At 70.5% G+C, this 43,018-nt stretch carries 41 protein-coding genes and 1 pseudogene; 12 read left to right on the top strand and 30 right to left on the bottom strand.

Features of this window, described 5'->3' with window-relative positions; translation table 11 throughout:
- The 12 genes and pseudogenes from OU415_RS29370 to rsmD all read right to left on the bottom strand — a co-directional run.
- Positions 1 to 573 (bottom strand): annotated as a pseudogene (locus tag OU415_RS29370) (sensor histidine kinase); the annotation flags it as partial.
- On the bottom strand, positions 570 to 1,268 hold the full coding sequence (locus OU415_RS29365) for a response regulator transcription factor (RefSeq protein ID WP_270952597.1): 699 nt from the start codon (positions 1,266 to 1,268) through the stop codon (positions 570 to 572). The gene OU415_RS29365 and the pseudogene OU415_RS29370, both read right to left, overlap by 4 nt.
- A gap of 131 nt (positions 1,269 to 1,399) precedes the next feature.
- Entirely contained in the window at positions 1,400 to 3,427 is a 2,028-nt protein-coding gene (locus tag OU415_RS29360; protein WP_270952596.1) for a glycosyltransferase family 39 protein, read from the bottom strand.
- A complete protein-coding gene (locus OU415_RS29355) occupies positions 3,424 to 4,662 on the bottom strand; it encodes a bifunctional glycosyltransferase family 2/GtrA family protein (protein WP_270952595.1) in 1,239 nt (412 codons plus the stop codon). The genes OU415_RS29360 and OU415_RS29355 overlap by 4 nt, the downstream gene beginning before the upstream one ends.
- A gap of 208 nt (positions 4,663 to 4,870) precedes the next feature.
- Positions 4,871 to 5,758, bottom strand: a complete 888-nt coding sequence (mutM, locus tag OU415_RS29350; protein WP_270952594.1) for a bifunctional DNA-formamidopyrimidine glycosylase/DNA-(apurinic or apyrimidinic site) lyase — start codon at positions 5,756 to 5,758, stop codon at positions 4,871 to 4,873.
- Positions 5,759 to 5,848: 90 nt separating this feature from the next.
- Positions 5,849 to 6,592 carry a ribonuclease III gene (rnc, locus tag OU415_RS29345; RefSeq protein WP_270952593.1) on the bottom strand — a complete coding sequence of 248 codons (744 nt, stop codon included), beginning with the start codon at positions 6,590 to 6,592 and terminating at the stop codon, positions 5,849 to 5,851.
- Positions 6,593 to 6,606: 14 nt separating this feature from the next.
- The gene (gene rpmF / locus OU415_RS29340) at positions 6,607 to 6,789 is read right to left on the bottom strand and encodes a 50S ribosomal protein L32 (protein ID WP_270952592.1); all 183 of its coding nucleotides are present in this window, start codon (positions 6,787 to 6,789) and stop codon (positions 6,607 to 6,609) included.
- A 2-nt stretch (positions 6,790 to 6,791) separates the two neighbouring features.
- Positions 6,792 to 7,364: a YceD family protein gene (locus tag OU415_RS29335; RefSeq protein WP_270952591.1), complete on the bottom strand. Its 573-nt coding sequence runs from the start codon at positions 7,362 to 7,364 to the stop codon at positions 6,792 to 6,794.
- 155 nt (positions 7,365 to 7,519) lie between these two features.
- Positions 7,520 to 8,254: a DivIVA domain-containing protein gene (locus tag OU415_RS29330; protein ID WP_270952590.1), complete on the bottom strand. Its 735-nt coding sequence runs from the start codon at positions 8,252 to 8,254 to the stop codon at positions 7,520 to 7,522.
- A 227-nt stretch (positions 8,255 to 8,481) separates the two neighbouring features.
- The gene (locus OU415_RS29325) at positions 8,482 to 8,904 is read right to left on the bottom strand and encodes a ribonuclease (RefSeq protein ID WP_270952589.1); all 423 of its coding nucleotides are present in this window, start codon (positions 8,902 to 8,904) and stop codon (positions 8,482 to 8,484) included.
- Positions 8,905 to 9,049: 145 nt separating this feature from the next.
- Positions 9,050 to 9,532 (bottom strand): pantetheine-phosphate adenylyltransferase, encoded by a 483-nt coding sequence (gene coaD, locus OU415_RS29320; protein WP_270952588.1) that lies wholly within the window; start codon positions 9,530 to 9,532, stop codon positions 9,050 to 9,052.
- Between the two features lie 147 nt (positions 9,533 to 9,679).
- Positions 9,680 to 10,240: a 16S rRNA (guanine(966)-N(2))-methyltransferase RsmD gene (rsmD, locus tag OU415_RS29315; protein ID WP_270952587.1), complete on the bottom strand. Its 561-nt coding sequence runs from the start codon at positions 10,238 to 10,240 to the stop codon at positions 9,680 to 9,682.
- A 169-nt stretch (positions 10,241 to 10,409) separates the two neighbouring features.
- On the opposite strand from rsmD, the gene OU415_RS29310 reads away from it, so the two are divergent.
- A complete protein-coding gene (locus OU415_RS29310; RefSeq protein WP_270952586.1) occupies positions 10,410 to 12,464 on the top strand; it encodes a HelD family protein in 2,055 nt (684 codons plus the stop codon).
- A gap of 115 nt (positions 12,465 to 12,579) precedes the next feature.
- Here OU415_RS29310 and OU415_RS29305 read toward each other — a convergent pair whose 3' ends face one another.
- The 3 genes from OU415_RS29305 to OU415_RS29295 all read right to left on the bottom strand — a co-directional run bounded on the left by OU415_RS29305 (position 12,580) and on the right by OU415_RS29295 (position 14,645).
- On the bottom strand, positions 12,580 to 13,407 hold the full coding sequence (locus tag OU415_RS29305; RefSeq protein WP_270952585.1) for an SAM-dependent methyltransferase: 828 nt from the start codon (positions 13,405 to 13,407) through the stop codon (positions 12,580 to 12,582).
- A 101-nt stretch (positions 13,408 to 13,508) separates the two neighbouring features.
- The gene (locus OU415_RS29300) at positions 13,509 to 14,318 is read right to left on the bottom strand and encodes a C1 family peptidase (RefSeq protein WP_270952584.1); all 810 of its coding nucleotides are present in this window, start codon (positions 14,316 to 14,318) and stop codon (positions 13,509 to 13,511) included.
- Positions 14,319 to 14,333: 15 nt separating this feature from the next.
- On the bottom strand, positions 14,334 to 14,645 hold the full coding sequence (locus OU415_RS29295; RefSeq protein ID WP_270952583.1) for a LysM peptidoglycan-binding domain-containing protein: 312 nt from the start codon (positions 14,643 to 14,645) through the stop codon (positions 14,334 to 14,336).
- 278 nt (positions 14,646 to 14,923) lie between these two features.
- On the opposite strand from OU415_RS29295, the gene OU415_RS29290 reads away from it, so the two are divergent.
- Both OU415_RS29290 and OU415_RS29285 read left to right on the top strand, forming a co-directional pair.
- On the top strand, positions 14,924 to 16,069 hold the full coding sequence (locus tag OU415_RS29290; RefSeq protein ID WP_270952582.1) for a hypothetical protein: 1,146 nt from the start codon (positions 14,924 to 14,926) through the stop codon (positions 16,067 to 16,069).
- A 121-nt stretch (positions 16,070 to 16,190) separates the two neighbouring features.
- The gene (locus tag OU415_RS29285) at positions 16,191 to 17,015 is read left to right on the top strand and encodes a LuxR C-terminal-related transcriptional regulator (protein ID WP_270952581.1); all 825 of its coding nucleotides are present in this window, start codon (positions 16,191 to 16,193) and stop codon (positions 17,013 to 17,015) included.
- Between the two features lie 109 nt (positions 17,016 to 17,124).
- Here the strand turns inward: OU415_RS29285 and OU415_RS29280 are convergent, their stop codons facing one another.
- The 6 genes from OU415_RS29280 to OU415_RS29255 form a co-directional block, all read right to left on the bottom strand.
- Positions 17,125 to 20,502, bottom strand: coding sequence for a pyruvate carboxylase (locus tag OU415_RS29280; protein WP_270952580.1), 3,378 nt, complete (start codon positions 20,500 to 20,502; stop codon positions 17,125 to 17,127).
- A gap of 444 nt (positions 20,503 to 20,946) precedes the next feature.
- Positions 20,947 to 23,184, bottom strand: coding sequence for an ATP-dependent DNA helicase RecG (gene recG, locus OU415_RS29275; RefSeq protein ID WP_270952579.1), 2,238 nt, complete (start codon positions 23,182 to 23,184; stop codon positions 20,947 to 20,949).
- Between the two features lie 274 nt (positions 23,185 to 23,458).
- The gene (locus OU415_RS29270) at positions 23,459 to 23,941 is read right to left on the bottom strand and encodes a hypothetical protein (protein WP_270952578.1); all 483 of its coding nucleotides are present in this window, start codon (positions 23,939 to 23,941) and stop codon (positions 23,459 to 23,461) included.
- 84 nt (positions 23,942 to 24,025) lie between these two features.
- Positions 24,026 to 24,979 (bottom strand): DUF1648 domain-containing protein, encoded by a 954-nt coding sequence (locus OU415_RS29265; protein WP_270952577.1) that lies wholly within the window; start codon positions 24,977 to 24,979, stop codon positions 24,026 to 24,028.
- Entirely contained in the window at positions 24,976 to 25,335 is a 360-nt protein-coding gene (locus OU415_RS29260) for a GntR family transcriptional regulator (RefSeq protein ID WP_270952575.1), read from the bottom strand. Before OU415_RS29260 ends, OU415_RS29265 begins: the two co-directional genes overlap by 4 nt.
- A 95-nt stretch (positions 25,336 to 25,430) precedes the next feature.
- Entirely contained in the window at positions 25,431 to 26,990 is a 1,560-nt protein-coding gene (locus tag OU415_RS29255; protein WP_270952573.1) for a DAK2 domain-containing protein, read from the bottom strand.
- Between the two features lie 249 nt (positions 26,991 to 27,239).
- On the opposite strand from OU415_RS29255, the gene rpmB reads away from it, so the two are divergent.
- A complete protein-coding gene (gene rpmB, locus OU415_RS29250) occupies positions 27,240 to 27,431 on the top strand; it encodes a 50S ribosomal protein L28 (RefSeq protein ID WP_270952571.1) in 192 nt (63 codons plus the stop codon).
- A gap of 274 nt (positions 27,432 to 27,705) precedes the next feature.
- On the opposite strand, the gene OU415_RS29245 is transcribed toward rpmB, so the two are convergent.
- Both OU415_RS29245 and OU415_RS29240 read right to left on the bottom strand, forming a co-directional pair.
- Positions 27,706 to 28,290 (bottom strand): Rv1733c family protein, encoded by a 585-nt coding sequence (locus tag OU415_RS29245; RefSeq protein WP_270952570.1) that lies wholly within the window; start codon positions 28,288 to 28,290, stop codon positions 27,706 to 27,708.
- Between the two features lie 98 nt (positions 28,291 to 28,388).
- Positions 28,389 to 29,063 (bottom strand): uracil-DNA glycosylase, encoded by a 675-nt coding sequence (locus OU415_RS29240; protein ID WP_270952568.1) that lies wholly within the window; start codon positions 29,061 to 29,063, stop codon positions 28,389 to 28,391.
- 374 nt (positions 29,064 to 29,437) lie between these two features.
- Here OU415_RS29240 and OU415_RS29235 point away from each other — a divergent pair, with 374 nt between their 5' ends.
- Positions 29,438 to 30,772 carry an MFS transporter gene (locus tag OU415_RS29235; RefSeq protein ID WP_270952567.1) on the top strand — a complete coding sequence of 445 codons (1,335 nt, stop codon included), beginning with the start codon at positions 29,438 to 29,440 and terminating at the stop codon, positions 30,770 to 30,772.
- A 61-nt stretch (positions 30,773 to 30,833) separates the two neighbouring features.
- Here OU415_RS29235 and OU415_RS29230 read toward each other — a convergent pair whose 3' ends face one another.
- Positions 30,834 to 31,823 carry a thiamine-phosphate kinase gene (locus OU415_RS29230; protein WP_270952599.1) on the bottom strand — a complete coding sequence of 330 codons (990 nt, stop codon included), beginning with the start codon at positions 31,821 to 31,823 and terminating at the stop codon, positions 30,834 to 30,836.
- A 73-nt stretch (positions 31,824 to 31,896) separates the two neighbouring features.
- On the opposite strand from OU415_RS29230, the gene OU415_RS29225 reads away from it, so the two are divergent.
- The 3 genes from OU415_RS29225 (at position 31,897) to OU415_RS29215 (ending at position 33,559) form a co-directional block, all read left to right on the top strand.
- Entirely contained in the window at positions 31,897 to 32,130 is a 234-nt protein-coding gene (locus OU415_RS29225) for an Lrp/AsnC family transcriptional regulator (RefSeq protein ID WP_270952566.1), read from the top strand.
- A gap of 144 nt (positions 32,131 to 32,274) precedes the next feature.
- A complete protein-coding gene (locus OU415_RS29220) occupies positions 32,275 to 32,808 on the top strand; it encodes a DUF3515 domain-containing protein (RefSeq protein ID WP_270952565.1) in 534 nt (177 codons plus the stop codon).
- Positions 32,809 to 32,848: 40 nt separating this feature from the next.
- Positions 32,849 to 33,559 carry a metallophosphoesterase gene (locus OU415_RS29215; protein ID WP_270952564.1) on the top strand — a complete coding sequence of 237 codons (711 nt, stop codon included), beginning with the start codon at positions 32,849 to 32,851 and terminating at the stop codon, positions 33,557 to 33,559.
- A gap of 58 nt (positions 33,560 to 33,617) precedes the next feature.
- Here OU415_RS29215 and OU415_RS29210 read toward each other — a convergent pair whose 3' ends face one another.
- Positions 33,618 to 34,709 carry a D-alanine--D-alanine ligase family protein gene (locus OU415_RS29210; RefSeq protein ID WP_270952562.1) on the bottom strand — a complete coding sequence of 364 codons (1,092 nt, stop codon included), beginning with the start codon at positions 34,707 to 34,709 and terminating at the stop codon, positions 33,618 to 33,620.
- A 214-nt stretch (positions 34,710 to 34,923) separates the two neighbouring features.
- A complete protein-coding gene (gene pdxR / locus OU415_RS29205) occupies positions 34,924 to 36,330 on the bottom strand; it encodes a MocR-like pyridoxine biosynthesis transcription factor PdxR (protein WP_270952561.1) in 1,407 nt (468 codons plus the stop codon).
- A 60-nt stretch (positions 36,331 to 36,390) separates the two neighbouring features.
- Between pdxR and OU415_RS29200 the strand changes: the two genes are divergently transcribed.
- From OU415_RS29200 to OU415_RS29190, 3 genes are read left to right on the top strand one after another with little or no spacing between them, the layout of a single operon-like run.
- On the top strand, positions 36,391 to 37,044 hold the full coding sequence (locus OU415_RS29200) for a pyridoxamine 5'-phosphate oxidase family protein (protein ID WP_270952560.1): 654 nt from the start codon (positions 36,391 to 36,393) through the stop codon (positions 37,042 to 37,044).
- Positions 37,041 to 37,463 (top strand): GNAT family N-acetyltransferase, encoded by a 423-nt coding sequence (locus OU415_RS29195; RefSeq protein WP_270952559.1) that lies wholly within the window; start codon positions 37,041 to 37,043, stop codon positions 37,461 to 37,463. The genes OU415_RS29200 and OU415_RS29195 overlap by 4 nt, the downstream gene beginning before the upstream one ends.
- A gap of 7 nt (positions 37,464 to 37,470) precedes the next feature.
- Positions 37,471 to 38,097 (top strand): FMN-binding negative transcriptional regulator, encoded by a 627-nt coding sequence (locus OU415_RS29190; protein ID WP_270952598.1) that lies wholly within the window; start codon positions 37,471 to 37,473, stop codon positions 38,095 to 38,097.
- Between the two features lie 33 nt (positions 38,098 to 38,130).
- On the opposite strand, the gene OU415_RS29185 is transcribed toward OU415_RS29190, so the two are convergent.
- The 4 genes from OU415_RS29185 to OU415_RS29170 all read right to left on the bottom strand — a co-directional run bounded on the left by OU415_RS29185 (position 38,131) and on the right by OU415_RS29170 (position 42,367).
- Positions 38,131 to 38,613: a cysteine dioxygenase gene (locus tag OU415_RS29185; protein ID WP_270952558.1), complete on the bottom strand. Its 483-nt coding sequence runs from the start codon at positions 38,611 to 38,613 to the stop codon at positions 38,131 to 38,133.
- A gap of 310 nt (positions 38,614 to 38,923) precedes the next feature.
- Entirely contained in the window at positions 38,924 to 40,033 is a 1,110-nt protein-coding gene (locus OU415_RS29180; protein WP_270952557.1) for a cystathionine gamma-lyase, read from the bottom strand.
- Positions 40,034 to 40,596: 563 nt separating this feature from the next.
- Entirely contained in the window at positions 40,597 to 41,604 is a 1,008-nt protein-coding gene (locus OU415_RS29175; protein ID WP_270952556.1) for an NAD(P)H-dependent glycerol-3-phosphate dehydrogenase, read from the bottom strand.
- Positions 41,591 to 42,367 carry a lysophospholipid acyltransferase family protein gene (locus tag OU415_RS29170; protein ID WP_270952555.1) on the bottom strand — a complete coding sequence of 259 codons (777 nt, stop codon included), beginning with the start codon at positions 42,365 to 42,367 and terminating at the stop codon, positions 41,591 to 41,593. Before OU415_RS29170 ends, OU415_RS29175 begins: the two co-directional genes overlap by 14 nt.
- A 112-nt stretch (positions 42,368 to 42,479) precedes the next feature.
- On the opposite strand from OU415_RS29170, the gene cofC reads away from it, so the two are divergent.
- The coding region (gene cofC / locus OU415_RS29165; protein ID WP_270952554.1) for a 2-phospho-L-lactate guanylyltransferase at positions 42,480 to 43,018 on the top strand (539 nt) is incomplete at its 3' end.

Raw genomic sequence — 43,018 nt, 5'->3', positions numbered from 1 at the left:
CCGGCCCAACGCCCGCAGGCTCCGCCGCACCGTCATCGCGGCGGCCGCCGCCAGCACCACCAGCACGGCCCCGCCCACGACCAGCTCGATGATCACCAGCTGCCCCACCGTCGCCTCCACCCCGGCCAGCGACAGGGCGAGCACGGCGAGGCGACCGTTGGGCAGCGCGACGGTCCGCACCCGCCAGTCCGAACCGCCCGCCCGGTCCGGCACCGTTCCGACCGCGGGCGCGCGTTCCGGGTGCAACACCAGCGGCCCACCGGCATCCCCCTCCGGACTCCCGAGCACCCCACCGACCTGGCCATCGGCCGGATCGAACACCAGCACCCGGAAATCGGTGGGCAGCTCCCCGCGCCCCCGCACGTGCTCCGGGGGGACGCGCATCGGATCCGGCGGCGGCAGCACACCGTGCTCCCACGGTCTGGCCAGTTCCGCCAGCCGGTCGTCGGTGCGGGTGATCAACGACCGGCTCAGCAGAACGGCGCTGGTGGCCCCCATCGCCATCAGCCCGATCACCAGCGCGCTGAGCAGCACGAGCACCAGCCGCCCGCGCAACGTGCTGAAGATCCTCATCTCCGCTCCGGCGGCAACCGCAGCACGTACCCCACCCCTCGGATGGTGTGGATCAGCGCGGGCGACTCCGCGTCGACCTTGCGCCGCAGGTAGCTGATGTAGGACTCGACGATCCGGCTGTCCCCGCCGAACTCGTAGTTCCACACGCGGTCCAGGATCTGCACCTTGCTGACCACCTTCTCCGCGTTGATCAGCAGGTAGCGCAGCAGCTTGAACTCGGTGGGCGAGAGGGTGATCAGCCGCCCACCGCGGCGGACCTCGTAGCTCTCCTCGTCCAGCTCGACGTCGTGGTAGCGCAGCGTCGAGTCGTCGGCCTGCGCGGGCCGCACCCGCCGCAGGATCGCGCGCAACCGCAGCACCACCTCGTCCAAGCTGAACGGCTTGGTGACGTAGTCGTCGCCGCCGGCGGTGAGCCCCGCGATGCGGTCCTCGACGGCGTCCCGCGCGGTCAGGAACAGCACCGGCACCGTGTTGCCGTTCGCGCGCAGCTCGGTGGCTACCGAGAACCCGTCCCGGTCCGGCAGCATCACGTCCAGCACGACGATGTCCGGCCGGAACTCCGCCGCAGCGGCCAGACCATCAGCGCCGGTACCTTCGCCGCGCACCTCGAACCCGCTCAACCGCAACGCGGCGGTGAGCAGTTCCAAGATGTTCGGCTCGTCGTCGACGACCAGCACCCGAGCGGAATCAACCACGGCGACCAGTCTCCCCCGCCAACCTGGGAAGAACCTGGAAGCCCGCTGAGACCGCCCGATGATGTCAACGGCGGGGAGGGCGTCGACACCCTCCCCGCCTGCCGCACCCGGTCAGCTCCGGGTCCCGCGCCTTATCCGCACGCGTACAGCTCCAGCCCGCTGCCGGCCGTGCCTCCCCACGCCGCTGGATCGACCGCGGTGCAGTTCTGCTTGACCCACGCATCGCGGTCGCTGCGCGCCCGGCCGCCCTTCATGTCCGCGCCGCCCGGCATCTCCACACCTTCGGGCATCGCCATGCCACCCGGCGGCTGCATGCCTCCGGGACCGCCCCCGAGCAGCACGAATCCGAGCTGGCCGGACTGCTTCCACTCGGTCAACCGGGCCACCGACGGCGCGTCGTCACCTCCGCTGAACCCGCCCATCCCGATCACGGTCACATCGGAGTTGATGAGGTACGACGAAGCACCCATCGCCCCGCCCTCGACCGCGAGCGGCACCTCGATGCCCCCGGCCTGCGCCTGGACGTAGTCGAGCAGCTTCCGCTGGTCGGCGCTGAGCGAGGCACCGCCCATCTCGCCCATGAGGCGCCGCTGCTTCCCGTCCCCGCCGGGTGGCGGCATCCCGTCGCCGCCCATTCCCGGCGGGCGCATCCGGTCTCCGCCCATCATCGACGTTTCCGGCCCGGCCATCGGGTTCACGCCGCCCATCGGGGACTGCCCACCGGCCACGGCGATCGCCGACCACGCCGTAGGCACCAGCAGCATCGCGGCCAACCCCAGAACCAGGCCGGATTTAGCCAGAACCGCACCGCCGCGCCGACCGATCAGCAGCGCGACCAGCGCGACTACTCCCAGCCCCACCGCGGCGTACCCGGCCCACGCGTGCCAGCTCAGGTCGCGCGCGACGATGACCATCGCCCACGCCGCGGTGATCGCCACACCGATCGGCAGCAGCCACGCCTTGCCGCCCGGTTCGCGGTACCAGCGCCAGAAGCGGACGAGCCCGGCCCCGACCAGCGCGCCGACCGCGGGCGCCAGCATCGTCGTGTAGTAGGGGTGCATGATGCCCTGCGCGAAGCTGAGCATCAGGCCGATGACCAGCAGCCAACCGCCCCACAACACCCAGCCCGCGAGCTGCGCGCGATCCACCGGGCGACGCCGGATGCCGACCACCAGCATCGACACCAGCACCAACCCGCACAGCGGCAGCAACCAGCTGATCTGACCGCCCACCTGCTCGTTGAACAGCCGCAGAAGACCCGCCGAGCCGGAGAAACCGCCGCCGTGGCCACCGGGACCGCCCGGACCACCAGGGCCACCGGCACCGCCGGCGTGGCCGCTCTGCCCGAAGATCCGGCCGAACCCGTTGTAGCCGAAGATCAGGTCCAGCGCGGAACCGTCCTCGCTGCCCCCGATGAACGGCTTCGGCGAGGGCCACAGCGCGGTCGCCGCCACCCACCAGAACGAGCTCACCAGGAGCACGACGGCCGCCACCCCGAGGTCCAGCAGTCGACGCCCCCACCCGGCCCGGCTGCCCAGCAGGTAGGCAGCGATGAACGCGGGCAGCACCATCCACGCCTGCAGCATCTTGGTCAGGAATCCGCAGCCCACCAAGAACGCGGCCAGCGCGACCCAACCGGTCGCCCGCCGCGTCTCGAACGCCCGCGTCATGGCGTAAGCGGCCGCGATCACGAGCAGAACCAGCAGCGTATCGGGGTTGTTGTCGCGGTTGATGACGACGGTGATCGGCGTCAGCGCCATCACCAGCGCGGCCAGCAGCGCGGCGTGCTCCCCCGCCCAACGCCGAACCGTGCGGTGCAGCAGGAACACCGCCGCGACTCCGGCGACGGCCTGCGGGACGAGCACGGCGAACTGGTTGAACCCGAAGATCTTCACCGAGAGCACCTGCAACCACAGGGCCATCGGCGGCTTGTCCACGGTGACCACGCCGACCGGGTCGAAGGAGCCGAAGAAGAACGCCTCGAAGCTCTCCGACATCGACTTCACGGCCGCCGAGTAGTACGAATTCCCCCACGAACTCCCGATTCCCCACAGGTACAGCAGCGCGGCGATCCCGCAGATCACGGCCAACGCCCACGGCTCCCACCCGCGGGAACGGGACGGGGCCGGAGCGGCGATCGGCTCGGCAACGGCGGTCATGACGCACCTTCCCCGCGCGGCCGGAACACCCAGGACCGCAGCAGCACGAATCGCAGCGCTGTGCCCAGCACCGAGGACACCACGAGAACCAGGACTTCCAGCCACCTCGACGGATCCGCCTGCCAGGCGTTCAGGACGAGCAGCGCACCGGAGGTCACCGCGTAGTACAGCGCGAACACGACGAGTCCTTGCAGGTGCACGCGCCCGGACGAACCCGGCTCCCGCAGGAAGGTGTACCTGCGGTTGGCCTCGGTGTTCCACAGCGTGGTCGCGATCAGCGCGACCAGGTTGGCCAGCAGCGGCGGCCACCAGTTGCGCAGCACCGCGTACAGCACCGCGGTGAGCACAGTGGACACGAGACCGATGGCGCCGAACGAAACCAGCTGCCACAGCAGGCCGTTCTCCCGCTTCGCCAACGCCGCCTGCGGATGTGCCGCGCGCGGCGCCGGCCGCTGCGGCAGACCCGCCACCTTCGCCTGGCCGGTGAACTTCGCCCGCGCGACCCGCACCAACCCGGCGATGTCGTCAAAAGCCGTCCGCACCACGTTCACGCGCGTGTCGACGTCCTCGACCCAGTCCACCGGAACTTCGTGCACCCGAAGACCATTGTGCTCGGCGAGGAGCAGGAGTTCGGTGTCGAAGAACCAGGAATCGTCCCGGACCGCGTTCAGCAGCGGCTTGATCACATCGGTCCGCGCCGCCTTGAACCCGCACTGCGCATCGGTGAACCGCGCGCCGTGCGTCCAGCGGACCATCCCGTTGTAGCAGCGCGAGATCAACTCCCGCTTGCCCCCGCGCACGGTCCGCGCCCCGCTCGCCAACCGCGACCCGACGGCCAGGTCGGAATGCCCGTTGACCAGCGGCGCGACCAGCGGCAGCAGCGCGTCGAGCCCGGTGGACAGGTCGACGTCCATGTAGACCACGACGTCCGCATCGCTGTACCCCCACGCGGTGCGCAACGCCAACCCGCGCCCCTTGCGATCCAGGTGCAGCACCCGAACGCGGTCCATCGCGGCGGCCAGCTCGTGCGCGACGCGCAACGTGGCGTCGCTGCTGGCGTTGTCGACGATCGTGATGGTCCAGGAGAACGGGAATCCAGTGGCCAGGTGCTCGCTGAGCACCTCCAGACACCCCGGCAGCGAATGTTCCTCGTTGTAGACCGGGATCACGACGTCGACCGTCGCGGTCCGGCGCGATGCCCGGCTCTCGACATCGAGCTGCGGCACGGCGCTCATCTCCCACCACCTCTCATCCGGCTTCGGAACCCATCAAGCCGGACAGAGGTGCGAGCACCCTCGACATCACCTGGGAACTACCTGGGAACCCCAGTCGCCATGGTCCAGACCACAGTTTCAATTGAAACTGTGATCCGCAGTGGGTGGGATTTGCAGTTTCAATTGAAACTGTGGTTCCCGCGCACGAAACCGCACGGAGCCCGAATGGTCAGAGGTGGGCGTTCCTCGGTTTGGGTTGGCACACCGGGCAGGTGTAGGAGGAGCGGTTCATGAAGGCGTCGCGCCGGATCGACGCGCCGCAGCGCGGGCACGGCCGGTCGAGCTGGCCGTACACCGCCAGCGACCGGTCGAAGTAGCCGGACTCGCCGTTGACGTTGACGTACAGGGCGTCGAACGAGGTGCCACCGGCGTGCAACGCGTCCTGCATGACCTCGGTGACGCCGTCGAACAGCTCGCGGATCTTGGGCCGGGTCAGCGTCGCCGTGGGCCGCGCCCAGTGCAGCTTCGCGCGCCACAGCGCCTCGTCCGCGTAGATGTTGCCGATGCCGGACACCAGGCTCTGGTCGAGCAGCGCCCGCTTGATCCCGGTGCGCCGCGCCCGCAACCGCTCCACCAGCCGGTCCAGGTCGAAGGTGGGCTCCAGCGGATCGGGCGCGATGTGCTCGACCGGTTCGGGCACCGCGACACCGTCCACCTCGACCAGATCGGCGAGGTGCACGCCGCCGAACGTGCGCTGGTCGACGAACCGCAGCTCCGGACCACCGTCGGCGAACCGGAACCGCACCCGCAGGTGCTTCTCGTCCGGGACGTCGGCGGGCTGCACCAGCAGCTGACCGCTCATCCCCAGGTGCACCACCAACGCCTCGCCGGCGTCCGACACCGCATCCCCGTCGCCGAGCTCCAGCCACAGGTACTTGCCGCGGCGCCGAGCCGCGCTCAGGACCCGACCGGCCAGGCGCCCGGCGAGATCTTCCGGTCCGGGCACGTGGCGGCGCACCGCTCGGGGATGCAGGATCTCAACGCTGGACACCGTCCGGCCGATCGCGTGTTCGGAGACACCGCGCCGGACGACCTCGACCTCAGGCAACTCGGGCACGAAAACATCTTCGACCACGCCCGCCGCGCAAAAACAGGCGGCCCCGCGAATCGCGGGGCCGCAGAGCCTGTCTTCGATCTTCGAGAGAGCTCAGGCGGAGTTCTCGGTGCCTTCGCCCTTCGGCTCGGAGAGCTGGCGCCAGGCCGCTTCCGCAGCCTTCTGCTCGGCTTCCTTCTTGGTGCGGCCGTCGCCGCGACCGTAGGTCTGCCCGCCGACGGCGACGTAGGCGCTGAACTCCTTGCGGTGGTCCGGCCCCTGCTCCTCCACCCGGTACTCGGGCACGCCGAGGCTGGCCGACGCGGTCAGCTCCTGCAGGCTGGTCTTCCAGTCCAGGCCGGCTCCGCGCTGCGGCGCCTCGGCCAGCAGCGGCTCGAACAGCCGGTGGACGACGTCGCGCGCGACGTCGATGCCCTTCGCCAGGTACACCGCGCCGAGCACGGCCTCCAAGCCGTCCGCGAGGATGCTCGCCTTGTCACGGCCCCCCGTGAGCTCCTCGCCCCTGCCCAGGAGCAAGTACTCTCCCAGACCGCCCTCACCGAGACCGCGTGCGACGCCGGCCAGCGCGTGCATGTTGACCACGCTGGCGCGCAGCTTCGCGAGCTGCCCCTCCGCGAGTTCCGGGTGGTCGTTGTACAGGCGATCGGTGATCACCAGTCCGAGCACCGCGTCACCCAGGAACTCGAGCCGCTCGTTGGGCGGCAGGCCACCGTTCTCGTACGCGTACGAGCGGTGGGTGAGAGCAAGGGTGAGCAGCTCGGCGTCGAGCTCGACGCCGAGCGCTGCCAACAGCGGAGCCCGGTCCACGTTCCGGGCCCGCGGCTGCTTTCCCCCCACTTCGCGACCGCCGATCAGGCGGGCTGGACGACCTGGCGGCCGTCGTACTGGCCACAGGCCGGGCAGACCACGTGCGGCAGCTTCTGCTCGCGGCAGGCGCCGTTGGAGCACTGCACCAGCGTCGGCGCCGAGGTCTTCCACTGCGACCGGCGGTGACGGGTGTTGGCCCGGGACATCTTGCGCTTCGGGACGGCCACGACTAGTTCTCCTCCTCGGTCCCGCCGAACCGCTCTTGCAGCGCGGCCCAGCGAGGGTCAATGGTCTCATGCGTGTGATCGGGGGCGAGTTCGGCCCACTTCACGCCGCACCCGGAGCACAGCCCCTGGCAGTCCGGCGAGCACAACGGTGCCGAGGGCAGCGACAGCAGCATCGCGTCCCGCACCACCGGTTCGAGGTCGATCAGGTCGTCCACGACCCGCTCCACCTCGTCGTCATCGCTGGTGGCGTCCGTGGCGCTGTCCGGGTAGGCGAACAGCTCCCGCACCTCGACCTCGACCTCGTCGGAGATCGGGTCCAGGCACCGGACGCACTCACCGGCCAGGTGGGCCACGGCGGTACCCGACACCAGCACGCCCTCGACCACCGACTCGGCCAGCAGGTCGAGTTCGACCGGCTCGCCCTCGGGCACCTTGATCATGTCCAGCCCGAACCCGGCCGGCGCCGGGGCCTTGCGCGTGTAGGCGCGGCTGCTGCCGGCGCGGTGGCCGATCTCCCGGGTGTCGATCACCCACGGGCCGACCTGCGCGGCGCGCGCATCGTGGTTCTGAGACATCACAAAGTTTCGGTGGTAATTCGATCGGGCAGTTTCGCGGCATCGGCGGACGACGCGAGCACCGATCGCAGCGGCGACCGGCACGCCGTCCAAAGCCAGCTTTCCAAGGGTACGCGACCCCTCCCCAGCGGCGACACCAGGCCCCGCCGCCGGGATCAGTTCGCGGCGGCCCCGCTGCCCGAGCCCCACTCCTCGTAGTCGAACGGGGCGCCGACCGGGCTGCGCAGCTGCTGGCGGCCCTTGCCGACCGTGCGGAGGGTCCGGCTGAGGAGGTCTTCGAAGTCGGCCAGGCGGGAGTCCACGTAGGCGTCGCACTCGGTGCGCAGCCGCTCGGCGTCCTCGTTGGCCTCCTCCACGATGCGCTTGGCCTCGCTGTTGGCCGCCTGCACCACCTCGGTGTCGGCGACCATGCGGGCCTGCTCGGCCTTGCCCTCGTGCACCGACTGCTCGTAGGCGGCCCGGCCGGCCTGCACCATCCGGTCGGCCTCCGACTGGGCGCTGCTGACGTAGTCCTCGTACTCGCGGCGGCCGGCGGTGACGGCCTGCTCGGCCTGGCCGCGCGCCTCGGCCAGCATCTCGTCGGCCTGCTCGCGCGCATCGGCGAGCAGCTGCTCGGCTTCGGCCCGGGCGGCGGCGAGGGTGCGCTCGGCTTCGCTGCGGGCGTCGGTGACCGACTTGTCGGCCTTCGCCTCGGCGGTGGAGACCACCTCGTCGCGGTGGTCGAGCACGTCCTGGGCGTCGTCCAGTTCCTGCGGGATCGCGTCCCGGACGTCGTCGAGCAGCTCCAGCACGTCACCGCGGGGCACCACGCACCCCGAGGTCATGGGAACGCCGCGCGCCTCTTCCACGATCGTGACCAGCTCGTCGAGGGCCTCGAACACCCGGTACACCTTGATCTCCCTGCCGTCGTAGCCGCCGCAGCGGCAAGCATCTCAGAACTCCCCGGAACCGATGATCACGGGCCGCTCCGCTCCCAGTCTGCCCGCGCCGAGCACCGGGGCGCGGGAAATCCGACGTCCGCGTGTCAAGACCGGGCCCACCGGCCACCCGAACCGGTGAAGCATGGAACGCCTCCCCGGTCGGTCCGGGGAGGCGTTCCGCGTGGATCAGGCGATCGTCAGGCGTCGATGTTGGTCAGCTTGAAGCTCTCGTAGTGGTCTTCGGTGTAGAAGTACTCGCCCTTCTCGCCGACGACGAAGCGGCGGGCACCTCGGTCGTCGCTGCCGGGGGTCTCCACCGTGTACTCGTGGTAGTAGCCGTCAGCGCAGTCCGGCAGGATGCCCTCCCGGTTGCTGAACACCGTGCCGTCCTGCGGGTACGGGTAGGGGCCGCCCTTCTTGATCAGGTCCACCGTCTCGGTGGCCTCGGGCGGCAGCTGGGACAGGTTGACCTTCTCGAACTGCGACGTGTCACCGCACGGCGCGGCCTGCACGGCCACGACCGGCGCGGAGACCGCGCTCGTCTGGACGCCGACCAGACCCGCCACGGCGAGCAGGCCGACCAGCAGCAGCTGCACTGTCTTCGACGTGATCCGCATCATGCCCAGCAACGCTAGATGCCGACCGTGATCACCTTCTGAAACTGACGTGAACCCGAAGCGACCGCACGCCCATCGTGCGACGCCCGTTAACCCCGACGGCCTAGGGAGCCGGCTTTAACCCGACTTGCGCGCGGCAGCAAGAACCTCAGCCGCGTTCGGCCAGGCGTTCGCGCAGGCGCTGCTCGATCTTCGGGGGAACCAGGTTGGAGACCTCGCCGCCGTAGGTGGCGACCTCCTTGACCAGGGAGCTGGCCAGGAAGCTGTACTGCGGGTTGGTGGACATGAACATCGTCTCGACCCCGGACAGCTGCTGGTTCATCTGCGCCATCTGCAGCTCGTAGTCGAAGTCGCTGACCGCGCGCAGGCCCTTGACGATCGCGCCGATGCCGTTGGTCTTGCAGTAGTCCACGAGCAGGCCGTGCCAGGCGTCGATGCGCACGTTCGGCCACGGCTCGGTGACCTCGCGCAGCATCTCGAGCCGTTCCTCGACGGTGAACAGGCTCTTCTTGCTCTTGTTGATGAGCACGGCGACGACGACCTCGTCGAACAGCTTCGACGCTCGCTCGATGATGTCCAAATGACCGTTGGTGACGGGGTCATAAGAGCCTGGACACACGGCACGCCTCATGCGCCCGAACGTTAGCAGCACCCAGCAGAACCGCCCACGACGAAGTGTCGTGGCTCACCGGCGCCGCAGTTTCAATTGAAACTGCGATCCGCCGTGGCCAGGATGTGCAGTTTCAATTGAAACTGTGTTCAGCCGGCGCTGAAACGATCAGTGGTCCTCGTGCTCGGCCCAGTGGACGGCGGTGTCCCCGTAGCGCTTGCTGCGCAGCGGGTGCAGGTTCGGCGGCCAGTCCGGTTCTCCGCTGCGGAGGGCCCGTTCCACGATCACCAGGCTGCCCGGCGCAGTCCAGCCGTTGTCGACCAGCGCGGCGAGGACCTGCTGCAGCTTCTCCGGCGGGAGGTCGTACGGCGGGTCGGCGAGCACCACGTCGAAGGGTTGGTCCGCCGGACTGCTCAGCAGCGTTTCGGCCTTGGCCTGCGCCACGTGGACGTCGCGGAACCCGAGCGAAGCGGCGTTGCGGCGCAACATCGCCGCAGCGCGGCGGTCGTGCTCGACGAAGGTGGCGTGCGAGGCTCCGCGCGAGAGGGCCTCCAGGCCGAGGGCGCCGGAGCCGCCGTAGAGGTCGAGCACTCGCGCGCCGGGGAGTTCCATCGCCGATTCCAGCGCACTGAACAGGGCTTCCCGCACGCGCTCCGAGGTGGGTCTGGTTCCCTTCGGGGGCACGTCGATGCGCCGCCCGCCCACGCTTCCGGCCACGATCCGAGTCACCCGTCCATCGTGGCGCACAGCCACCGGGGCCTGGCCCGGAGGGGCTCGTTCGCGGTCATTTTACGCCGGGGCCCCGGGCTTCCCCGCTGCCGGGAGCGAGCAACGTGACGGCGCCCCGGGCGTAAGCTATTTGGTCTGCCTACCGCGCCAGACCGGGAGTAAGACACAGGTGTCCGAAGCGTCCATCAAGCAGGCCGAGATCGCGGTCGAGCAGCAGCACGTCGACCGGGTCTACAGCCGTCTCGACGAGCTGCGCGCCGAAGCCGAGGCGATGCGCGACAAGAGCTACGAGTACGGCCAGGAGGCGACGCCCGAGGCCCTCAACGAGCGCGACGTGATGCTGCACCACGCCAACCGGACGCTGCAGGCGCTCAACGCCGAGTCCGAGGGCCTGGTGTTCGGCCGCCTGGACTTCGCCAGCGGCGACGCGGTGCACATCGGCCGGTTGGGCATCCGCGACCCGCAGTTCGAGAACCTGCTGGTCGACTGGCGCGCCCCGCTGGCGTCGGCGTTCTACCAGGCGACCCCGGAGCACCCGCAGGACGTGGTGCGCCGCCGGGTGATCCGCTCCTCCCGCGAGCAGGTCGTGGACGTCTCCGACGACCTGCTGGACCCGGAGCGCGCGCCGGAGGACATGCGGGTGATCGGTGACGGCGCGCTGATGGCCGCGCTGACCCGCTCCCGCGGCGACTCGATGCGCAACATCGTCGCGACCATCCAGAAGGAGCAGGACGACGCGATCCGCGCGCCCGAGGGCGGGGTCACCGAGATCACCGGCGGTCCGGGCACCGGCAAGACCGCGGTCGCCCTGCACCGCGCCGCCTACCTGCTCTACCGGGACCAGCGGCGGCTCGGCGGTCCCGGCGTGCTCGTGGTCGGCCCGTCGCCGGTGTTCATGTCCTACATCTCGCGGGTGCTGCCGTCGATGGGCGAGCACAACGTGGAGCTGCGCGCGCTCGGCGAGGTGCTGGACGGCATCAGCACGGCCAAGATCGACGATCCGCGCACGGCGGAGGTCAAGGGCTCGTCGCGGATGGTGAAGGTGCTGCGGCGCGCGCTGCGGCTGCCGCCGCCGGACGCCCCCGAGCTGCTGCAGATGTTCTACCGGGGCACGGTGCTGAAGCTGGAGGCCGACGACCTCAAGCGGATCCGCCGCTCGCTGCACAACAAGGGCCACCAGCCCAACAAGAACCGGATGCGGGCGGCCGACGCGCTGCTGGAAGCCCTGTGGCAGAAGGCGAAGCAGGCCGCCGACGAGAAGTTCCAGCCGGACCGGGAGCAGCTGATCACCGAGATCGGCGACCGCATCGAGTTCCACCGGTTCCTGGTCGCCTGGTGGCCGCCGACGTACCCGATGCAGGTGCTGCGCTGGCTGTCCGACCCGACCCGGTTGTCGCAGGCGGCGCGCCGGTTGCTGTCGGCCGAGGAGGTCGACCTGCTGGCGAAGTCGTGGACCGAGGTGACCGAGTGGACGGTCGCCGACATCGCGCTGATCGACGAGCTGCGCGGCCTGGCCGGCCCGCCGCCGAAGCGCCGCCGCGTCGAGGGCGAACCCGAGCAGCCGAAGCGCGCGGTCAACTACGACGAGTACGCGCACGTGGTGATCGACGAGTCCCAGGACCTCTCGCCGATGCAGTGGCGGATGGTGGGCCGCCGCGGTCGCCACGCGAGCTGGACGATCGTGGGCGACCCGGTGCAGTCGTCCTGGCCGGACGCCGAGGAAGCGGCGACCGCGCGCCAGGAAGCGCTGAGCGCGCAGCGCACGCACCGCCGCTTCACGCTGCACACCAACTACCGCAACTCGGCGGAGATCTTCGCCCTGGCCGCGGACGCGGTCCGCGACCTGGTGCCGGCCGACGACCTGCCGGAAGCGGTGCGCACCACCGGCATCGAGCCGACGGTGCGCGAAGTCCCGTCCGAGCAGCTGCCGGAGGCGGTGCGCAGGTCCGCGGCGGAGCTGGCGGCGGCAGCGGAGGGCACCATCGGCCTGATCACCACGATGGCCCGCCGCGACGAGGTCCGCACTTGGCTGTCCACTGTGGATGGTGAGGATGCGGAACGGCTGCGCGTGGTCGGCAGCCTGGAGGCCAAGGGCATGGAGTACGACGCGGTCGTGGTCATCGACCCGGACGGCCTGGCGGCGGAGTCCAGCACCGGCCGCCGAGCCCTCTACGTCGCCCTCAGCCGAGCCACCCAACTCCTCACCGTCATCCACCCGCGCTGACACCCCGCGAAGAGCGCCTTCCACCACCCGGCGGAGGGCGCTCTTCGATCTTCTGCTGCCATGTGCGCTTCGGGAATCTCTTGGTGGAGAACCCCTTCCACGCCTGAGGGGCGGATCAGGCCGGTGGGTGCGGGCTGCCGACTGCGGCGAAGAAGGCCGAGCGGGACGGGTCGTGGTCTGCTGGGAGCGGGCCGTCGGAGCGCCACTGGGACGGGTAGACCAGGCCCGGCTCGACGAGGTCGTAACCCTCGAGCAGGTGCTCGATCTCCGCGCGGCTGCGCAGGATCATGGGCTCCGTGGTGTCCGCGTTGAAGATCTCCACCGCGCGGCGCATGTCCTCCGGGTGGTCTTCGTCCGTCATGTGCGAGAACACCAGGTAGGAGCCGGGGCGCTGGACCGCCCGGTAGCGGTTCAGGATGCCCACCGGGTCGTCCTCGTCGGCCAGGTAGTGCGCCATGGCCACCATCAGCACCGCGATCGGCTCGTCGAAGTCCAGCAACCGCCGGGTTTCCGGGGCGCCGAGGACCTCGTCGGGGCGGCGCATGTCCGCGTGCAGCACGACGGCGTTGCCGTTGCCCGCCAGGATCCGCCGGGAGTGGGCGACCGCGATCGGATCGATGTCGACGTAGACCACGCGCGCGCCGGGATCGGTCTGCTGCGCGATCTCGTGCACGTTGCCCACCGTCGGCACGCCCGATCCGAGGTCGAGGAACTGCCTGATGCCCTGCTCCTGGCAGAACCGGACCGCGCGGCGCAGGAAGGCCCGGTTGTCCTGGGCCGGCTGGGGCGTGCTCGGCACGATCTCCTTGATCTTGTCCAGGACCGCGCGGTCGACCTCGAAGTTGTGCGAACCGCCGAGTCCGTAGTCGTAGACCCGGGCCGGGCTGGACTTCGCGGTGTCCACCTCCGGCGGAACCCAGCTCAACGAGACGTCGTCAGCCATCGCGCACTCCCCTTCGGCGATCACCGGGCGACCACATCCTGGCACGCCCGGTCACCGGCGTTGAAGGGGCCGAACAGCGGAACGCGGGCCGCCCCGGAAAGTCAGGTCACGAAGCGGATCGTCCAGAAGTCCGAGGACAGGGCTCTTTCCGTCAGGTACGGGTACGGGAGCGCGAAATAACCCTTCTGCCCCCAGTCGGCACCCCAGGAGTTGCGGCAGAGGAAGCTCTGCTGGGCATCGTCGTAGCCGACGGCCACGACCGCGTGCCCTCCCATGATCTGCTCTTGCGGGCTCGGCATCGGCACGACGCCGGTCTTCGCGACCTCCTGGCTCTCGAAGCTCTCGTACACGGTGAACCCGAACACGAACGGATATCCCGTGGCGAGGCAGCCCCGGAACTGGTCGAGGTCCCGAGTTACGCGCTGGTAGGACGTGACCCTGTTCTGCAGGGCATCCTTGTAGCACCCGTCCGACGGCGCCTCGGCTTCTCGCGCACCGGGCGGGAACAGCCCGTCGGGCCCGGCGGGCGTGTCGTCGTAGGGCCATTCCGTTTCGGGGCACACGCCCAGCTTCGCCACGCTCTTGATCCCATCGCGGATTTGAGCCCCCGAATCCACGGGCACATGACCTTCCATCGCCCGCTCGTTGTAGTAGATGAACAACCTGGACGGCAGGAAATCCTGCGACTGCTGCTTTTCCAGGTCGAACTGGATGGCTCCCGCTATGGCGTTCGCGGTGCAGCTGCCGATCCGCCCCTGGTCGTAGGGCTGCGGCAAACCATTTCGGAGATCGACGCTGGAGGGCAAGCTAACCAATGCCACGCGAGGTGCCGCGTAGAGGAAGTCGCGAGCATCCGGAAGATCCGGCGACCAACCATAACCGGCGATCTTCCTGGGCTTTTCCTTCACCATGAAAAACTCCTGATCTCATCCGGGAATGCAGATGGTCTGCCCGCTGAGTATGCGGTCAGGATTGGCGATGTGGTTGTAGTGGGCGAGCTGGTGCCAGTCGACGCCGAATCTCTCACCGATCTGCGAGAGCGTGTCCCCGTACTGGACGGTGTACGCGTTGCACACGTTCTGCGAACTCGCCAGCCGGAGGACCTGCCCGGGATAGATGCGGTTGGCGTCCTGGATGTTGTTGATCCGCGCCAGGTCCGGCCACGACACGTGGAACCATTCTCCGATCTGGGACAGGGTGTCGCCCTGCTGAACTTGGTAGGTGTTGCAGTCGGTCATCGTTTTCCCCTCGCCGAACTCCCAGGTGCGCACCCCACGTCGCGCACTACCCCAGTAGGGCGCGCCGCCGTCCGGTCGAGCAATGAACCCCCGGTTCCATCGAAGGTTCACGGCCGTCTCCGGACCGGCGGATCGCCTTGCCCCGTTCGGCGATTCGCACCGGCATCGCATCGCGCGTGGTCCCCGCTGAACCCCGGTTGAACCTGCTCCGCCGTTGCGCCGCGGCGCCGCGCGCCCGGAGGATGAGGCCGGGTTCGCCTCGGGACGGAGGATCCGTCGTGAACACCTCGCCCGACAACGGCAGAACGTTCCTCGAACGGTTGTGGCCCAGAGTTCGGCTGTGGCGGTTCCGCGAGCCTTGGCGGTGGTGGCCGTGGGGCCAGCGAACGCTAGCCCGCATCCAGGAGCTGAAACCGCTTCTGGAGTGCGCGAGAGAACAGGATGGCGCGCAGTGCAGCGCAAAGTTCTGCGATACCGCCGAATCCCTCATCGACAAAGCCGAGAAAGCGATCAAGGGCGCCCGGTTGCGGTGGTGGCTGCTGCCGTTGATTTCGCCGCGATTCAGCGCAATGGACAATGCGCTGGCGAACACGAACAAAGCGCACGTCCTTCTCGTGAAAGCGCTGAAAGCGGAGGAGCTCAAGGCCAGGTTGCCGGAGCTGGCCGCGCTGGTCAGATCACACCTGATCAAGATCGACGAACGGCGGATCGATTTCGAGAGAACAATGCAGGAGCGCGACGATCTCAGCAAGGTCGAAAAGGGCAGGCAAACCATCGTCGACGCCCTCGACGCGGTCTACGAGATCCGAATGCGCGAGATCATCAGAGTGCGGAGCTTCGTTCGGATCGTCATCATCTGGACGTGGGGGCTTTTGATAAGCGCTGTGCTGATAGCGTTCGTCGTCCACCCGGAAGCGAAGGTCTCGTTGTGCTTCCCCTCCTACCCGAAGATGCCGACCCCAGGCCAACCGGCAATACCGTCCGGCCCGGTCGTGCAGGTGTGCCCCACCAGCGGTTCGCCGGGCTCCAACGGCGAGCCGAGCACGTGGGACTACCCGGTGGTCGAAGCTGCCGGCCTGTTCGCGGCAGCCATCACGGCAGCCGCCACGATGCGCCAGATGCAGGGTGCCGCCACGGCCTACAACGTGCCTATCGCGCTCGCCCTGCTCAAGCTGCCCACCGGCGCGCTGACCGCCGTGCTCGGCCTGCTCCTGATGCGCGGGCAGTTCGTACCTGGGCTCACGAGCCTCGACACCCCGGGCCAGATCGTCGCGTGGGCGATCGTCTTCGGCGCCGCGCAGCAGCTGTTCACCAGGTTCGTCGATGAGCGCGGTACAGCCGTGATGCAAGCCCTGCCCGGCCCGGGGAGTCCTCACGCCGACCCTCCGCACAGCGGAAATCCGTCTCCACAGCAAGGGCAGTAAAACCATCGGGCACGAAGGCTCATGTGCACCGCGGACAACCCTCGTAGGGTGTCTGGTGTGTCCGCATTGCCCTTCGGCGGACGGGATGCGCACGCCGTTCCCGGTCCTGGGGGAGCACACCATGATCAATCTCATCATCGTGGCCGACACCCGGTTCCACCGCGAAGGCCTGGCGCTCGCGTTGCGCTGCGCCGGGCCCCGGATCGACGCCATCACGGCCCTCGCCCGCCCTGAAGAGCTGGACGCGACCGCAACCGGACGATCCGGCAGCGTCCTCCTGCTCGACGTCACCAACACGTGCGATGGCCCTGGCACCGTGACCGCACTGCGCTGCAGGCACCCCCACCTGCGGATCGTCGCCCTGGGAGTGCCGGCCTGCGAAGCGGAGATCGTCGCTTATGCGGAAGCGGGTGCTGTCGGCTATCTGACGCGCGACAGCTCGATCGCGGAACTCGTGTGCACGATCGAAAGCGTTGCGAGAGGCGAAATGCGCTGCACGCCGCGCGTGGCAGCGGCGCTGGGCCGCCGGGTGGCCGAACTCGCCGACGAACTCCGGCCGGCCGGCGCGGGGGAAAGTCTGAGCCGCCGCGAAGCGGAGGTCGCGGTGCTGCTGGAGCTGGGTTTGTCCAACCAGCAGATCTCCCGGCGGTTGTGCATCGCTCTGGCCACGGTGAAGAACCACGTGCACAACATCCTGACGAAGCTGGAGGTGCCCACCAGGGCGGAGGTCGCCGAATGGGCGTGGCGGCAAGAATTGCACCGCAGCGTGGTGGTCAGACAGCTGCCTGAAATGGCCACCTCGGACCACAGCGGCGGAACGTGCCGACGCACCGGCGAAAGCCCACCGCACGGGAACGACCGTGCGATCCCCGACCAGCGCCGCTTGTCGCGGATCGCCCTCGGGTCGACGCGGGCAGCACCCCGCGAATCCGCGTCCACACCGTGATCTGCGCCGGCGCTCCGCAAACCTGCTGATCGAAGACCCGTTCCGCTCCTGGGACGACGAAAACGCGGGCCGCCTCCGAGGGAGGACGGCCCGCGTTTCGCCGTGGTGCTCAGCCGAGTTCGATGATCAGGTCTCCGCCTTCGACCTGCTGCACGGCGCCGATGGCCAGGCGCTTGACCTGACCAGTGGTCGGAGCGGTGATCGCCGCCTCCATCTTCATCGCTTCGATGGTGGCGATGGTCTGCCCCGTCTCCACGGCGTCCCCCTCACCGACCGCGAGGGTCACCACGCCGGCGAACGGAGCCGGGACGTGACCAGGGTTCGAGCGGTCCGCCTTCTCCGCGATCGGGAGGTTGGTCGCCACCGAGCGGTCGCGGACCTGGATCGGCCGCAGCTGGCCGTTCAGCGTCGCCATCACCGTGCGCAGACCGCGGTCGTCCGGCTCGCTGATCGCTTCGAGCCCGATGAGCAGCCGCACGCCCGGCTCGAGGTCGACCGGGAACTCCTCCCCCGGCCGCAGGCCGTAGAAGAAGTCCTTGCTGCGCAGCAGCGAAGTGTCGCCGTAGGCCTCGCGGTGCTCGGTGAACTCCTTGGTGGGCTTGGCGAACAGCAGCCGGTTCAGCGTGGCGCGGCGGTCCGAGGCCAGCCCCGCGCGGTCCTCTTCGGACAGTTCCGCGATGCGCCGGACCGCGGTGCGGCCCTCCAGGGCGCGGGTGCGGAACGGCTCCGGCCAGCCCGCCGGCGGCTCGCCGAGCTCGCCCTGCAGGAAGCCGATCACCGAATCCGGGATGTCGAACTTGCGCGGATCGGCCTCGAAGTCGGACGGGTCCACCCCGGCGCCGACCAGGTGCAGCGCGAGGTCGCCGACCACCTTCGACGACGGCGTCACCTTGACCAGCCGGCCGAGGATCCGGTCGGCCGCGGCGTACATCGCCTCGATCTCCTCGAACTTGTCGCCGAGACCGAGCGCCACCGCCTGGGTGCGCAGGTTGGACAGCTGACCACCGGGGATCTCGTGGCGGTAGACCCGGCCGGTCGGCGAGGCCAGCCCGGCCTCGAACGGCTGGTAGATCTTGCGCACCGACTCCCAGTACGGCTCCAGGTCGCACACCGCCCGCAGGTCCAGGCCGGTGGCGCGCTCGGTGTGGTCGGTGGCGGCCACCACCGAGGACAGCGCGGGCTGCGAGGTGGTGCCGGACATCGAAGCCGTCGCGGCGTCCACCGCGTCCGCACCGGCCTGCACCGCCGCCAGGTAGGTGGCCAGCTGGCCGCCCGGCGTGTCGTGGGTGTGCAGGTGCACCGGCAGGTCGAACTCCGAGCGCAGCGCGGATACCAGCTTCGCCGCGGCCGGTGCCCGCAGCAGACCGGCCATGTCCTTGATGGCCAGCACGTGCGCCCCGGCGTCGACGATCTGCTCGGCCAGCCGCAGGTAGTAGTCCAGCGTGTACAGCTGCTCGTTCGGGTCGGACAGGTCGGCGGTGTAGCACAGCGCGACCTCGGCGACCGACTTCCCAGTGGCCCGCACCGCTTCGATGGCCGGGCGCATCTGCTCGACGTCGTTGAGCGCGTCGAAGATGCGGAAGATGTCGATGCCGGTGTCGGTGGCCTCCTGCACGAAGTGCTCGGTCACCTCGGTCGGGTAAGGCGTGTAGCCGACGGTGTTCCGGCCGCGCAGCAGCATCTGCAGGCAGATGTTGGGCACCGCTTCGCGCAGCTTGGCCAGCCGCTCCCACGGGTCCTCGGCGAGGAACCGCAGCGCCACGTCGTAGGTCGCGCCGCCCCAGCACTCCAGGGACAGCAGCTCCGGCGTCATCCGGGCCACGTGCGGTGCGACGGCGAGCAGGTCCTTGGTGCGCACCCGGGTCGCGAGCAGCGACTGGTGGGCATCGCGGAACGTGGTGTCGGTGACGCCCACGCCCTTCGACTCGCGCAGCCAGCGGGCGAAGCCCTCCGGCCCGAGCTCGACCAGCTTCTGCTTGGAACCGGCGGGCGGCTCCACCGACAGGTCGGCGGCGGGGAGCTTGAACACCGGGTCCGGCGTGGTCGGGCGCTCGCCGTTGGGGCGGTTGACGGTGACGTCGGCGAGGTAGTTGAGCAGCCGGGTGCCGCGGTCGGCGGAGTGCCGCGCGGTCAGCAGGTGCGGGCGCTCGCCGATGAACGAGGTGGTGACCCGCCCCGCCGCGAAGTCCGGGTCGTCCAGAACCGCCTGCAGGAACGGGATGTTCGTGGACACGCCGCGGATGCGGAACTCGGCGACGGCGCGCCGCGCCCGCGCCACCGCGGTCTCGAAGTCCCGGCCGCGGCAGGAGAGCTTGACCAGCATCGAGTCGAAGTGCGCGCTGACGCTGGTGCCGGCGAACGCGGTGCCGCCGTCCAGGCGGATGCCCGCGCCGCCCGGCGAGCGGTAGGCGCTGATCATGCCGGTGTCCGGGCGGAACCCGTTGGCCGGGTCCTCGGTGGTGATGCGGCACTGCAGGGCGGCGCCGCGCAGCCGGATCGAGTCCTGGGACATGCCGAGCTCGTCCAGCGTCTCCCCGGCGGCGATGCGCAGCTGCGACTGCACCAGGTCGGCGTCGGTGACCTCCTCGGTGACCGTGTGCTCGACCTGGATGCGCGGGTTCATCTCGATGAACACGTGGCGGCCCTGCTCGTCGACCAGGAACTCCACGGTGCCCGCGTTGACGTAGCCGATCTTGCGGGCGAAGGCGACCGCGTCGGCGCAGATCCGCTCCCGCAGCTGCGGGTCGAGGTTCGGCGCCGGGGCGATCTCGATGACCTTCTGGTGGCGGCGCTGCACCGAGCAGTCCCGCTCGAAGAGGTGGATCACGTTGCCCGCGGCGTCGGCGAGGATCTGCACCTCGATGTGGCGCGGGTTGACGACGGCCTGCTCCAGGAACACCGTCGGGTCGCCGAAGGCCGATTCGGCCTCGCGCATCGCCGCTTCCAGCGCTTCGCGCAGCGCCGACGGCTGGTCGACGCGCCGCATGCCGCGCCCGCCACCACCGGCGACGGCCTTGACGAACACCGGGAACGTCATGTCCTCGGAGGCGGCCAGCAGCTCGTCGATGTCGCGGGACGGCGCCGAGGAGTCCAGCACCGGTACGCCGGCCTCGCGGGCGGCGGCGACCGCGGTCGCCTTGTTGCCGGTCATCTGCAGGATCTCGTGGCTGGGGCCGACGAAGGTGATCCCGGCTTCCCGGCAGGCCCGGGCCAGATCGGGGTTCTCGGACAGGAATCCGTAGCCGGGGTAGATGGCGTCGGCGCCCGCCTGCTGCGCGGCCTTGATGATCTCCTCGACGGAGAGGTAAGCGCGGACCGGGTGACCGGGTTCGCCGATCTCGTAGGACTCATCGGCTTTCAGACGGTGCAGCGAGTTGCGGTCTTCGTGCGGGAACACCGCGACGGTGCCCGCACCCAGCTCGTAGGCGGCGCGGAAGGCGCGAATCGCAATCTCACCGCGGTTCGCGACGAGAACCTTGCGGAACATACCGGCTCCTCGGTTGGCGGGTGTCGGTCAGTGCCAGCACGGTACCGCGAAAATTCCCCCTTCCGGGAGAACTTCCCGAGTGATGGACACCTCCATGCCCCCATGACCTGCCCAAACAACCCTTCCGAGCAAGGTCTGGACCAAAAGAAAAACAAAATAATTTTCGCCGAGTGCAAGTTTCGATCTCTTGTTCCCGCCGAGCCATGGCGCACACCGCCACGAGCAGTTGATCCGCCGTTCAAACAACCGCAACGAAGCGGAGAGCACTCACGCCCGCAGCTCTCCACGAGAAGACCGAATGATGCCGTCCATGCTGACGCACCCACCCGCAATCGGCAGCGCTGCAGCAGTTCCGCGGCCGTCGGGTCGATCTGGAGCGGACGGAAAAACGTGAGACCCGTGATCCCAATGTGCATGGGGACGGGTCCGCACCTGTCCCTGCGGTCAGGTCTTCTCGAGGTACTCCGCCCGGTCCGCGTCGACCACTTCGGCGACCATTCGGGCCAGGCCCGGGTGGTTTCGGAGGGCCGGGTCCTGGTCGACGATGTGGGCCGCTTCGTCGCGGGCCGCCGCGATCACGTCCTCGTCGCGGAGCAGGGACAGCATCTTCAGGCCCGACTTGCGGCCGGACTGGGCCGCGCCGAGGACGTCGCCCTCGCGGCGCAGTTCCAGGTCCAGGCGGGCGAGTTCGAAGCCGTCGGTGGTCGAGGCGACCGCGTCCAGCCGCTCGCGCGTGGTGGTGCCGCCCACCGCCTCGGTGACCAGCAGGCACAGGCCCGGCGCGCTGCCCCGACCGACGCGACCGCGCAGCTGGTGCAGCTGGCTCACGCCGAACCGGTCCGCGTCCATGATCACCATCACCGTGGCGTTCGGGACGTTCACGCCGACCTCGACCACGGTGGTCGCCACCAGCACGTCGACCTCGCCGTCGGCGAAGGCGCGCATCACCGCGTCCTTGTCGTCGGCGGCCAGCCGCCCGTGCAAGATGCCGATCCGCAGGCCGGCCAGCGGTCCGGCCCCGAGCTGTTCGGCCACGTCGAGCACCGCCAGCGGTGGGCGGCGCTCCTCGCCGTCCTCGGGCGGCGGTTCCTCGCCGCCCCCGTCGCTGTCGTCCACGGCGGTCTTGCGGGTCTTCTTCTTGCCCTTGCCCGCGGTCTCCTCGTCGTCGCCGATCCGCGGGCACACCACGTAGACCTGGTGCCCGGCCGCGACTTCCTCGTGGATGCGCGTCCACGCCCGCTCCAGCCAGGTCGGCTTCTCCGCCACCGGCACCACGCTGGTGCTGATCGGCGAGCGCCCCTGCGGGAGTTCGCGCAGCGCCGAGGTTTCCAGGTCGCCGTAGACCGTCATCGCCACCGTGCGCGGGATGGGCGTCGCGGTCATCACCAGCACGTGCGGCGACGTCTCCTCGCCGCCGCGGGCCCGCAGCGCGTCGCGCTGCTCGACGCCGAACCGGTGCTGCTCGTCGACCACCACGAGTCCGAGGTCGGCGAAGGAGACCCGGTCCTGGATCAGCGCGTGCGTGCCGACCACGATCCCGGCTTCGCCGGAAGCCGCCTCCAGCAACGCCTTCTTGCGCTGCGCCGCACCGAGCGAGCCGGTCAGCAGCGTCACCCGCGTGGCTTCTTCGGCGCCGCCGAGCTCGCCCGCCATGGCCAGGTCGCCGAGCAGTTCCCGCAGCGAGCGGGCGTGCTGCGCGGCGAGCACCTCGGTCGGGGCGAGCATCGCCGCCTGCCGACCGGCGTCGACCACCTGCAGCATCGCGCGCAGCGCCACCACCGTCTTGCCGCTGCCGACCTCGCCCTGCACCAGGCGGTTCATCGGGTGCTCGACGGTCAGGTCCTCGGCGATCTGCTCGCCGATCTCGCGCTGCCCCTTGGTCAGCTCGAACGGCATCCGCTGGTCGAACGCGGCCAGCACGCCGTCGTCGCGGCGCGGGCAGACCGGCGCCGGGTGCGACTGGTTCGAACCGCGCAGCTGCGCCAGCACCAGCTGCACCGACAGCGCCTCGTCCCACTTCAGCCGGTCCTGGGCGGCCGCCACGTCGGCGAAGCTGTGCGGCCGGTGGATCTTGCGCAGCGCCGACTCCAGGTCGGCCAGTCCCAGCCGGTCGCGCATCTCCGGGGGCAGCTGGTCGTCGGTGCCGTCCCAGACGTCGAGGACCTGCCCCACGCAGCGCGCGATGGACCACGACGGCAGGCCCTGCGCCGACGGGTAGACCGGGATAAGCGCGGAGGCGAACTCCTCGGCGGCCGAACCGATGTCGGTGGCCTCGTCGTCGAACAGCTGGTACTCGGGGTGGGCGAGCTGCAGCTGCTGGCGGTAGGAGGTGACCTTGCCGGCGAACATCCCGCGCCGGCCCACCACCAGCTCCCGCTCCCGCCAGGCCTGGTTGAAGAAGGTGCAGGTCAGCGACCGGTGCCCGTCGGTGATGCGGGCTTCGACGATGGTGCCGCGGCGGGACTTCATGGTGCGCTTGGTGACCCGCTCGACCTTCGCCAGCACGGTGGCGTGCTCGTCGATCTCCAGCCCGGCGATCGCGGTCAGCTCGCCGCGCTCGGCGTAGCGGCGCGGGTAGTGGCGCAGCAGGTCGCCGACGGTCACCAGGCCCAGCGCCGTCTCGAGCGCCTTGCCGGACTTGGCGCCGAGCACCCGGTCGAGCTTCGCGTCCAATGTGGTCACAGCTGGTCCTCCGCCGCGCACGTCGTCACCGGTCAGGCACCCAGCAAGTTAGCGCCTGCCTTCGATCCTGGTATTCGGTCTTCGTCTTTCATTCGCCGCCAGGCGAATAGCCCACCCTCGCAGCTTGCACCGCCGCGGGTTCTCAGCGTTCGCCTGGCGAGGACGGCCCAGCCGCCGTGTATTGGCATACATAAGGCTGGGCACCCGCAGACCAGGCGGGCGCTGAGGTTCCGCCACCCGCACCGCCACGCAAAACGAGAGCTTCAGACAAGTTCTAGCGGACCGCACTGACGTCTCGATCAGTCGGTGGAGTGCCCTCGCTACGACTGCCCAAGCGCCAGCCCAGCCAACCCGCTAGGGCGCCGCCCAGCAGCAGCCAGCCGGAACTGGGTGGATCGATGGCGTCGCGGAAGCTCGGCGCGTCCAGGTTGGCCACCGTGGTCAGGACCACCGTGCCGAGCATCGTCGCGCCGAACGCGCCCAGTGCCGCCGAAGCCCAAGCCAGACCGCGCCGCTTCAGCACGCCGCCGAAGCCGAGCACGCTCCAGACCGCGGCGACCACCAGCCACCAGACGAGTTCCTCGAAGAGGAAGTCGCGCAGCGGGCTCGAATCCTCCGGTGCTCCGGAGAACGTCCACTCGACGGTGATCGGCTCGGGCAGCCTGGCGCGCAGCGCCGTCGGGACCAGCAGCATCAGCAGCGCGACGAGCAGCGTCCAGCCACCCACGAACCAGAGGTACCGCCGCCGGACATCCACGCCGCTCTCCCGCTCAACTCGACGACCGGTGACGACAGTACCGGCTGCCCAGGTCAGGCCGTCGCGACCGGCTCAGGTCGGACCTCAGAGCGCGGAGCGCTCGGTGATGAGGGCGTTGACCAGCTCCGCACCCCGGGTCGGGTGGTCGACGCTGATGTAGAAGTTGCGGCCCGAGTTCAGGCGCAGGGCCAGGCATTCGCCGCCGCGGAGCATGATCGCGGTGGTGTGCGGCAGCACGCGGTAGCCCCAGCCGCCGACCTCCGTCGCGCGCCGGATCTCCACCCGCGCGCTCTCGATCTGCTCGAGCCGGATCCGCCGGACCGGCCAGCGCAGCGGGCCGAACGAGGTGCGCACCCCGCGCTCGTCGACCTGCACCCGCGCCGAGGACAGGGCGAGGACGAGCAGCCCGGACAGCATCAGCACCAGCGCCGGGGGCCACGCCTGCAGCGCCAGCGACACGACCCCGACCAGCAGCGTGATCCCGCCGATGACCAGCAGCGTTCGGCTCCGGACCGAGGACACCCACACCGCGCGCTCCCCCGGTTTCAGCGTCAGCTCGGCGAGTTCCCCGGCCTCTTCCGGCTGCGCGTCCGGGCCGCGGTTGCCGACCCACCAGCCGAGCCAGCCGACCAGCGCGGCGAGCGCGAGCACCGGGATCACCTGCCAGACCGGCAGCGACCTGGCCTGCTCCCACCCGGCGGCGTCGAGGTTCGCCCAGGTGGTCAACGCGGACATGCCGACGGCGAAAGCGGCACCGGCGCCCAGGATCGCCGCGGCGCTGGCCCGCGCGGCCCTCCGCTCCCAGCCGCGCACCGCGACGACGACCGCGACCACCGCGATGATCAACCACATGACCAGGTCGAACACCAGGTGACCGGCGAAGGGCATCGAGTCGTCCGGCGCCCCGGAGATGCCCCAGTGCGTGGCCATCGGATCCGGCAGCCGGTCCCGCACGGCGAACGCTCCGACGAGCAGCGCTGCGGTCACGGCGGCCACCCACAGGCCCGCTGCGCCCAGGAATCGGGTGCGGTAGGTCATCTCGCCTCCTGCTTCTCGGCTGCTATCCACTCGACGACGTCGTCCGGCCGGTACCCGTGCCGGGCGGCTTCGGCCAGCAGCTCCTGGAGCTTCTGCCGCAGCGCCGCTTCCGGATCCGGGCGGTTCAGCACGCTCACCCCGCGCCCGCGCCGGAACTCCAGCAGCCCTTCTCCCCGCAGCTGCCGCAGCGCGCGGAGCACGGTGTTGGCGTTGATCTGCATCGCGACCGCGAGGTCCCGGGCGGGCGGCAACCGGTCCCCCGGCTCGACCTCGCCCGCCGCGATGGCACGCCGGATGGCGTCCGCGGCCTGCTCGTGCAGCGGACGCTCGTCGTTCAGATCCAACGAGAGCAACATGGTGCTATTGACATTAGCACCATTAATTCCTCACGAGCCACCGATCTGTTCAAGCGGTCGCGAAGGGCCTTGCTGACCAGCGAAGATCTCGGCGGCTACTCCACGCCGAGGAGCAGCAGCGCGCCGAGCTCCCCCGCCGGGTAGCCGGCGAGCTCGACCTCCGGGTGGGAACGCCGGAGGTGATCGGCCAGGACGTCGACCAGGCCTGGCGGGGCGTCTGCGTGGACCAGCGCGGTGACCAGCTCGCCACCGGTGCTGAGCATGCGCGCCGCGAGGTCGCGGGCCGCCGTCGGCACGTCGTCGCCGATCAGCACCACGTCCCCGTCGATCAACCCGAGCACGTCACCCGGGCGGCAGCGACCGACCCAGGTCAGCGCCTCGGCATCGGCGATGCGCAGCTCACCGCGCCGGGTCGCCGCCGCGGCTTCGGCCATCGCGACCTGGTCGTCGGCCCGACGCCGCGTCACGTCGTGCACCGCCAACGCGGCGAGCCCCTGCACCGGGGACGCCGTGGGCACCACGACGACATCCGCACCGTCCGCGCTCACCCCGGCAGCAGCCCGCTCCACCAGCACCGCGGTGTCCGGATCGTTGGGCAGCACCACGACGTGCGCCGCCCCGCTGGCCTCGACCGCCTCGCCGAGCCGTTCGGGCGTCGGCTCCGGACCGACGACGAGCACGTCAGCGCCTTCCGCGGCGAACAGCTCCCCCAGCTCCTCGCTGGGCACGCAGGCCAGCACCGCGGCCTCGCGCGCGAACGCGGCCTGCTGGTCGGCGAACCGGGTCACCTTGATGTTGCGCACCCGGCCGCTGTCGATGCCCGATTCGATCGCCGCGCCGATCTCGTCGCAGTGCACGTGGACGGCCCACGACCCCACGCCGTCACCGACCACCGACACGCAGTCGCCCAGACCGCACAGCACCTCGCGCAGAGCGGTCGCGCGCTCCTGGTCGGTGTCGCCGAGCAGGTACATGACCTCGTACTCGTACTGCGACTCGTGCTCCAGAACACCGGATTCGCCGGGCAGCGGAGCCGCCGGGGCGAGCTGCTCGCCGTCCCGGACGACCGCGTGCAGCGCGTCGAGCACCACCACGAAACCGCGTCCACCGGCATCGACGACCCCGGCGTCCGAGAGCACGGAGAGCTGCGCGGGGGTCGCGGCCAGAGCGTCAACGGCAGCCCGAGTCGCACCGTGCACCGCGACGTCCAGCTGATCGGTCCCGGCCGCGCCGCGAGCTGCGGCCCGCAGGACCGACAGCACAGTGCCCTCGACGGGCTCGGCGAGCGCCTCGCGGGCGAGCTCGTCGGCCCGGGTCAACGCGGCGTGCAGATCGCGCCCGTCGGCGGCCGTAACATCCCGGAGCTGCTCGGACACACCGCGCATGGCCTGCGAGAGCAGCACTCCGGAGTTCCCGCAGGCGCCGCCGAGCGCTCCCTTGGCGAGGGCTCCGAGCACCCCGCCGAGGGTGTCGGGCGCGGCCGCGTCCAGCTCGTCCACAGCGGCCCGCATCGTCTGCAGCAGGTTCGTGCCGGTGTCCCCGTCGGCGACCGGGTAGACGTTGATCCGGTCGATCGCGGCGCGCTCCGAGACGAGCGCAGCCAGGGACAAGTCCGCCCAGCGCCGGGCCGCCGCCGCATCCAGCGTCCGCAACAACCGGACCTCCTCCTACCATCGGATTGGCCTGACCCTAGTCCCGTCCGGGGCCACGCGCCCCCACCGCCGGAGGGGCGGTCAACGGTGGGATACACTGATCCGGTCCCAGGGTGGCGATGACCCAGGGCGTCCGGATTTCCGGGCTCAGGCCGCCGCCAACGGCGGTGAACAGCAAGCTCTCACGCAAGTGGGGGTCGCTTGCGTGGCTCTCATCGCTGTAACCGTCAAGCAAAGTAAGGGGTGTCTGACGTGGCTGCCGTCTGCGACGTCTGCAAGAAGGGACCTGGCTTCGGCAACTCGGTCTCGCACTCCCACCGGAAGACTCGGCGCCGGTGGAACCCGAACATTCAGACCGTGCACGCCAAGATCGGCCTGTCGCAGCGCAAGCGCATGAACGTGTGCACCTCCTGCCTGCGAGCTGGCAAGGTCGCGCGCGGCTGAATCACAGCGCGTTAAACCCCGAGGTCATCAGGGCCTCGGGGTTTTTGCTGCTCAAGGCCTGTCTCCGGTGGTCGTTCCGAGTAGCGGTGCGGGTAGCGGAACCTCAGCGCCCGCCTGGACTCCGGGTGCCCGACTTGATGTATGCCAATACACGGCAGCTGCGCCGTCCTCGCCAGGCGAACGCTGAGAACCCGCGGCGGTGCCAGCGCCGAGGGCGGGCCATGCGCCTTCGGCGCATCAAAGACAAGGACAGAACGACCACCAAGGAGACTTCCTACGAAGTGTGGTTGCGCCACTGCGGCTCGACCTTCTCCCACTCGGCCGCCCAGGCCTCGAGCCGGCGGTGGGTGACCCAGGCGCGCGCGCCGAGCAGGCCGAGCGTGGTCATCAGCGCAGCTCCGAGCAGGACTCCCGCTCCGGCCAGACCCGCTGCTTGCGCCGCTTCGCCGCCGGTGAGCGGCGGGGCGACCAGCCGGTCCTGGTCGTCCACCCAGATCGGGAGCGTGCCGGCGGCCGGCGCCCGGGCCGGCAGGTCCACCACCGCGAACCGATCAGCGGGCGGCTGGCCCCAGTGCACCGCGACCGGCCGGTGCCCCGTCGCGCTGCTGGGCAGCTCGGCCACCACCGAGGCCACCACCTGGTGCCTGGTGGCCTGCTCCTGCTCGACCACGGCGAGGCGGTTGTTCAGCTCGTCGCGCGCCACCAGCAGCGCCACCACGGCGGCGGCCGCCACGACCAGCACGGCGAGCAGCAGCGCGATCGGTTCGAAGAGATCAGTGCGCCGGCGCAGCGGGTTGGCACCGGGGAACAGCCTGCGGACCAGGCACCGCAGGCCGCTGGTGTTCCGGTCGGCTCCCATGACGAGCCTTCTTCCGCCCCGAGCGCAACTTCCGGCAAGGGCAAATGTACGACCGGGCGGTACTGAAATCCAGACTGGGTGACCAGCGAAAACGGGAGTTACGGGAGCTTCCAGTCGATGGGCTCGACGCCCTTGGCGGCCAGCAGCTCGTTGACCCGGCTGAACGGTCGCGAACCGAAGAAGCCGCGGTCGGCCGACATCGGGCTCGGGTGCGCCGACTCGACGCAGTCCACGCCCGGCATCAGCGGGCGGAGATCGCGGGCGTCGCGGCCCCACAAGATCGCCACCAGCGGCTTGTCGCGGGCGGCGAGCGCGCGGATGGCCTGCGCGGTGACCTGCTCCCAGCCCTTGCCGCGGTGCGAGCCGGGCTTGCGGGGTTCGACCGTCAGGCTCCTGTTGAGCAGCAGCACGCCGCGCTCGGTCCAGGGCGTCAGGTCGCCGCTGGTCGGCTTCGGGTGCCCCAGGTCCTCGGTGTACTCGCGGTAGATGTTGACCAGGCTCCGCGGCGGTGCGACGCCGGGAGCGACCGAGAAGCTGAGTCCCACCGCGTGGCCCGGCGTCGGGTACGGGTCCTGGCCGACGATCAGCACCCGGACCTCGTCGAAGGGCTGCTGGAACGCGCGCAGCACGTGCTCGGGTGCCGGCAGGTACTGGCGTCCCGCCGCGACCTCGGCGCGCAGGAACTCGCCCGCCTCCTTGACCTTCTCCGCGACCGGGGCGAGGGCCTCGGCCCACCCGGCCTCGACGAGTTCGTGCAGTGGACGCGCGGTCATGCAGAGCACCCTAACGAGCCGCCGAGATCGACCGGCGGCACCCCCGAGATCCACCACCCAACTCGCGAATGTGTCGCACGTCACACACGATCGAAGTAACGAATCGCTGCGATATTGGCCACGCCCGTGACCGACCATCACCCGATGGTTGCATTTTCGCTAGTCATCCGGCGAATTCAGCTGTCAAATCCGCAACCCACCGGAGCGCCGTTCAGAGCGCCAGAACAGCGTCCCTTTGCATTAAAGAAATACCATCGGAATGCGCCAATCATGGCCATTTGGTGGCCCGCCAGTGGCTACTCGGCTAGGTTCTGGCGAAGTTGTCGATCGACCACGGCCGTGGACGGCATGACCCGGAGGTGGGCCGCAAAACCATGACTTCGCAGGAGAAAGCCGAAACACCCGAGCAGCGCGCACTGCTGCGCCGCGCGGTCGGCGCCGCCGCAATCGGAAATACCACGGAGTGGTACGACTTCGGGGTATACGCCTACGTCGCGGCCTACGTCGGTCACCAGTTCTTTCCCGGCCCGTGGGAGACGGTCTCCGCCTTCGGCGTCTTCGCCATCTCCTTCCTGTTCCGGCCGCTGGGCAGCCTGTTCTTCGGGCCGCTGGGCGACCGAATCGGGCGGCAGAAGGTACTCGCCCTGACGATCTTGTTGATGTCGGGATCAACATTCGTCATCGGATTGTTGCCGACCTACGACACCATCGGAATCTTGGCGCCGATGCTGTTGCTCCTGTGCCGCTTGTTGCAGGGCTTCTCCACCGGCGGTGAATACGGTGGTGCCGCCACCTACATCGCGGAGTTCGCACCTGACCGCAAGCGCGGATTCTGGGGCAGCTGGCTGGAATTCGGAACTCTGGTCGGATTCGGACTCGGCGCGCTGGTGCCGACAATCCTGATCTTGAACATCGGCACCGACGGAATGGCGGACTGGGGCTGGCGCATTCCGTTCCTGATCGCCGGTCCGCTCGGCGCCGTCGGGCTCTACCTCCGGAGCAAGCTGGAGGACACCCCGGCGTTCAAGGAGCTGGAGGCCACCCACGAGGTCGCCAAATCGCCGCTGAAGGACCTGCTCAAGGAGTGGTGGCGCCAGCTGCTGATCCTGATGGGCATCGTGGTCCTGATCAACATCGCGAACTACACGATCCTGACCTACATGGAGACCTACCTGAAGGACACGCTCAGCGTGCCGGAGGGTCAGGACTACCAGGTCCTGGTGCCGCTGCTGCTCACCGTGCTGTTCATGATGGTGATCATCACGCCGATCGGCGCGCTGTCGGACCGGGTCGGCCGCAAACCGCTGTTCCTGTCCGCGGCGATCTGCTTCATCGTCCTGCCCATCCCGGCGTTCCTGCTGATCGCCCAGGGCACCGTGCTGACCACGGTCTGCGGTCTGGCGCTGCTGGCGATCGGGCACGTGCAGCTGATCGGCCCGCTGGCCGCGACGCTACCCGCGATGTTCCCGACCAAGGTCCGCTACGCGGCCTTCTGCATCGGCTACAACATCTCCACCGCGGCCTTCGGCGGCACCGCGCCGCTGGTCAACGACGCGGTCGTCAAGAGCACCGGCAACACCATGTTCCCGGCGTACTACTTGATGGGCGCGGCGCTGGTGGCCCTGGTGCCGATCCTGCTGATGAAGGAGACCGCGGGGAAGCCGCTCATGCAGCACGCCCCTTCCGAGGCGCCGTCCTCGGCGAGCTGACCCGGTCGCGGAAAAGGGCCCCGGAGCGCTTCGGCGCACCGGGGCCCTTTCACATCTCCACCTAGCGCCAGTGCTCCCAGCCGCTCGGGCCGGCGTACTCGCCGCCGTCCACGGTGACGCCCGAACCTTCGGCGACCACGCCGATCTCCCGCCAGCCCTCCGGCAGCTCCTGCTCCGCCGGGAACGTGGCGATCAGGGCCTGGTCCTCGCCGCCGGTGAGCACCCAGTGCCGGGCGTCGGCGCCGAGCGCCGAGGCGACCTCGGTGAGCCGCTGCGGCACCTCCACCTGCTCGGTGCGCACGTCGATGGCGACCTGCGAGGCCGTCGCGATGTGGCCGAGGTCGGCCAGCAGGCCGTCGGACGTGTCCATCATGGATGTCGCGCCGGCCAGCGCCGCCTGCGGACCGGCCTCGTACGGCGGTTCCGGGACGCGGTGCGCGCCGACCACCGCGACCGGGGAGCGGAACCCCCGCCCGAGCACGGCCAGCCCGGCCGCCGACCAGCCGAGCCGACCGGCCACCGCCACCACGTCGCCGGGGCGCGCCCCGGAGCGGGTCACCGGCTCCCGGCCCTGCAGATCGCCGAGGGCCGTGACGGAGATCGTCAGTGAGGTCGACGACACCATGTCGCCGCCGACGATGCCGATGCCGACCCGCTGTGCTTCTTCCCACATGCCGTCGAGCAGCTCGTCGGCGACGCTCGTGGGCAGGTCCGGGGCGCAGGCCAGCCCGACCAGCACGCCGGTGGGCACCGCGCCCATCGCGGCGATGTCGGAGAGGTTCACCGCGCAGGCCTTGCGGCCCACCTGGTGCGGGGTGGACCAGTCGAAACGGAAGTGCACTCCTTCGACGAGCACGTCGGTGGAAGCCACCACCCGCCCGTCCGGAGCGGCCAGGACCGCTGCGTCGTCCCCGGGACCGAGCAGGGTTCCGGGTGACTGCGGCCGCCCCGCTGTCACCCGGTCGATGAGACCGAACTCACCCAACTGGGAAACGGTCTGTGCGTCCTGCGACGAATCAGGACCCAACTGGGACCTTCCTTCCTTGAGCATCTGCTCGGTCAAATGGGGTAGCTTTCTGCCAGTTTCCTACCCCGAGCACATCGGCAAGACGAAGGGGCACGCCGTGGTTCAGGCATACATCCTCATCCAGACCGAAGTCGGCAAGGCCGCCGCCGTGGCCGGTGAGATCAAGGACTTCGAAGGCGTCATCAGCGCCGAGGACGTCACCGGTCCGTATGACGTGATCGTGCGCGCCGAAGCGGAGAACGTCGACCAGCTCGGCAAGATGGTCGTCGCCAAGATCCAGAACGTGGAAGGCATCACCCGGACCCTCACCTGCCCGGTGGTGCACCTCTGACGAAGCGGTGTTGATGGGCGCCCTCCACCGCGGAGGGCGCCCATCCGCGCGGCCAGGCCGGTGTCCAGCGACGACGGCGGCCGTGCTGTAGTGGACGACGTGGTTCACCAATCAGCGACCGGAGTGCCCCGGCCGGTGTTGATCGTGGCGATCACGCTCGGAGCACTCCTCGCCCTGGCGGTCGCCGGAATCGGCACGTACGGCTGGTACACCGCCCGCCAGGAGCAGCAGGCGGCCGAAGCCGCCGTGAAGGAGCGCCGCGAAGGCCCGCTCCCGCTGGCCCCGATCCCCGCTCCGAAGGCGGAAACGCCGGAGTGCACGTCGGTGATCGACGCGCTGCCGCGCGAGCTGGCGGTGGACGGCACCCAGGTCCCGCGCCGCGAGCTCTCGGCCCCGGTGCCCCGGGCGACGGTGGCGTGGGGCGACGCGGACCACGACCCGATCACGGTGCGCTGCGGCATCGACGCCCCCGCGGAGCTGACGCCGACCGCGCAGCTGGTGGACGTCTCCGGCGTGAGCTGGCTGAAGATCGACCAGGGCGGCGACACCTCGTGGCTGGCGGTCGACCGCCCGGTCTACGTCGCGCTGAGCCTGCCCGGCGAAACCGGAACCGGCCCGCTCCAGGACCTCTCGGCGATCCTGCGCGACAAGCTCCCCAAGCAGCCGGTCTTCCCCTGACGGGACCAGCTGGGCACCGCCGGTGGTTAGCGTGGCGATCATGAGTGCCACCCTGCTCCACGTCAGCGACCCGCACCTGACCGACGACCCCGCCTCCGCGGAGCGGCTGCGGCAGGTGCTCGACCTCGCCGCGCCCCGTCGGCCCGATGCGATCGTGGCCACCGGCGACATCAGCGATCGCGGCAGGCCCGAGGAGTACCGCGCTTTCGCCGAGCTGATGGCGAACCGTCCGCCGTGGATCGCCATCCCGGGCAACCACGACGACCCGGCCACGCTGCGCGCGGAGCTGGCTCAGGAGCAGTGCCCGGTCCTCGAAGTGGACCGGGTTCGGGTGATCGGATTGGACGTCACCGTGCCCGGCGAGGACCACGGCTTCCTCCGCGACGACGTGGTGCGGGCCGCCGGAACCGCGGCGCAGGGCGCGCACCAGGTGGTGCTGGCGCTGCACCAACCGCCGGTCGAGATCGGGCACCCCTTCGTCGACGCGATCCCGCTGACCAATCCCGACGTCCTGGTCGAACTCGTCCAGCGGATCCCGCGCGTGGTGGCGGTCCTGTCCGGTCACGTGCACACGCCGCTGGCGTCCTCGCTGGCCGGCGTGCCGGTGCTCGGCGCTCCGGGTGTCGCGTCCGAACTCGGCGTCGACCCGGATCGCCGGCCGCTCATGGTGGACGACGGTGCCCCCGGGATGGCCCTGCACCACATCGACGACGGCGGCACCGTGACGACGACCTTCCACCACGCCGCTTGAGCAGCGGACGTGGAACGGCCCCGGTCCCCGTTGCGGGGCCGGGGCCGTTCTCAGCTGGTCAGCGCAGGCCGGTGCCGCGGTTGACGGCCGTGTCGATGAGGATGCTCAGCAGGGTCGCGTAGTCCACGCCGCTGTGCGCCCACATCCGCGGGTACAGCGAGATCGACGTGAAGCCGGGCATGGTGTTGACCTCGTTGACGATCAGCTCGCCGGCCTCGGAGAGGAAGAAGTCGACCCGGGCCAGGCCCTGGCACTCCAGCGCGCGGAAGGCGGTCACCGCGTCCGAGCGCAGCTGCTCGATCGCGTCGTCGCCGATCTTGGCCGGGATGTCGAACTCGGTGACGTCGTCGAGGTACTTGGACTCGTAGTCGTACCAGTCGGATTCGCCGGTCACGCGCAGCTCGGCGGGCTGCGAGGCCTCGATCCGGCCGTCCGGGAACTCCAGCACGCCGCACTCGATCTCGCGCCCGACCACCGCGGCCTCGATGATCACCTTGGGGTCGGTGCGCCGCGCCTCGGCGATCGCCGCGTCCAGGTCGGCCCAGTCGGTGACCTTGCTGATGCCCAGCGACGACCCGGCGCGCGCGGGCTTGACGAACACCGGCAGCCCGAGCCGCTCGCGCTGCGCTTCGTCCAGTGTGGACTGGTCGCGGCGCAGCACCTCGTAGGTGCCGACCGCCAGGCCCTCCGCGGCGAGCAGCTTCTTGGTGTACTCCTTGTCCATCGACACCGCGCTGGACAGCACGCCCGGCCCCACGTAGGGCACGTCGGCCATCTCGAGCAGCCCCTGGATGGTGCCGTCCTCGCCGAAGGCGCCGTGCAGCACCGGGAACACCACGTCCACCGACGACAGCACCTCGCCGCCCCGCTCCGGCCCCAGCAGCACCAGGTCGCGCCGCGTGGGGTCACCGGGCAGCGCGATGGCGGTGCCGGACTCGACCACCGGCGCCTTGCGGTCCCGGATCTCCAGCTGCTTCGGGTCGTCGGTGCCCAGCACCCAGGCACCCTCGCGGGTGATGCCGACCGGCACGATCTCGAAGCGGTCCTGGTCCAGGTGCGCGAGCACGCTACCGGCGGACACGCAGGAGATGCCGTGTTCGGTGCTGCGGCCGCCGAAGACGACCGCCACCCGGGTCTTGCGCTGTGTCATGCGCCGGACCCTACCCGGCCAGCCGCATCCCCGTTCCACAACCTGCGCCCGACCCCGACCCCGGAACGAGCACCCCGACACCCACCGCGACCGACCAGATCCCGTCCGTACCGACCCCCGGCTCCCACCATGTGGACCACAGTTTCAATTGAAACTGCAGATCCCACCCACGGCGGATCACAGTTTCAATTGAAACTGCGGGTTCCCGGAGCAGTCAGGGACGGCACAGCCGGGCGATGGTGGGCAGGGCACGGGTCAGGTCTTCGCGGGAGCAGGAGGCGTAGCCGAGGGCGAGGCCGAACCACTGCTGCGGGCCGCAGTGGTGGCGGCGGAGGCCGTCCAGGACCAGACCCCGCTCCCCCGCCTCGGCGACGACCCGCTGCTCGGTTTCGGCGTCCGGCAGGGGCAGGACGACGTGAGCGCCGGCGCGGTCGCCGAACACCTCCACCCCTTCGGCCGCCAGGCCGTCGACGACCAGGGTCCGGCGCTGCGAGAGCTCGCGCCGCAGCCGACGCAGGTGGCGTCCGAGGTCGCCGTTGCGGGCGAACTCCGCCAGGACGCGCTGGCCCGCGGCAGCCGGGTTCGTGCCGGTGAGCGTGCGGCGCTCCACCACCGCTTCGGAAACCCGGTCCGGGGCGAGCATCCAGCCCACGCCCAGCGTCGGCGAGATGATCTTGCTCGTGGTGCCCAGGTGCACGACGACGTCCGGCGCCATCGACGCGAGCACCGGCAGCGGCGCGACGTCGTAGCGCAGCTCCCCGTCGTAGTCGTCCTCGATGATCAGCCACCCCTCGGCCCGCGCCCGCTCCACGAGCGCTATCCGGCGCTCCGCGGGCAGCCGCCCGCCGATCGGGTACTGGTGCGCCGGGGAGCAGTAGACCGCGCGCACGCCTTCCGGGATGGCGTCGACCACGATCCCGGCGTGGTCCACGCGCGCCGGGACCACCCGCGCCCCGACCGATCTCAGCGCGCCGACCGCGCGTTGGTACCCGGGCTCCTCCACCGCGATCGCGTCCCCCGGCTCCAGCACGCTCGACGCCAGCTCGATGACCGCGGCGGTGGTGCCCCCGGTGGCGAGTACGTTGTCGACCGTCAGCCCGCCGAGGACGAGTCCGCGGTGCCGCAGCAGGTGCTCGACGACGGCTTCGCGGTAGGAGAGCACCCCGGCCCGGTGCGGTGTCGAGTCCGGCTCCACGTCGGCCGCCGCTCGCCAGGCCCGCCGCCATGCCGCGCGGTCGATGCCTTCGGCCCAGGGCACGCCGGGCCTCAGCACCACGGTCGGTTCCTGCGGTGTCCGCTCGTCCCGGGACTCGCCGTTCGGCGTTCCGGTCTGCGCGCCGGGCGGGCTGGTCGTGACGTAGGTCCCGGAGCCGTGCCGACCGGCGATCCAGCCCTCGGCGTGCAGCTGCTCGTAGGCGGCAGCGGTCACCGTGCGGCTGACCTCGAGGTGGCGTGCCAGCGCGCGGGTCGACGGCAAGCGGTCGCCGCCGCGCAGCTGGCCGATGGTCGCGGCGTGCCGGAGGGCGTCGGCGAGCTGGACGGCGAGCGGGCGCGGATCGTCGCGGCGCAGGTCGATGGCCAGCTCCAGCAGCGGCGAACTCGCGGGCACGACATGTGGCATTTCGAAATTCTCCCTGATTGGCACTTCGATAATGCCACTTCCCAGATGATCCTGTTCTGCGTGACCCAACAGCTCTCGCCCACGGAACGGTCCACCATCCGCCGCGGCAGCGCACGCGCCCGCACCGAGCGCAGCGACCTGCACGAGGTGCTCGACGCCAGCCTGATCTGCCACCTCGGTGTGCTGGTCGACGGCGCGCCGCGCGTGCTGCCCACCGGCTACGGTCGCATCGGCGACACGCTCTACGTCCACGGGTCCACCGGCGCGCGGAGCCTGCGCGAGGCGGCCGAGGTCTGCGTGACCGTGACCAACGTCGACGGGATCGTCTACGCGCGGTCGGCGTTCCACTTCTCCGTGAACTACCGGTCGGCGGTGATCCACGGCCGAGCCCGCCAGGTCACCGATCCGGACGAGAGGTGGCAGGCGCTGCAGGTGATCACCGAGCACCTGGCCCCCGGGTCCTGGGAGCACGCGCGGCAGCCGAACAAGAAGGAGCTCGCCGCCACCGCCGTCCTCGCGCTCGACCTGACCGAAGCGGCGGTGAAGATCCGCTCCGGCGGTCCGGTCGACGAGGACGAGGACGTCGAAGCGGGCAAGGCCTGGGCCGGGGTGCTGCCGCTGGAAACACGGTGGGGCGCGCCAGAACCGGCCGACGACCTGGCGGCGGACTTCGAAGTCCCGGCGCACGTGCGGGACCGGAGGTACTCGGCATGACCGTCCAGGAGCTGACCGACTTCACCCCGGCGTACCCGGTTCTGCTCGAGCTGCGCCCGAACCTGGGCTCGCTGGAGGACTTCCTGGCCCAGGCCAAGCAGCAGCAGGCGCACGGGTACCGGATGATCGCCGCGTACGACGACGGCGAGGTGGCGGCGGTGGCGGGCTTCCGCGCCGGGCTGTGCTTCGCCTGGGGCCACCACGTCTACGTCGACGACCTGGTCACGGCACCGAGCGCGCGGCGGCGGGGGCACGGGGCCGCGCTGCTGGAGTGGATCGACGCGGAGGCGCGGCGGATCGGCGCCGAGCAGGTCCACCTGGACTCCGGCACGCACCGGCACGACGCGCACCGCCGCTACCTGGCGTCCGGGTTCGCCATCTCGTCCTTCCACTTCACCAAGAAGACGCCGGAGGTGTGAGTTGCTGGTGCACCCCTGGGACGCCGCGCGCGACGACGAGGAGTGGCGGCGGTGGCTGGCCGACGGGCACGACTTCGGGCAGCTCGTGGCCGTCGACCCGGAACGCCGTCCGATCGTGCAGCCGACGCACTTCGCGCTCGACGGCGACCGCGTCCTGATCCACCTCGCCCGGCCGAACCCGATCTGGCGCGCGCTGGAGCACGATCCGCACTGCGTTCTGTCCGTTGTGGACGATTACGCCTACATCCCGGGCCCGTGGCGAGCGGTGGACGTGCCGCCGAGCTCCGGCGTTCCGACCAGCCACTACGCGAGCGTGCAGCTCTCCGGAACAGCGGAGCTGGTGGACGACCCCGAGGGCAAGGCCGCACTGCTGCGTCGGCAGATCGAGCACTTCCAGCCCGCCGGCGGAACCGACGAAGTGCGCGCGCAGGACGGCCCGTTCCACCGGATGCTCAAGGGGATCCGCGGCGTCGTCGTGCACGTCGAATCGGTGACGGCGAAGTTCAAGTACGACGACCACAAACCGGTCGAGATGCAGGAATCCGTGACCCGCAACCTGATCGAGCGCGACGCCCCGCGCGACCGCGCCGCCGCGGCGCAACAACGCCGCCGCAGGCACGAGCGCACCGGCTGATCGACCGTTCCGCGCCGCGACCTGCTGGCGGGCTCAGCCGAGCTGCGTGCCCGTGGGCCGGAGGCCGGTGATCGGGTCGTGGACGTAGGTGGTCATCGGGGTCCGGACCGGGCGGTAGACGTGGATGCTCACCGCCGGGTCCGGCCCGGTGTTGGACACCTGGTGCACGTAGTCCGGGCCGAAGACGCGGGACTGGCCCGCGGTCAACGAGTTCAGCACCTCGGCACCGCCGCCGCGCACCACGCGCTCGGTGAGGTTGCCGGAGATGATGGTGAAAGCACCGGTGGCACCGCCGTGGTCGTGCAGTTCGGTGTGCTGGCCGGGCAGCCAGCTCAGCAGCCAGGCCTCGTAGTGCTCGGTGCGGGCGATCAGGCCGAACCAGCGCTGGTCCGGGTCGTAGCGCAGCAAGTGCGTCCACGAACCGCGGTCGGCGGCGAGCTCTCGGGCGATGCGGACCGGGTGCGCGATCGTCAGATCGGCAGCAGCGGCAAGGGTATTCGGCGGAACGGCGAACACGTGAGGAAGTCCTTCGGGATCGTGCGTGGATTCCGGGTGCGGGCGTGCGGGCACGCGCGGAAACACCCGGGGATTACCGGAGATCGATCAACACGAAGAACACGAACAGAGCGCGCTGGCAACGCGGTGGAGGTCGATGTGACCCCGCCGACCGTTCATCGCGCGCAACAACATGCCGAGAACTCAACCAGCCCCGGACCCGCCACGTCAACTGACCAGCGACATCTCACCCCACGGAGTGTGTCCCGTCCCACCCCGTAGGACACCGCCGGGGACCGGTCGACGCCGACCGATCCCCGGGGCGCGGAGGTCAGGAGAGGGCTTGGAGGACGTCGGCGACCAGGTCTTCCGGGTTCTCGCAGCCCGCGGAGAAGCGGACGAAGCCCGCCGGCACCGGGTCGCCCCACTGGGCCCGGCGGTCGACGGTGCTGTGCAGGCCGCCGAAGCTGGTCGCCGCGACCACCAGTTCGCTGCGCCGGACGAACTCGTCCACCGCAGCCGCGTCGGCCAGCTCGAACCGGAACACCCCGCCCCAGCGGCGCATCTGGCGCTGGGCGAGCTCGTGCGACGGGTCGTCGGGCGAACCCGGCCAGCGCAGGCCCGAGATCTTCGGGTGCCCGCGCAGCGCCTCGACGAGCGCGGCCGCGTTCTCCGCCTGCCGCGCCAGGCGGACGTCGAGCGTGCCCATGCTGCGGTGCACCAACCACGTCTCGAACGGTCCGGGGATCGAGCCGGACAGCGTCCGCGCCCGCAGCAGCCGCTCGGCCAGCTCCGGGTCGCGCACCGACACGTGGCCCATCAGCAGGTCGCTGTGCCCGGACAACGCCTTGGTGTCGCTGGCGATCACGATGTCCGCGCCCAGCTCCAGCGGGCGCTGACCCAGCGGCGTCGCCGTCGTGTTGTCCACCGCCAGCAGCGCTCCCGCGCGGTGCGCGCGCTCGGCGAGCTCGGCGATGTCGCACACGTCGAGCCCCGGGTTCGACGGGGTTTCCAGCAGCACCAGGCGGACTCCGGCGAACACGTCGTCGGTCCACGGCCCGAGGGTGCTGATCTCCCGGACGTCCAGGGCCAGCTCGGTCAGCTCGTCGCGCACGAAGTTCCGGGTGGCGTAGTAGCCGTCGTCGGGCAGGACGAGCTTGTCGCCGTGGCGCAGGACCGCGCGCAGCACCGTGCTGATCGCGGCCATGCCCGAGGGCAGCAGCAGGCAGTGCCCGCCGTCGAGGTCGCCGATCGCCGATTCCAGAGCCCGCCAGGTGGGGTTGCTCGCCCGGCCGTAGAAGTCACCGCCGCCCTGGTAGTCCTCGCCGAGGTGGAACGGGGCGGCGAACACCGGCCCCGGCAGCATCGGGGTCCCGCCGACCGGTTCCGGGTGGCCGCCCCGCACGCAGCGCGTGCCGTCCCCAAGTTCCGAAGTGCTCACAACTCACCTGCCACATCACTCTGCTCAACCATCCCCGCGAACGACGGTGGTCGCAGGTCCAACGATCGCGCGGGCAAACCGAACGACGGCTGCGCACCGGCGAACCCGGCGGCAGCCCCAGCAGCTTCCCCCGACGCCCCCGGCCAGCAACACCCCACCACCCCGTGAGCACTTTGGGTCGCCATAGCAACCCAAAGTGCTCACGGTCCATGGCCAGCACAAACGTGCTCCCAAACCGGCAAAGCCACCCATCGGTACCACCGCCGGAGCACACGCTGAGAGGCAAATCTCATGAACGAACGACCGTCAGGCAAGCGGCGAAGCCGCTTCCAGCGGTAAACCGCACCGCGACGCCGACCAGCACCGCCCGGCAAGGGACCGCATGCGGCGCAGCCGCATAACCCACCCTCGCAACCGGCACCGCCGCGGGTTCTCAGAGGCTTTCTCGCGAGGACAGCCCGTTTGCCGTGTATTGGTCATACACAAAAACGGGATCCCGCAGCGAGAAAGCCTCTGAGGTTCCGCCACCCGCACCGCCACGCAAACCAGCCGCTAAAAAGAAGTCATTCCGCCTTGCGTTCGCGGCCGAGTAGTTCTGCTGCCGCCGGACCTGGTTGCAGGTCTTCGTGGCAGACGCGGTGCACCACGTCGGTGATCGGCATCTCCACGCCGTGGCGGGCGGCCAGCTGGCGGATCGACGAGCAGGACTTCACGCCTTCGGACACCTGGCCGTGCGCCGCTTCCTGCGCTTGCGCCAGGGTCTCGCCGCGGCCGAGGCGTTCGCCGAAGGTCCGGTTGCGCGACAGCGGCGACATGCAGGTGGCCACCAGGTCGCCCAGCCCGGCCAGGCCTGCGAAGGTCATCGGGTCCGCGCCCAGCGCCGCGCCCAGCCGGGTCGTCTCGGCCAGGCCGCGGGTGATCAGCGAGGACATCGTGTTGTCCCCGAAGCCGAGCCCGACCGCCATGCCGCAGGCCAGCGCGATGACGTTCTTGCAGGCGCCGGCGATCTCGATGCCGATCAGGTCGGTGTTGGTGTACGGCCGGAAGTACGGCGTCGAGCAGGCGTGCTGCAGCGCGACGGCGCGGTCGTGGTCGGCGCAGGCCACCACGGTCGCGGTCGGCTGCTCGGCGGCGATCTCCTTGGCCAGGTTCGGGCCGGACACCACCGCGACCTGGTCCATCGGCACGTCGGCGACCTCGGCGATGACCTCGCTCATCCGCTTCAGCGTGCTCAGCTCGACGCCCTTGGCCAGGCTCACCAGCGTCGCGCCCGCCGGCAGCAGCGGCTGCCAGCCGGCGAGGTTCTCGCGCAGCGTCTGGCTGGGCACCGCCAGCACCACTACGTCGGCGTCGTGCACCGCTGCGGCCGCGTCGTCGGTCGCGCGCAGCGACTCCGGGAGCCGGACGTCCGGCAGGTACCCGGGGTTGCGGCGGGATTCGTTGATCGCCTCGGCGACCTCGGCGCGGCGCGCCCACAGGACGACGTCGTTGCCCGCGTCGGCCAGGACCTTCGCGAAGGTGGTGCCCCAGGATCCGGCGCCGAGCACCGCGATCCGCTCAGGCCGCGCCATCGTCGTCCCGCTTCTTGCGCGCGGGGCTGTAGAACTCGTCCGGCTGCTGCTCGCCGCGGATCTCGCCGAGCAGGTCGCCCACCCGGCGCATGGCCAGGTTGGTGACCTCGCGCAGCGCCTGCGGCTCGTTCTCCTTGCCGCGGTAGGCCGACAGGTCCAGCGGTTCGCCGAAGGCGTACTTCACGGTCTTGCGCGGGAACGGGCGGAAGCGCTTCTTGTAGTGGTCGTAGAGGTCGCGGGTTCCCCAGCGCGCGGCCGGGATCACCGGGATGTCGTGGGCCAGCGCCAGCCGCGCCACCCCGACCTTCGGCGTCATCGGCCAGCCGTCGGGGTCCTTGGTGATGGTGCCGTCCGGGTAGATCACGATCGCCTTGCCGCGCTCCAGCGCTTCGTGCGCGTCCCGCAGGCTCTTCTGCGCGTCGGCGGTGCCGCGGTAGACCGGGATCTGCTCCACGCCGACCAGCACGCTCTTGAGCACCGGGACGTTCCACAGCGTGTTCTTGGCCAGGAAGCGCGGCACCCGCGCGGCGCGGTGCACGGTCACCGCGTCGAACACCGGGTCCAGGTGGGAGACGTGGTTGAGCACCAGCAGCACCGGACCGTCCGCCGGGATGTTGTGCAGCCCGCGCACCTCGGTGCGGGCGAGCGCACCGGTCAGCGGGTAGAAAACACCGCGCGCCAGGCCGAGCCAGAACTTGCCCGTGCCCCGCGCCTTCTCGCTGGTCTTCCTCCGCTGGCGCCGGAGGCTCTTCGGTTCCGCCACGGCAACTCCTCACTTGTCCTCGCGAGCGCCCGCAAAGTTACCCCGAACGTCCCCGCACGTCGGCAACCAGTCGGCTCCGCGCCCCTGTCGCCCCGGCCGGGAAGATGGAGGGGTGAGCGCTGACGACCACCAGCCGAGCCGCCGGTTCCCGCAGCAGGACTGCCCCGCGGTGCACCTCATCGTGCCGATCAAACCGCTGCACCGGGCCAAGTCCCGGCTGCTCGGCGCCGCCGACGCGGGCGCGCGCAGCCCCGTCGCGCACGCCGAGCTGGTGGCCGCCGTGGCGTTGGACACAGTGGCCGCGGCTCGCCGCGCCGAGGGCGTCGCCGGGGTCGTCGTGATCACCTCCGATCCGAGGCTGACCGCCGAGTTCACCGCCGCGGGCGTGGACGTGATCCCGGACTCCCCCGCTGCCGGGCTCAACGCGGCGCTGCGGCACGGCGACGCCGAGCTGCGGGTGGCCCGGATCGGGGCGCTGCAAGCGGATCTGCCCGCGCTGCAGCCGGACGACCTCGCCGCCGCCCTCCGCGCCGCCGGGGCGGACCGGTCGTTCTGCCCGGACCGGCACGGCACCGGCACCACGCTGCTGCTGGCCGAGCCGGGGCGCCCGCTCGCTCCGCGCTTCGGCCCCGGTTGGGCCTGCAGCAGCGT

Origin of the sequence: Saccharopolyspora oryzae (assembly GCF_027853915.1) — a bacterium.
In the GTDB taxonomy this organism is placed as follows: Bacteria; Actinomycetota; Actinomycetes; order Mycobacteriales; family Pseudonocardiaceae; genus Saccharopolyspora; species Saccharopolyspora oryzae.
Note: the sequence above shows the minus strand (reverse complement) of the source record. Positions and strands in the feature narration are given on the sequence as shown.

What these genes read in the sequence shown, in the direction of transcription:
- OU415_RS29360 (WP_270952596.1), bottom strand. Translation starts at nt 3,427, where the DNA reads ATGACCGCCGTTGCCGAGCCGATCGCCGCTCCGGCCCCGTCCCGTTCC.
- OU415_RS29355 (WP_270952595.1), bottom strand. Translation starts at nt 4,662, where the DNA reads ATGAGCGCCGTGCCGCAGCTCGATGTCGAGAGCCGGGCATCGCGCCGG.
- OU415_RS29335 (WP_270952591.1), bottom strand. Translation starts at nt 7,364, where the DNA reads ATGTCTCAGAACCACGATGCGCGCGCCGCGCAGGTCGGCCCGTGGGTG.
- OU415_RS29325 (WP_270952589.1), bottom strand. Translation starts at nt 8,904, where the DNA reads ATGATGCGGATCACGTCGAAGACAGTGCAGCTGCTGCTGGTCGGCCTG.
- coaD (WP_270952588.1), bottom strand. Translation starts at nt 9,532, where the DNA reads ATGAGGCGTGCCGTGTGTCCAGGCTCTTATGACCCCGTCACCAACGGT.
- OU415_RS29305 (WP_270952585.1), bottom strand. Translation starts at nt 13,407, where the DNA reads ATGGCTGACGACGTCTCGTTGAGCTGGGTTCCGCCGGAGGTGGACACC.
- OU415_RS29300 (WP_270952584.1), bottom strand. Translation starts at nt 14,318, where the DNA reads ATGGTGAAGGAAAAGCCCAGGAAGATCGCCGGTTATGGTTGGTCGCCG.
- OU415_RS29295 (WP_270952583.1), bottom strand. Translation starts at nt 14,645, where the DNA reads ATGACCGACTGCAACACCTACCAAGTTCAGCAGGGCGACACCCTGTCC.
- OU415_RS29285 (WP_270952581.1), top strand. Translation starts at nt 16,191, where the DNA reads ATGATCAATCTCATCATCGTGGCCGACACCCGGTTCCACCGCGAAGGC.
- OU415_RS29280 (WP_270952580.1), bottom strand. Translation starts at nt 20,502, where the DNA reads ATGTTCCGCAAGGTTCTCGTCGCGAACCGCGGTGAGATTGCGATTCGC.
- OU415_RS29265 (WP_270952577.1), bottom strand. Translation starts at nt 24,979, where the DNA reads ATGACCTACCGCACCCGATTCCTGGGCGCAGCGGGCCTGTGGGTGGCC.
- OU415_RS29260 (WP_270952575.1), bottom strand. Translation starts at nt 25,335, where the DNA reads ATGTTGCTCTCGTTGGATCTGAACGACGAGCGTCCGCTGCACGAGCAG.
- OU415_RS29245 (WP_270952570.1), bottom strand. Translation starts at nt 28,290, where the DNA reads ATGGGAGCCGACCGGAACACCAGCGGCCTGCGGTGCCTGGTCCGCAGG.
- OU415_RS29240 (WP_270952568.1), bottom strand. Translation starts at nt 29,063, where the DNA reads ATGACCGCGCGTCCACTGCACGAACTCGTCGAGGCCGGGTGGGCCGAG.
- OU415_RS29235 (WP_270952567.1), top strand. Translation starts at nt 29,438, where the DNA reads ATGACTTCGCAGGAGAAAGCCGAAACACCCGAGCAGCGCGCACTGCTG.
- OU415_RS29230 (WP_270952599.1), bottom strand. Translation starts at nt 31,823, where the DNA reads ATGCTCAAGGAAGGAAGGTCCCAGTTGGGTCCTGATTCGTCGCAGGAC.
- OU415_RS29215 (WP_270952564.1), top strand. Translation starts at nt 32,849, where the DNA reads ATGAGTGCCACCCTGCTCCACGTCAGCGACCCGCACCTGACCGACGAC.
- OU415_RS29210 (WP_270952562.1), bottom strand. Translation starts at nt 34,709, where the DNA reads ATGACACAGCGCAAGACCCGGGTGGCGGTCGTCTTCGGCGGCCGCAGC.
- pdxR (WP_270952561.1), bottom strand. Translation starts at nt 36,330, where the DNA reads ATGCCACATGTCGTGCCCGCGAGTTCGCCGCTGCTGGAGCTGGCCATC.
- OU415_RS29195 (WP_270952559.1), top strand. Translation starts at nt 37,041, where the DNA reads ATGACCGTCCAGGAGCTGACCGACTTCACCCCGGCGTACCCGGTTCTG.
- OU415_RS29175 (WP_270952556.1), bottom strand. Translation starts at nt 41,604, where the DNA reads ATGGCGCGGCCTGAGCGGATCGCGGTGCTCGGCGCCGGATCCTGGGGC.